Here is a 55,873-nt window from a genome sequence, read left to right on the forward strand (position 1 = left end):
CTGGCCCAGGCGATAGTGGGCGTAGAAGACGCTCATGATCCCCGCCCGGTCCGCGCCGGACTTGCAATGCATCAGGGCCGGATATTCGATCGTCTCGAACAGCTCCTTCGCGCCGCGCACCCGCTCGCGGATCGGGACCTCGCGCGAGGTGATCGTGAAGTCGACGAAGTTCAGGCCCAGGCGCTGGCAGGCGTCCTTCTCCAGCGCGTAGAAGCTGCCGTCGAAGCCGCCGCGCAGGTTCACGATCGTCTTGATCCCCTGCTTCTTCCACCACGCCAGCTGGAACGGCCAGGGCTGGTTGGCGCGGACCATCTCGGGGCTGATCCAGTGGGCGTTGGAAAAGCCCAGGCGCAGGTAGGCGTGGTCGTTCCACAGATAGTGGAGATAGGTCCTGAACCGGCCCCAGGGCGTGGTGAGGTCGAACTTGGCCAAGCGGGGACGATCCTTGCGAATTGCGCGGTCTAAGTAGGGTAGAGCGGCCCGAAAGGCAAAACCGGCCCCGATGGCGTCGCTTTTCGCGGGCAGTGCGTCCGCGAAGTCATTGACAGCTTCGCCTCGAAATCCGACCCCTCGCCCATGACCGCCCAGGACACGCCTGAACTTTCGAACCGCGTCATCGCCGCGCGGATCTGGCGCGAGTACCTGCAGCCCCGTCGCAACCGACTGGCCGCCGCCTTGCTCTGCGCGGTCGCGGTCGCGGGACTGAGCGCCGCCCTCGCCTATGTGCTGAAGCCGGCGGTCGATCACTTGATCTCCGATCCCCAGCCCGGCGCGCTGTGGCGCATCCCGTTGCTGATCGCGATCATCGCGGTCAGCCGTGGCGTCTTCCAGGTCTTGCAGACCACCTCGATCAACCGCATCGGCAACGGCGTCGTCGGCGACATGCAGCTGCGGCTGTTCGGCAGGCTGATGCGCTCGGACCTGGCGCGCCTGCGAGGGGCGCACTCGGGCTCGTACGTCTCGTCGATGCTGTATGACGCGACCCTGATCCGCGAGGCCGCGACCAGCGGCGTGGTCAACTACACCCGCGAATTCCTGACGGTCGTCGGCGCCCTGGTGGTCATGTTCCAGCTGGACTGGCCGCTGGCCTGTGGCGTCCTGATCATCGGCCCCGTCTCCAGCCTGTTCATCCGGCGCTTTTCGAAGAAGACGACCAAGGCCGCCAAGGGCGCCATGGGCGAGACCTCCAACCTCTCCACCGCGATCATGGAGAGCCTGGACGGCGTCAAGATCGTCAAGATGGAGAACCGCGAGGCCTATGAAGAGGGCCGCGTCGCCGCCGTGATCGAGCGCCGTCAGCGTCACCTGATCAAAGGCTCCAACGCCAAGGCCATGGCCGCCCCGGCTACCGAGACCTTCGGCGCCCTGATCACCGCCGGCGTGCTGGCCTATGCCGGCTGGCGCGCCACCATGGGCCAGATGAGCGCGGGGGACTTCTCGGCCTTCCTGGCGGCCCTGGCGATGGCCCTGCAGTCGCTGCGTCAGGTCGCCAACCTGCAGACGGTGTTCAGCGAGGGCTTCACCGGCGCGCGCCGGCTGTTCGCCGCGCTCGACGTCGAGCCGACGATCGTCGATCCGGTCGACGCCAGGCCGCTGCCGGCCGGCGACAGCGCCATCGCCCTGAGCCACGTCACCTTCTCGTACGGCGCCGACATCCCGGCCCTGTCGGACGTCTCGCTCGAGGCGCGCCAGGGCGAGACCGTGGCTTTGGTCGGCCCGTCGGGCGGAGGCAAGAGCTCGATCCTGAACCTGATCCCGCGCTTCTACGACGTGAACGGCGGGGCGGTGACCATCGACGGCCACGATGTTCGCACAGTCACTCTGGCCAGCTTGCGCGACCGCATCGCGCTGGTCACCCAGGAGCCGTTCCTGTTCGACGACACCGTCCGCGCCAACATCGCCTACGCCCGCCCCGGCGCCAGCCAGCTGGAGATCGAGGCCGCCGCCCGCCAGGCCGCGGCGCACGATTTCATCCTGGCCCTGCCGGAGGGCTACGACACCCCCGTGGGCGAGGCGGGAACCCGTCTTTCCGGCGGCCAGCGCCAGCGCATCGCCATCGCCCGCGCCTTCCTGAAGAACGCCCCCATCCTGCTGCTGGACGAAGCCACCAGCGCGCTGGACACCGAGAGCGAGGCCCAGGTGCAGGCGGCGCTGGAGCGACTGATGGCCGGCCGCACGACGATCCTGATCGCCCACCGCCTGTCGACCGTGAAGAACGCCGACCGCATCTATGTCATCGACAAGGGCCGCGTGGTCGAGATCGGCGCGCACGCCGAGCTCGTCCAGGCGGGCGGGCTTTATGCCCGTTTGGCCAAGGCCCAAGACCTCGATCACGTTCCGGACGCGCCGGTCCTGGAGGGCGACGCTTGAGGCCCCTGCGTTCGCCGTTCGTGATCTGGCTGCTCTCCTCGATCTTCGCCGGCTATTTGAAGCTCGTCTTCAAGACCCTGCGCATGACCGAGGAAGGTCGCGAGCAGGCGCAGGCCGTGTGGGCCAAAGGCCGCGAGACCGGCGTCGGGGCGATCCTCTGTTTCTGGCACTCGCGCATCCCGATGTCGCCGCTGAGCTGGCCGCAGAGCCCGGAGCGCCAGGACATGCGCGCCCTGATCTCGCGCTCCAACGACGGCGAGTTCATCGCTCGCACGGTCGAGAAGCTGGGCTTCCCGGCGATCCGCGGCTCGTCGGCCAAGAAGACCGATCTGGCCAAGAACAAGCACGGCGAGCAGGCCTTCCGCGACATGGTCAAGTGGGTGAAGGACGGCGGCGGGATCGCCATCACGCCCGACGGTCCGCGCGGCCCAGCCGAACACATGGAAAAGGGCACGCCGTCCCTGGCCCGCGTCACCGGCGCGCCGGTGATCTTCGTGGGCCTCGCCGCCAAGCCCTGCATCCGTCTGGGCTCGTGGGACCAGACCATGATCCCCCTGCCCTTCGCCAAGGCCGCCATGGTCTGGGACGGGCCGACCGGCGCGGGACGCGGCGACGACCCCGACCAGCTGGTCGAGTCCTGGGCCGCGCGCCTTTCGGCCGTCACCCGGCGGGCCGAAGCCCTGGTCGAAGATTGATCCGGCTCATGCTTGGTGGGATGTAGGGCCATGGCTCACGATCACCCCGGACACGCGCACCACCACGATCATGACCATGATCACCACGATCATGATCATGCGCACGGTCACGGTCATCATCACGGCCACGGCCATCACGGGCACAGCCACGCGCCCAAGGACTTCGGCCGCGCCTTCGCGATCGGCACCGCGCTGAACCTGGGCTTCGTGGTCGTCGAGGCGGCCGCGGGCCTGATCACCGGATCGCTGGCCCTGCTGGCCGACGCCGGCCACAATCTGTCCGACGTGCTGGGCCTGCTGATGGCCTGGGGGGCGGCGGTGCTGGCCAAGCGCGCCCCCAGCCTTCGCCGGACCTACGGCCTGCGCAAGGGCACGATCCTGGCCTCGCTGGCCAACGCCGCCCTGCTGCTGGTCGCCGTCGGCGCGATCGCCTGGGAGGCCGTCCGCCGCTTCGCCGATCCGCAACCGATCGAGACCGGACCGGTCATGATCGTCGCCGCCGTCGGCATCGCCATCAACACCGCCACGGCCTTGATGTTCATGAAGGGCTCGAAGGAGGACCTGAACGTCCGAGGCGCCTTCCTGCACATGGCCGCCGACGCCGCCGTGTCGGCCGGCGTCGTGGTCGCCGCCTTCGCCATGAGCCTGACCGGCTTTCTGTGGCTGGATCCGGTGGTCAGCCTGGCCATCGTCGCCGTCATCGTGCTGGGCACCTGGGGCCTGTTGCGCGACTCGCTGGACCTTGCCCTAGACGCCGCGCCGCGCGGCATCGATCCCGCCAAGGTGCGCGCGTGGCTCGCCGCCCGCCCGGGCGTGTCCGAGGTCCATGACCTGCACATCTGGGCGATGAGCACGACCGAGAACGCCCTGACCGCTCACGTCGTTCGGCCGCTGGACGAAGGCCACGACCAGTTCCTGCACGAGGCCTGCTCGGAGCTGGCCAGCAAGTTCAACATCGGCCACGTGACCATCCAGGTCGAGACCAGCCATGGGGCGCACGCCTGCCGCCTGGCGCCAGCCGATGTGGTCTAGGGGCGTAGTGTGACCCTGTCCCTGGGCCTCTACCGGGCCGCCACGGGCCTGCTCGAACCCATAGCGCCCGCGCTGCTGACCCGCCGCGCCCGCCAGGGCAAGGAAGACCCCGCGCGTTTGGCCGAACGTCTGGGACGGAGCGCGCACTCGCGCCCGAGCGGCCCGCTGGTCTGGCTGCACGGCGCCAGCGTCGGCGAGAGCCTGTCTATCCTGCCGCTGGTCGAGCGCCTGCGCGCCGAGCGCCCCGAGGTCATGGTCCTGGTCACCTCCGGCACCACCACCTCAGCGGTCCTGCTGGCCAAGCGTCTGCCCGCCGGTGCGATCCACCAGTACGTCCCCGTTGACGCCCCGGGCGCGGCGCGGCGCTTCATCGCCCGCTGGAAGCCCAACCTGGCCGTCTTCGTCGAGAGCGAGCTGTGGCCGAACCTGCTGCTGGAGGCCAAGGCCGCCGGAACCCGCCTGGCCCTGGTCTCGGCCAAGCTGTCGGACCGAAGCTTCGCCCGCTGGAGCAAGCGCCCCGAAGCCGCCCGCCAGCTGCTGTCGAGCTTCGACCTGATCCTGGCCCAGGACGCCCGCGCTCATGACCGCTTCGAGGCCCTGGGGGCCCAGGTCGCCGGCGAGGCCGACCTGAAGTTCGGCGCCGCGCCGCTGCCGGTCGACGAGCCGGCCCTCGCCGTCGAGCGCGCGCGCTTCCCACGCCCGCCCCTGCTGATCGCCAGCACCCATCCGGGCGAGGACGAGATCGCCCTGGACGCCGTCGCCGGCCTGACCGATCGGCCGCCGGTGGTGCTGGCGCCGCGTCACGTCGAGCGCGGTCCCACGATCGTCGCCCTGGCTCGGGCGCGCGGGCTCTCCGTCGCCTTGCGCAGTCAGGCCCCGGGCGAGCGCGCCGACGTCGTGGTCGCCGACACCCTTGGCGAGATGGGTCTGTGGTTTCGCCTGGCCGGGACCGCCGTCATCGCCGGCAGCCTCGTTCCCGACATCGGCGGCCACAACCCGCTGGAGGCCGCTCGGCTGGATTGCCCGGCGATCAGCGGCCTGTTCGTCGAGAACTGGGTCTCGGCCTTTGCGGGGCTCGAAGACGCGCGCGGCGTCGTGATGACCTCGCCGGAAGGGCTCGGAGCAGCCCTGGCCGCCGACCTCGCCGCCCCCGAAGCCGCCCGCGAACGCGCCACCCGCGCTCGGAACTATGTCGACGCCCGCGACGCCGAGGCGCGCGCGGGCCTCTCTCGCATTATCGAGCTCGTCCCATGAAACTCGGCACGCCCCGCTGGTGGTACGTGAAGAGCGGCGGCCCCGCCCCGCTGACGCGCGCCCTGCTGACTCCGATCTCGTGGCTGTGGGCGGCCTCGACCGCGCGCAGGATCGCGAACACCATCCCGACCGAGGTCGCCGCGCCGGTGATCTGCGTCGGCAACGTCACCATGGGCGGCGCGGGCAAGACACCGATCGTCCGCGAGCTGCTGCTGACCCTGACCCGCCGGGGCGTCGAGGCCCACGGCCTGTCGCGCGGCTATGGCGGCAAGCTGAAGGGGCCCGTGCGAGTCGACCCCACGCGCCACACGGCCGCCGAGGTCGGCGACGAGCCGCTGATGCTGGCCCAGGACTTTCCGATGTGGGTGGCCCGCGACCGCGCCGCCGGCGCCATCGCCGCCTCGGCCGCAGGCGCCGACGCGATCGTCATGGACGACGGCCACCAGAACCCCAGCGTCCGCAAGGCGCTGTCGCTGGTGGTGGTCGACGGCGAGACGCGGGGCGGCGAGTGGCCGTTCGGCGACGGTCGCGTCTTCCCCGCCGGCCCCATGCGCGAGCCGCTGAAGGTGGGCCTGGCCCGCGCCGACGCCGTGATCGTGCTGCTGCCCGTCGACATGCCGCAGCCTGACTTCGACCTGCTGGTCGCGTTCGGCGACATGCCGGTGCTGGTCGCGCGGCTGGAGGCCGCCGCGCCTGTACCCGAAGGCCCGCAGGTCGGCTTCGCCGGCGTCGGCAAGCCCTGGAAGGTCGAGAAGGCCCTGACCGCCGCCGGCTGCCAGCTCGTGGACTTCGCCCCCTTCCCCGACCACGGCGCCTATGACGAGGCGACGCTGAAGATGCTGGCCGACCGCGCCAAGGCCTATGACGCGGGCCTGGTCACCACCGAAAAGGACTGGATCCGCCTGCCGCCCGCCTGGCGCGCGCGCGTCACCCCCTGGCCCGTCCGCGCCCGCTTCGACGACGAGGCGGCGCTGGAGGAGTTGCTGGCCAAGGCGGGGCTATAGATCCTCCCCCGCGCTGCGGGGGAGGTGGCCCAGAGGGCCGGAGGGGGCTAATGCGGCGTCCGCCCCGTTCGCCCCCTCAGTCGCTCCGCGACAGCTCCCCCGCATCGCGGGGGAGCATCTATCAGACCCCTACTTATAAACCACCCCGCCCTTGATCACCGACGTCACCCGCTGCAGCTCGGTGACGTCCTTCAGCGGGTCGCCCTTTACGGCGACCAGGTCCGCCGCCTTGCCGGGCGCCAGGCTGCCGATTTCGCTGGACAGCGAGAAGTGGTCGGCGGCGTTGACCGTGGCGGTCTGGATCGCCTCCAGCGGCGTCAGGCCGGCCTTGACCAGCAGGGCGAACTCGCCGGCGTTGTCGCCGTGAGCCGAGACGCCGGTGTCGGTGCCGAAGGCGATCTTGACCCCGCCCTCGTGGGCGCGGCGGGCCATGGCCAGCATCTTGGGCCCTGCGTCCAAGGCCTTGGCGGTCTGGGCGGGGGTCAGGAAGTTGTTCGGCCCCGAAGCGATCCGGTAGACGAAGTCGCCGGCCATCAGGGTCGGGACCAGATAGCCGCCGTTTTTCTTGAAAAGGGCGATGCTCTCGGCGTCGAGATAGGTGCCGTGCTCGATCGAGTCGCCGCCGGCCCGCAGGAAGCTGTTAATGCCGTCGACGCCGTGGGCGTGGGCGGTGACCTTGCGGCCCATCTTGTGGGCGGCGTCGACAATGGCCTTCAGCTCGTCGTCCGAGAACTGCTGGGCCAGGCCCGCGGCGGTGTTGGAGAGCACGCCGCCGGTGGCGGTGATCTTGATGATGTCGGCGCCGTGCCAGACCTGCTCGCGCGTAGCGCGGCGGCAGTCGTCGGCGCCCGAGCAGACCGAAGTCGGCCGAAGCACGTGCATGACCTCATCGGAATAGCCGTTGATATCGCCATGGCCGCCGTGGATCGACACCGCCGAGCCGGCGGCGATGATGCGGGGCCCCGCCACGTCGCCACGCTTGATCCCGCTGCGCAACGCGAAGATCGCCTGGTTCTCGGCGCCGAGGTCCGCGACCGTGGTGAAGCCCGCCATCAGCGTCTTGCGCGCATAGCCGGCCCCGATCATCGCCTGGTCGGCGGATGACTGGGTCACCTCGTCGAGGCGCGAGGTCGGCCCTTGCTGACCCGTCAGGTGAACGTGGCTGTCGATCAGACCCGGCAGGACGAAGCTGTCCTTCAGGTCGACGACCTTGCCGCCCGGCTCGGCGACATAGCCGTCGACGATGCGGACGACCTTGCCGTTTTCCAGCACCAGGGTCTTGGCCGTCTCGACCTTGCCCGTGGCGGGATCGGCCAGCAGGCGGCCGGCCTGGACAAAGACGGTCTCCTTTGGCGCGTTCTGGGCGCACGCGACGCCGCTCAGCGCCCCGGTCAGAACCAGGGCGCACGCGCCCGACAGCAGTCGTTTCATAGAACCCCTCAAGCCCCCGCTTTGCGCGCGAAGTCCCAGGCCCCCTTGGCCAGGACCGGCACGCGCGCGCCTCCATCAGCTGCGCATGGGCGCTGGCGGCGGTGCCGTCACGGACCCGGCCGACGATGCCCTGGCAGATGCCGGCCAGTCTGAAGAGGTTGTAGCTGAAATACCAGTCCAGCTCGGGCAGGCCGTCGCGGCCGGTGGCGTTGCAGTAGCGCTCGACGGCCTGGGGGATGGTCGGGATGCCGTAGGTCTCCAGATCCTCGATTCCCGACAGACCGCCGCGCTGGTCGGACGGCATCACCCAGTTCATCAGGAAGTAGCTGAAGTCGGCCAGCGGATTGCCCAGGGTCGACAGTTCCCAATCCAGCACCGCGATCACGCGCGGCTCGGTCGGGTGCAGGATCATGTTGTCGAGACGATAGTCGCCATGGACGATCGAGGTCTGGTCGTCGGCCGGCACTGTCTTGGCCAGCCAGTCGATCAGCCGGTCCATCTCCGGGATCGGCGTGGTTTCGCTGGCCTTGTATTGCTTGGTCCAGCGGTCGATCTGGCGGGTGAAGTAGTTGCCGGGCTTGCCGTAGTCGGCCAGGCCCACGGCCGCGTAGTCGACGTTGTGCAGGGCGGCCAGGGTGTCGACTCTGCGCCTCGTAGATCGCGCGGCGCTCGGCCGAGGCGTAGTCGGGCAGGGTCCCGTCCCACAGGATGCGGCCCTCGACGTTCTCCATCACGTAGAAGATCGTGCCGATGACGTCCTCGTCCATGCACAGCGCGTAGGCCTTGGCGACCGGGAAGTCGGCCTTGTTCAGGCTGGAGATCACCTTGTACTCGCGGTCGACCGCGTGGGCGCTGGGCAGCAGCTTGCCCGGCGGCTTGCGGCGGAGGACGTATTTCCGCGTCGGGGTGACCAGCTGGTAGGTCGGGTTCGACTGGCCGCCCTTGAACTGGCGCACTTCCAGCGGGCCGGCGTAGCCCTCGACATTGGCTTCAAGCCAGGCGGCCAGCTTGACCTCGTCGATCGCGTGGCGCGGGTCGACCGGCTTGGTGCCCGAGTTCAGATCCTGGGCGGACTGTTCGGTGGCTTCGGCCATGGCGCGCTTCTCCCCAACGCTTGTTTGAAAGGGAGTTTAGAGGGTGGCGAGCGCCGCGCAACCCAAAGATCCTCCCCCTAGGGGGAGGTGTCGGCTCGAAGGGACGACGGAGGGCGAAGAGACAGGCTCCACAGAACGTCCCCCTCCGGCCCTACAGGCCACCTCCCCCGCTGGTGGGAGGATTTAGGAGCCCTTCAGCGCCCGCCAGCCGATGTCGCGGCGATAGAAGCCGCCTTCCAGGCTGATGCTGCCCAGCGCCGCGTAAGCGAGGTCGCGAGCTTCGCTCAGCGTGACGCCGAGGGCGCAGACGTTCAGCACCCGGCCGCCCGAGGCGACGAGGCGCCCCTCGAACTCACGGGTCGTGCCGGCGTGGAAGACCACGACCTCGCCGCCGAAGTCGGCGTCGGCGCCCTGGATGCGACCGCCGGTCTTGGGGGAGTCGGGATAACCCTCGGCCGCCAACACCACGCAGATCGCCGCCTCGTCCCGCCACTTCGGCGGTTCGGCCGAGGCCAACTCGCCCTTCGCCGCCGCCAGCAGGATCGGGACGATGTCGCTCTGGAGGCGCAGCATCAGGGTCTGGCACTCGGGATCGCCGAAGCGGGCGTTGTATTCGACGAGCTTGGGGCCCGTGGACGTCAGCATCAGGCCGGCGTAGAGCACGCCGACATACGGATTGCCTTCGGCGGCCATGCCCTCGACGGTGGGGACGATCAGCTCGCGCCAGGCTTGGTCGATCAGGGCCTGGGTCAGGACCGGCGGCGGCGAATAGGTGCCCATGCCGCCGGTGTTGGGGCCCTCGTCGCCGTCATAGGCGCGCTTGTGGTCCTGGGCCGCGCCGAACAGCACCGCGGTCTTGCCGTCGCAGACCGCGAACAGCGAGGCCTCCTCGCCGTGCATGAACTCCTCGATCACCACGCGCGCGCCGGCCGAGCCGAAGCGGCCGCCCAGCATGTCGAGCACCGCGGCGTCGGCCTCGGCGCGGGTCGCGGCGATCACCACGCCCTTGCCCGCCGCCAGGCCGTCGGCCTTGATCACGAACGGCGCCTCCAGGGTGTCGAGGAAGGCGCCGGCCGAAGCCGCGTTCTCGAACACGCCGTAGGCCGCCGTGGGCAGGCCGTGGCGCTGACAGAAGTCCTTGGTGAAGGCCTTGGACGTCTCCAGCTGGGCCGCGCGCTGGCTGCCGCCGAAACAGGGAATGCCGACCTGGGCCAGCTTGTCGGCGAGACCGACCTCGAGCGCCGACTCCGGGCCGACCACCACCAGGTCCGCGCCGATCTCCTGGGCCAGGGCCACAAGGCCGTCGGCGTCGGTGGCCTTGACGGCCTTGAGCTCGGCGACCTTGCCAATGCCCGGATTGCCGGGGGCGGCGACGAGGCGGCCGCACAGCGGCGATTGGGCGATCTTCCAGGCCAGGGCGTGCTCGCGGCCGCCGGACCCGACGAGGAGGATGGTCAGCTTTTCCATGAGCGCGGGGTGTGACGCGCGCCCGCCGCCGGGTCAAGCCATGGCTCGCCCCCGTCCGCCGCCATTCGCCCCATTCCGCTCGCGCCCAGGCCACACGCCGCTAGGCGGACGGTATGGACAAGTTGGTCTTCTTCCCCGCGCTCGCCGTGCACATCGCCACGGGCTTCCTGCTGGTCGCCGTCGGCCTGGTCCCGATCCTCAGTCGCAAGGGCTCGCGGCTCCATCGATGGTCGGGCCGCCTGTTCGTGACGCTGATGAGCGTGTTGCTGGCCGCCGCCTGGGTCATGACCCTGCTGCGCTTCAACGCCTATTTCGCCGCCCTGTCGGCGACGGCGACCATCACTCTGTTCTCGGGCGTGCGGGTCCTGAGCCGCAAGCGCCCGGACCTTGATCCACGCCAGCGCGCCAAGCTTCTGGACTGGATCGCCACCTTGGCGGTGCTGGCCATCGGGGCCTGGGTCCTGCTTTTGATCACGCAGGGACGCACGGGCGGCAAGGCGGCGGTCAGCGCCGCGCTGGTCTACGCCGCCCTCACCTACGGCGGCTGGGATCTCTGGCGTTTCTTGCGGCCGATGGCGTGGCCTTTCAGCCCGTCTCTCTGGCGCTACGAGCACGTCTTAAAAATGCTCTCGGCTTATGGCGCCGTGATCAGCGCGTTTTCGGGTAACGTCCTGACCTTCTTGCCAACCCCTTGGAGCCAGCTCTGGCCGACCTTGTTGTTTCAACCGATGGCCGTGATCTGGATCGCGGTCCTGATCCTGGACAGGAAACGCCAGCGGCGACTGGCGGCCGCCTGAAGCGGATCCAGACACAGACCTGGATGCTGGCCTTCACAGCCTATAGCTGGGCGGCCACGACGCTCTGCGCGGCCTGGTTCGCCCGGCGTTTCGCGGCGAACCAGGATCGGGACCTGAGCGTCCTGGATTCCCTGGTCTGGCAAGGCGCGATCTACGCCGTCTGGCTACCCGCGGCGGCGATCGTCTGGTTGCTGCTGCGCCGATACGGCAGCGGCGCCATAGGCCACCTGGCGCTTTACCTGACCGGCGCGCTGATCGTGCCGCTGGAGTCGCTGACCTCGGCGCTGATCGACAACGCGTTCGCATCCGGCTCAGCGACGATCGCCGCCCGCACCCTGGCGCGCCTGCCTATCAGCCTGCTACTCTACACGGCGATCGTCGCGATCGGCCTCGCCGCGGCGCATCATCGCCGCGCCCACAACGAGCGGGCGCGGGCCCACGCGCTGGAGATCGCGCTCGACCAGGCCCGCCAGGCCCTGGCGCGCGCCGTCCCCTCGCCGCTGGAGGAGCGGCTGATCGTGATGAGCGGAGCGCGGCGGGTGCCGGTGGAGATCGCCGACGTCGAATGGTTCGGCGCCGCCGACAACTACGTGGTCGTCCACTGGTCGGATCGGGAGGGTCTGCTGCGCAGCACCCTGCAGGCGCTCGAGGAGCGCCTGGACCCCAAGCTGTTCGCCCGCTGCCACCGTTCGGCCTTGGTCAATCTGGCTCGCGTGCGCGCCTTCGCGCCGCTGTCCGACGGCTCCTGGCGGCTGACGATGGAAAGCGGCGCGGAGGTCGTGACCAGCCGCACCTACCGCCGAGAACTGCTGGAGCGCCTGGGGCTTTAGACCGCAAAGCCATGCGTCCAATCGTCTCGCCCAGGTGAAACGGTATTGAGATAACGCGTTATTTAAGCTTCCGCGGTTCAATAAAGGTGGACTTCGCGTTCTGTGCCGGAACGCCGCGCGCGCGGAAGGAGCGTACGCTACGCATGGCCTCAGACGAACACACCGCCCAAGATCAGGCTTCGGTGATCGCCGCGGACACCTCCCACCCGACCAAGGCCCTGCACTCCCGCGCGTTCCTCGACGCCGTGGTCGAGAGCGTGCCGGCCATGCTCGTGGTCAAGGACGGCAAGGATGGCCGGTTCGTCCTGATCAACCGAACGGGCGAGGAACTGCTAGGCGTTCCACGCGAGATGCTCATCGGCCGAAGCGACGCCGATTTCTTCCCCGCCGACCAAGCGGCCGCTTTCGCCGAGATGGACCGCAGGGTTTTGGACAGCGATCGCGTCTGGGTGATCGACGAGGAGCCGCTCAGCACGCCGCACAACGGCGACCGCTGGCTGCAGACCAAGAAGATCGCCATCCCCGGCGAAGGCGACGAAAAGCTGCTGCTGATCGTCAGCGAGGACATCACCGAGCGAAAGAAGTCCGCCGCGGCGCTGGAGGCCGCGCTGCAAAGCGCCCAAGCCGCCAGCATCGCCAAAACCGAATTCCTGGCCAATATGAGCCACGAAATCCGCACGCCGCTGAACGGCGTGTTGGGCATGGCGCAGGTGCTGGCGCAGACCGAGCTTACCGCCCGCCAGCGCGAGATGATGGACGTGATCCTGAACTCGGGCCGCGTGCTCAACGCGCTGCTCAGCGACATTCTCGACCTGGCCAAGGTTGAGGCCGGCGAAGTCGAGGTGGAAACCGCCCCGTTCAGCCTTCGCACCAGTATCGGAGCGTCGGCGGCCACTTTCGAAGGCCTGGCGCACCAGAAGGGCCTGACCTTCTCGCTCGACTTCGGGCCGGGCTTCCAGGACCGCGTCGTCGGCGACGCCCTGAAGCTGAGCCAGATCGTCAACAACCTGATCAGCAATGCGGTGAAGTTCACCAACGAGGGCGGCGTGGCCGTCCGCGCCGAGACCCGTCGGGCTCAGGACGGCGCCGTCGAGCTGACGGTCGAGGTCGAGGATAGCGGCGAAGGCTTCTCGCCCGAGGTGCAGGCCAGTCTGTTCGAGCGCTTCGTCCAGGGCGACGGCTCGATCACGAGACGGTTTGGCGGGTCGGGACTTGGCCTGTCGATCGCCCTGCGCTTCGCGAAACTCATGGACGGCGACATCACTTGCCAATCGACGCCGGGCGAGGGCGCGACCTTCCGCTTCACCGCCCGGCTCGCGCCGGCGCAGGCCGAGGCGCCAGCGCCGGTCCGCCGCGCCGCGCCCACGCCGCCAATCGAGCGGCTTCGCGTGCTGTTCGCCGAGGATCATCCCACCAACCAGCGCGTGGTCGAGTTGATGCTGGGCGAGACCGCCGACTTGGTCGTGGTCGAGAACGGCGAGGTCGCCCTTCAGGCCTTCGAGAGCCAGACGTTCGATATCGTTCTGATGGACACCCAGATGCCGGTGATGGATGGGCTGACGGCCATCCGCGCCATCCGTGCACGCGAACAAGCGCAGGACGGCGGCCGCATCCCAATCATATCCCTGACCGCGAACGCCATGCCGCACCAGGTGGAGGCCTGCCTGCAGGCCGGCGCCGACCTGCACCTGGCCAAGCCGATCACGGTGGCCGCCCTGTTCGAGAGCATCGCCGCGGCGGCGGAGCTGGCGGCCCAAACGGGCGAGATGGGCCGCGCCGCCGGAGCCTTGAGCGCATCCGAGCGCTGAGACGCTCGAACCCACATCAAGGCCAAGGTCGACTTGGACGGCCCTCCAAGCCTTGAGGTCTTCTAGGCCGCGTCCAGGTCCAGCGAATAGCCGGCCGAGCGCACGGTGCGGATCGGGTCGCCGTCGGACGAGCCGTTGAGCGCCTTGCGCAGGCGGCCGATGTGGACGTCGACCGTGCGGGCCTCGACATAGACGTCCGAACCCCAGACCGCGTCCAGCAGCTGTTCGCGGCTGAACACCCGGCCCGGGTGCTGCATCAGATAGTCGAGCAGGCGGAACTCGGTCGGGCCCAGGTGGATCTCCTTGCCGTTCCGCTTCACGCGGTGGGCGACGCGGTCGATCACGATGTCGCCGACCGTGATGCGGTCGTCGGCCAGGCCCGGACGGATGCGGCGCATGACGGCCCGGACGCGGGCGGTCAGCTCGACCATCGAGAACGGCTTGACCACGTAGTCATCGGCGCCGGTGTCGAGGCCGCGGATGCGATCGCTCTCCTCGCCGCGCGCCGTCAGCATGATGATCGGCACATTGCGGGTCTCGGCCCGGCCGCGCAGGCGGCGGCAGACCTCGATGCCCGACACCTTGGGCAGCATCCAGTCGAGGATCACGAGGTCCGGCGCGCGTTCGCTGGCCAGGGTCAGGGCTTCCTCGCCATCGCCGGCGACGGCGACGCGGTAGCCTTCCTTGTCGAGATTGTAGTGGAGCAGGGTGGCCAGGGCGTCTTCGTCTTCGACCACCAGGACGTAGGGAGTCACTTCAGGTCGCCTCCAGCCTTACTGCGCAACGACGTCGAGCTTGGGACGCTGGGACACCAGTTCCTCGCCCGTCAGCTCGAAGTGGATGATCTCGGCGATGTTGGTGGCGTGGTCGCCGATGCGTTCCAGGTTCTTGGCCACGAACAGCAGATGAGCGCAGGCGTTGATCGTGCGCGGGTCGCCCATCATGTAGGTCAGCAGCTCGCGGAAGATCGAGTTGTAGTGCTCGTCCACTTCCTCGTCGCGGCTCCACACGCCGATGGCGCGCTGCAGGTCCGAGGTGGTGTAGGCGTCGAGCACGTCCTTGAGGCGGCCCTGGACCAGCTTGCCCATCCGCTCGATCGAGCGGGTCAGGGCGGTCATCGGGTCGGCCTCGGTCAGGATCAGCGCGCGCTTGCCGATGTTCTTGGCCATGTCGCCGCAGCGTTCCAGGCTCATCGAGATCTTCAGGGCGGCGACGGCGTGGCGCAGGTCCACGGCCATCGGCTGGCGCAGGGCGATCAGGCGGAAGGCCTTGCGCTCGATCTCGGCCTGCAGGGCGTCCAGGCGCTCGTCGCCCTGGACCACGGCCTGGGCCAGCGGGCCGTCGCGGCGAGCGATGGCGGCGATGCAGTCGGCGACTTGGCTTTCGGCGATGCCGCCCATCCGCGTCACTTCCGCGGTCAGGTGGGCCAGCTCTTCGCCGTAGGATTTGACGGTATGTTCGGTCATGTTGGTGTCCCTCCCCGCCGGATCAGCCGAAGCGGCCGGTGATGTAGTCTTGCGTGCGGCTGTCGCGAGGATTGGTGAACATCTCCTCGGTCGGGCCGCTCTCGACCAGCTTGCCGAGGTGGAAGAAGGCCGTGCGCTGCGAGACGCGGGCGGCCTGGGCCATCGAGTGGGTGACGATGACGATGCAGAACTGGCTGCGCAGCTCGTCGATCAGCTCCTCGATCTTGGCGGTGGCGATCGGGTCGAGGGCCGAGCAGGGCTCGTCCATCAGGATCACTTCGGGCGACACGGCGATCGCGCGGGCGATCACGAGGCGCTGCTGCTGACCGCCCGAGAGGCCCGTGCCGGGCTGGTGCAGGCGATCGGCGACTTCGTTCCAGAGACCGGCCTTCTTCAGGCTGCTCTCGACGATGGCTTCCAGCTCGACCTTGCCGGTGGCCAGGCCGTGGATGCGCGGGCCGTAGGCGACGTTCTCGAAGATCGTCTTGGGGAACGGGTTCGGCTTCTGGAACACCATGCCGACGCGCGAGCGCAGGACGACCGGGTCGACGCTGCGAGCGTTGACGTCGGCGCCGTCGATCTCGATCGAGCCCTCGACGCGGGCCGAGGGGATCGTGTCGTTCATGCGGTTGATGCAGCGCAGGAAGGTCGACTTGCCGCAGCCCGACGGGCCGATGAAGGCGGTCACGGACTTGGCCGGGATGTCGATGTTGACGTCGAACAGCGCCTGCTTGTCGCCGTAGAACACCTTGACGTCGCGGGCCTTGATCTTGGGCTCGCCAACCGGGGCGGCGGCGCTGGCCGGAGGCACGGCGGTCTGGATCACCGGGGTGCCGGCGGTGTCGTCGGGGCTTTGGACGGTCATGGCGTGTCCGCGCAGAAGAGGATGAGCGAGAGGGTTCAGGATCTGGGTCATGTGAAACCTACCAGCGGCGCTCGAAGCGGCGGCGCAGGATGACGGCCGCGGCGTTCATGATGATCATGAAGACGAGAAGGACGATGATGGCCGCGGCGGTGCGCTCGTGGAAGGCGCGTTCGGACGCATTCTCCCAGATGAACACCTGCACCGGCAGGACGGTGGCGGCGCCGGTGAAGCCTTCGGGCACGCCGGGCACGAACGAGACCATGCCGATCATCAGCAGCGGAGCGGTCTCGCCCAGGGCGTGGGCCAACGACAGGATCGCGCCGGTCATCACGCCGGGCATGGCCAGCGGCAGCACGTGGTGGAAGACCGTCTGGGTCTTCGACGCGCCGACGCCCAGGGCGGCCTCGCGGATCGAGGGCGGCACGGCCTTCAGGGCCGAGCGGGTGGCGATGATCACCGTCGGCAGGGCCATCAGGGCCAGCACGAGACCGCCAACCAGCGGCGAGCTGCGCGGCACGTTCAGCCAGTTGATGAACAGCGCCAGGCCCAGGAGGCCGTAGACGATCGAGGGCACGGCCGCGAGGTTGTTGATGTTCACCTCGATGACGTCGGTCCAGCGGTTCTTCGGGGCGAACTCTTCCAGATAGACGGCGGCCATCACGCCCACCGGCACCGCGATCAGGGCGGTGATGATCAGCATCATGGCCGAGCCGACTACCGCGCCCAGCACGCCGGCCTGTTCGGGCTCGGTCGAGTCGGAGTTGGTGAAGAAGGCGAAGTTGAAGCCCGACTTGATCGCGCCGGCCTTTTGCAGCTGGTCCAGCCAATCGAGCTGCTGGTTGTCCAGCTTGCGGTCGCCCTCGGCGGTCGAGCGCTTCAACTCGCCCTTGAAATAGAGGTCGGCGTCGGCCTTCAGCGGGCCGGAGACGTCGATCGTCTTGCCGATCAGGCTCTGGTCGGCCTTCAGCTTGTTCAGCAGTTGGAAGCCGAAGTCGCGCGAGACCAGGTCCTGGACCTTGGTCGAGACCGTGCCCAGGTCGTCGTCCTGCACGCCCAGCTTCTTCATCACCGCCTCGGCGACGATGTAGTCGTAGTTGACGCCCGACAGGTCGGACGTGTCGATGCGGTCCGGGTTCAGATAGACCGGCACGCTCAGGGTGTGGGTCTCGAACGTCGTGTAGCCCTGGGCCACGATGCGGCCCACCAGCACCACCAGGAACACCATGGCGATGATGATCGCGGCGACGCCTTGGGCCTTGAACAGGCGCTCGGCGCGGTGACGCTTCTTCAGACGGTCGTCGGCGGCCGAGAAGGCCGAGCGCGGGGCGGCCGCGCCGAGGGTCGCGTCAGTCATATTGTTCCCGGTACTTCTGGACGATGCGCAGGGCGATGATGTTCAGGCACAGCGTCACCACGAAGAGGGTGAGGCCGAGACCGAAGGCCGACAGGGTCTTGGGGCTGTCGAATTCCTGGTCGCCGGTGAGCAGGGTGACGATCTGGACGGTGACGGTGGTCACGGTGTCGAGCGGATTGACGGTCAGCTTGGCCTGCAGGCCGGCGGCCATGGTCACGATCATGGTCTCGCCGACGGCGCGGGAGATCGCCAGCAGCATGGCGGCCATGATGCCCGGCAGGGCGGCCGGCAGGACGACCTTCTTGACCGTCTCCGACTTGGTGGCGCCCATGGCGTAGCTGCCGTCGCGCAGGCTTTGCGGCACGGCGTTGATGATGTCGTCCGACAGCGAGGAGACGAACGGGATCAGCATGATCCCCATCACCACCCCGGCCACCAGGGCCATCTGGTTCTGGACTTCCATCAGGTAGGTGGCGATCGGACCGGGCGGCAGGGCCGCGCCGATGGCGTTGAAGCCGGCGCGGAACAGCGGACCGACGGTCAGGGCGGCGAAGAAGCCATAGACCACGGTCGGGACGCCGGCCAGGATCTCGAGCAGCGGCTTGACCACGCCGCGCACGCCGCGGTTGGCGTATTCCGACAGGTAGATCGCCGAATAGAGGCCGATCGGCGCGGCGACCAGCATGGCGATCAGCATGATCAGGAAGGTGCCGGCGAACAGCGGCACCGCGCCGAAGGCGCCCGCCGAGGCGACCTGGTCGGCGCGCATGGCGATCTGCGGGCTCCACTCGGTCCCGAACAGGAACGAGATCGGATTGACGCTCTGGAAGAAGCGCCAGCTTTCCCAGACCAGCGACAGCACGATGCCCAGGGTGGTCAGCACGGCGGCGACCGAGCAGCCGATCAGCACCACGCCGATCCAGCCTTCGACCCGGTTGCGGGCGCGGAATTCTGCGGAGATGCGCGGGAACGCCAGCAGGAAGCCGGCCAGGGCCAGCACCGCCGAGGCGCCCAGGACGCCGACCTTCAGGACGGTCTCGATGCGCTTGGCCTCGGCGACCTTGGCGTCCAGCGCGGTCTTCAGCTCGCCTTCGTAGGTCACCTCGCTGGGCGACTTGCCGGCGGCGATCGCGCGGGCGTCGCTATAGAAGACGTCCTGGCGGTCGACCTCCAGCGCCTGCACGGCGGCGGGACGGCTGGACTGCAGGATCGCGTCCTCGACGCGACCGCCGAACATCACGCCCAGCAGCAGCAGGAGGGCGGCGGGTACGCCGGCCCACAGGGCCGCATAGGTCCCGTAGTAGTCCGGCAAGGAATGGAGGACGCGCGCGCGTCCTCCCGCGGTGGCCACGGCGCGACGGCGGCCGGCCACGAAGGCCGCGCCCGAGAACAGCGCCAGGATAAGGAGCGAAAGCCAGGTCAGCATGCGTGAAGCTAATCTTGCGCCAAAGTGTCGAAGGTTCCGCAGGATCGCGGCCTTCCCCCGGCCCCGATCTATGACGGGCCGGCGCTGTGCTTATGCGACAGTTAGATGACAGTTTGACGACAGTGGCCGGTTAACGCGCCGAAACCTCGGAATCAGGCCTCCGAAGGGGCGGGCGCGCCGGCCGGCGGAACCGCTTCGACGCCGGCCCGGGCCATCGGGAGATAGACGCTGAAGGTCGCGCCTTCGCCCTTCACGCTCTCCACGCTCAGGCCGCCCCGGTGGCGGTTCATGATGTGCTTGACGATCGCCAGGCCAAGGCCGGTGCCGGATCGCTCGCCGCTCTTCTGGCCCTCGACCCGATAGAAGCGCTCGGTCAGTCGCGGCAGGTGCTCGCGCGCGATGCCCGGGCCGCGGTCGGTGACGCGCAGGACGGCGTAGCGTTCGGCCGGATCGTGGTCGGGCGTTAGCAACGACATGCGGGGGGCGGCGGAGTCGCGCGGCGTGGCGGCCGCCTCGGCGGACAGGCCAGGGAAGATCTCGACCCGCACCGTCCCGCCCTTGGGCGTATACTTGATGGCGTTGTCGATCAGGTTCTGGATCACCTGGATGATCTGGTCGCGGTCGCCATCGACCACCGCTCCGCCGCGTGGCGGCAGCACGGGATCAAAGGTCACGGCCTTGTCCTTGGCCTGCGGCGCCAGGGCGTCGATCACGTCGACGGCGGCCATGGCTAGGTCAACGCGACCGAGCGGCGCGATGTGCTCGTTCAGCTCGATCCGCGACAGGCTCATCAGGTCGTCGATCAGGCGCGACATCCGCTCGGCCTGGGCCAGCATGATGGCCAGGAACTTGTCGCGCGCGCCCGGGTCGTCCTTGGCGTGGCCGCGCAGGGTCTCGATGAAGCCTGACAGCGAGGCCAGCGGGGTGCGCAGCTCGTGGCTGGCGTTGGCCAGGAAGTCGGCGCGCGTGCGCTCGCTGCGCCGCGCGTCGGTCTCGTCGCGCAAGGCCAGCAGAGCCAGGCGAGAACGGCCGGGGGCGTCCTTCAACGGCCGCACATAGGCCAGCCAGGCGCGCCCCTGGGTTCCGCCGGTCTCGAACTCGGCCACGCCCTCCAGCCCCCCGAACAGGGCCTCGTCGACGGCTTCCAGCACACGCGGGTTGCGAACCGCCGTGACCAGCAGCTGGCCGGGATGCTGAATCTTGAAGAGTTCGCGCGCGGCGGCGTTGGCGAACAGGAAGCGTCGGCCGGTCAGATCGTCGGCCTCTTCGGCCGCGATCACCATCAGCGGATCGGGCAACCGGTCGAGAATGGCCGCGAAGGGCGGGATCGCCTCCGTCGCCGCGACGGGCGCGAGCGGCGCGCCTGTAGCCGCCGGCGCTTGGCGCGCCTGGTCGCGCTTCGCCAGCCAATAGCCGGCGCCGGCGGCGGCCGTGGCGGCGACGGCCGCCGGAAACGGCTGGGCCATGCCGACGGCCATCAGGCCGAGGATGGCGCCCGGGCCCACGAGCACGGGCCAGAAGGCGCTAGGGCGGCGACTCTCCGAACCTTCGGGGGACGTGTTCGCCAGCGGCATGGGGTTGCTCATGGTCTCGAGCGTGAAGCGATTCGACGAAGCAGATATGGCGCCCCGCCAAGCCATGCGATAGACGGTTGGCGCCTTAGTACGTGTCGCGAGCGAGACTCACCGCATTTTCGCCGCAACGTGACCCGAATTAGGTGCGCCAGTTTCTATCGAGGTGTCGTTCGTAATGCAGCGCAAGGTCCTGGTCGCGACGGTCGCGGCCGCTCCTCTTCTGGCCATGGCTTTCGCCGCGTCGGCGGAAACCTCGGTCTCCAACGCGCGTACGACGCCGATCGCGACAAGCACGGCGACGGGCACGGCGGCGGACGATATCCGGATCACCGCGGATGGCTCGATCAAGCCGACCGCCGCCGGCGCGATCGTCACGATCGACAGCAACAACAAGGTCGTGAACCTCGGCACGCTCTCCACCACGGGCGTCAACGACAGCGTCGGCGTGCTGATCATCGGCGGCCGGACGGGCGGCCTGACCAACTCGGCCACGATCTCGCTGCTCGAGGACTACACCCCCACCGACAGCGACAGCGACGGCGATCTGGACGGTCCGTTCGCCCAGGGCTCGAACCGATTCGGCATCCGCCTGACCAACGCCGGGACCTTCACCGGCGACATCCTCAACGATGCGGCCGGGATCATCAGCATCGAAGGCAACAATTCGGCGGGCATCCTGCTGGAAGGCCCGGTCGTCGGGAACGTCACCAGCCTCGGCAACATCAATGTCGTCGGCGACAACGCGCGCGGCGTCCGCATCGCCGCGCCGGTCACCGGCAAGGTCACGCTGGGCGGCGCGATCAGCGTCCAGGGCGTCGGCGCGACGGCCCAGGATATCGGCGCCAACATCAATGGAGCGCTGGTGCTGCAAGGCTCCGCCAGCGCCACCGGCTACCGTTCGACCTCGCGGCCGAGCACGCTGGACGCCCTGAACAAGCTTGACGCCGACGACCTGCTGCAGGGCGGGCCCGCCGTGCGGGTCGCCGGCGACGTCACGGGCGGCGTCCTGCTGCAGGGCTCCAACTATTCGAGCAAGGTCGGTACGGACGGCAACACCGTGATCACCTCGGTGACGTCCAGCAACACCGGGTCGTCGAGCATCAGCGTCTTCGGCTCGGCGCCCGCGTTACAGATCGGCTCGACCAGCCAGAACGTGACCCTGGGCGCGGTTGGGACCGGCGACAACGCCTTCGGCCTGATCGCCAAGGGTACGATCAGCGCCGCTGGGGTCTATAACGGCGTCACGGCCACGGCGCTCTCGGTCGGCGCGGGCGGCGGCCGCACGACCACGCTCGCCGGCGGCCTGCGCAATGATGGGCAGATCACGGCCGGCAGCTACGAGGCCGACTCGACGGGCGTGATCCTCAACAGTGGCGCGATCGTCGACCAGGTGCTGAACCGCGGCTCGATCGGCGTCACCGCCTCGTCCTTCGCCGCCTCGGGCGTGACCGCCTCGGCCCGCGCCGTGGTGTTCGGGGCCGGCTCCACCGCCTCCACCCTGAACAACAGCGGCACGATCGGCGCCTCGCGCACCGGCGAAACCGGCGACGCCATCGCCGTGCTCGATCAGGCCGGAACCCTCAAGACGATCACCAATACCGGCGCGATCCGCGCCGCCGTCGGCGCGCCGCAGTTCAAGTCGGACGGTACGACGGCCACGGTGACGGCCGCCGGCAAGGCGATCGCGCTCGACCTGCGAGCCAACAATTCGGGCGTGACCTACACCCAGACGGGGCCGACCAGCTTCACCTCGACCAGCACGTTCCCGAGCACCGACACCGTCACCAGCACCGACAGCACCACGGTCACCGGGACGCCGACCACCGTCGGCGACGTGCTGTTCGGCGGCGGAAACGACACCCTGAACCTGGCGAGCGGCACCCTGGTGGGCGCCATGTCGTTCGGCGCGGGCCAAGACCGCCTGTCGATCACCAACGGCGCCGTGGCCCTGGGCAACCTGACCGACAGCGACGGCCGGCTCGACATCTCGGTGGCCAACGGCAGCCTGGGAATCCTGAACAGCGAGACGATCAACGTCAGCAGCCTGAACATCGGCTCCAGCGGCAAGGTGCTGTTCTCGGCCGATCCGGCGGCCGGAACCGCCACCAAGCTGGTCGTCTCCGGCTCCACCACGATCGCGTCCGGGGCCGAACTGGGCATCCGCCTGGCCAATCTGGTCAAGCAGCCCACCACTTTCACGGTGATCCAAGGCTCGAACATCACCTCCGGCACGTTCGGCAACGGCCTGCTGGCGCAGTCGCCCTACCTTTACGTGGCCACCAGCCGCGCCGACGCCAACAACGTCTATATCGACGTCCGCCGCCGCAGCGCGTCGGAGATCGGCTTCAACAAGGCCGAGACCTCGGCCTATGACGCCGTGTTCTCGGCGCTCGGCACGGACTCGGCCCTGGCCAGCGCGTTCCTGAACCAGGGCACGCGCGACGGCTTCCGCGACCTCTACGACCAGATGCTGCCCGATCAGGGCGAGGGCCTGTTCTCGGCCCTGCAGTCCGTGAACCAGCAGATCTCGGCCGCGACCATGTTCCGCCCCGATCCGGGCGACCGCTATGGCCCCGACAGCCTGTGGGTCCAGGAGATCACCTCGCTGACCCGTCGCGACACCGGCGAGACCCTGGGCTCGGACACCCAGGCCTTCGGCTTCGTCGCCGGCTACGAGGCCATGGGCGACGCGGGCGGGGCGCTGGGCGTGACGCTGGCCTACGCCAGCCTTGAAGAGCACGACACGGTCGCCAAGGTGGGCGAGCACACCACCGCCTCGTTCGTCCAGACAGGAGCTTACTGGCGCCGTTCGGTCGGCGGCTGGCGCTTCAACGCCGGCGGCGGCGTGGGCTACGGCTTCTTCAACGGCGACCGTCGCTTCATCGCGCCGGACACCAACGCCGACGGCGTGGCTGACCTCGTCCTGAAGAACACCGCCGACTGGAAGGGCCTGACCTCCAACGCCTATGCGGGCGTCGCCTACGAGGCCAAGGCGGGCCGCTTCTTCGCCCGTCCCGAAGGCCGCCTCGACTATGTCTGGCTGCGCGAGGGCAAGCGCGCCGAAAGCGGCGGCGGCAAGGGTTTCGACCTGAACGTCGACAAGCGCACCTCCAGCAACCTCAGCGGCGAGCTGGGCCTGGTCCTGGGCGCCGACTTCGGCAAGGCCGTGTGGTGGCGACCGGAAGTCCGCGTCGGCTACCGTCAAACCCTGGCCGGTTCGGTCGGCGACACCGTCGCCAGCTTCCAGGGCGGCAATCCGTTCACTCTGGCGGCTTTGAACGACAAGGACGGGGCGGTGACCGCCGCGGTTTCGCGCTGCGCGCCGGCACGCCGATGTCCTATCTGGCCCTCGAAGGCGGCGTCGAAGCGACCAAGAAGCAGAAGCGCTACAACCTGCGCCTGGCCGGACGTGCGATGTTCTAAAGCGCGTTTGGGGTCGCAGGCTCTCGTCGCGGCGGGAGCCCCATTCCCCTTTTGAGCGCCGCTCTCCACGACAAAACTGCGCCTGCGGTGCGACGCCGCAGGGGTCTTTGCGGCCGCGCCTTTTGCGCGCCTGATAAACCGCCGCGCGAATGTCGCGCTCGCCGCCACCGCTCCGCGGCTCTCGGCGGTATTGATCCGTAAACGGATAATTAGTCGGTAAGCGTATGAATTCCCGTGAGGATTCACTGGATTCTCCGCATCGCTCAGCCGCGCCTTCAGAAAAACTCACGGCTGGCGGTCCCAAATCTCTATTTCAGAGCTAGGAATAATCGTTTTCCCTAGCTCGGCAGGCCGACCCGCTCAGCGGCGTCGAGAGGGGACTAAACATGATCAAGCCAACCAAGATCGTCTTCCGCGCCGCGCTGATCGCCGGCGTCTCCCTGCTGGCCACCGCCGGCGCGGCTTCCGCCCAGACGGCGGCGCCGACGCCCGAGGAGGCCGCCGCGCGCATCGCCGCGCTCGAGGCTCAACTGGCCGCGCTGCAGCAGCAGGTCGCCGACCTGAAGGCCTCGACCACCGCCAGCTTCAAGGATGTCCGCGCCACCCAGAGCGCCACGACCGTCAGCATCGCCGGCGGCAAGCCGACCATCGCCTCGGGCGACGGCGCCTACAGCGCCACCCTGCACGGCGTGATGCAGCTCGACACCGCCCACTACTTCCAGGACAAGGGCCTGCCGGCGGTGATCGGCAACGGCCGCGACCTGAACAACGGGACCAACTTCCGCCGCGCCCGCCTCGGCGTCGACGGCAAGTTCGCCAAGGTGTTCGACTATTCGATCCTGCTGGACTTCGGCGGCGCCGGCACCGACGGCTCGGGCGTGCTGCAGGAGCTGTACCTCCAGTACAATTACGCCCCGTTCAAGGTTCGCGTCGGCGCTTTCGCCCCGAACCTTGGCCTCGAGGACGCCGCCTCGACGAACGGCTCGCTATTCCCCGAGCGCCCCTCCCCCGCGGAAGCCGCCCGGGGCCTGGCCGGCGCCGATCGCCGGATCGCCCTGCAGGCCCAGACCGTGGGCGAGCGCTGGATCCTGTCCGGCGCCGTGACCGGGGCCAAGGCCGGCGACGGCCAGACCTTCGACGAGCAGCTCGGCTATCTTGCGCGCCTGGCGGGCACGCCGTTCAAAGGCCAGGACTGGCTGATCCATGTCGGCGCGAACGCAAGCGTCGTGGCCACGCCCGCCCAGACCGCGGCCCTCAGCGGCGCCTATCCGATCACCATCCAGGATCGCCCGGAGCTTCGCGTCGACGGCCAGCAGCTGATCGGCACGGGCGCGATCGACGCCAAGGGCGCGCGCCACTACGGCCTGGAACTGGCGGCCCAGAAGGCCAATTTCCTGATCCAGGGCGAGTACTTCGACTACAAGATCGATCGCCGCAATCCGGCCGCTGGGGTCAGCGATCCCAAGTTCACGGGCTGGTACGTGGAAGGAGGCTGGGTGCTGACCGGCGAGGCCCGCAAGTACAACGCCGCCAACTTCGCGTTCGACGCCCCGGCGATCACCAACCCCTTCGATCCGAAGAAGGGCAAGTGGGGCGCCTGGGAGCTGGCCGCGCGCTACTCGGTCCTCGACCTCAACCACCACGAAAACGCCACCCTGGCCGCCGATCGCGTGCGGGGCGGCGAGCAGACCATCTGGACAGCCGGCCTGAACTGGTTCCCCAATTCGGTGACCAAGTTCTCGCTCGACTATCTGGATGTCGACATCGACCGCAAGGATCCGGCCGGCGGCCTCCTGCCGCTCAGCCAAAGCTATCAGGCGATCAACTTCCGCAGCCAGTTCGCGTTCTAGTCCAAAGGACCGCCCGCGTCGCAAAGCGAAGATCGCGGGGCGGGCGGTCCCCTCAACCTCTTCTCCCTTAAATCCAGAAAGGATCGCGCCCATGAGCGACACCCTCAAAGCTCCCTCTCGACGCGGCTTGATGGCCGGCGCCGGCGCCGGGGCCGCGACCTTGATGGCGGGCGGCCTAGCCCACGCCCAGGCCAAGCCGGTCACCCTGCTGAACGTCAGCTACGACCCGACCCGCGAGCTCTACAAGGACGTCAACGCCGCCTACGCCAAGTACTGGAAGGAAAAGGTCGGCCAGACCCTGACGATCAACCAGAGCCACGGCGGCTCGGGCAAGCAGGCCCGCTCCGTGATCGATGGCCTGCAGGCCGACGTGGTCACGCTTGCGCTCGCGTATGACATCGACGAGATCGCCGCGAGGGCCAAGCTGCTGCCCGCCAACTGGCAGTCGCGCCTGCCGCAGAACTCGACGCCCTACACCTCGACGATCGTGTTCCTGGTCCGCAAGGGCAATCCCTGGAAGATCAAGGACTGGCCGGACCTGATCAAGCCGGGCGTCGACGTCATCACGCCGAACCCGAAGACCTCGGGCGGGGCCCGCTGGAACTATCTGGCGGCCTGGGCCTGGGCGCTGAAACAGCCGGGCGGCAACGCCGCCAAGGCCGAGACCTATCTGCGCAACCTGTTCGACCACGTGCCGGTGCTGGACACCGGCGCGCGGGGCGCGACGACCACCTTCACCCAACGCGGGATCGGCGACGTCCTGCTGGCCTGGGAGAACGAGGCGTTCCTGGCCCAGGAGGAGCTGCCGGGCAAGTTCGACATCGTCTATCCGTCGATCTCGATCCTGGCCGAGCCGCCGGTGGCCCTGGTCGACAAGAACGTCGACCGCCACAAGACCCGCACGGTGGCCGAGGGGTATCTCAACTTCCTCTACAGCCCGCTGGCCCAGGATCTGATCGGCAAGAACCACTATCGCCCGCGCAACGCGGCCGTAGCGGCCAAATACGCCAACAAGTTCAAGCAGATCCCGCTGGTCACGATCGACGACACCTTTGGCGGCTGGAAGAAGGCCCAGGCCACCCACTTCGCCGACGGCGGCGTCTTCGACAAGATCTACCAGCCCAAGTAGGGGCGGCTTCGAGGTCCGCCCGCACCGGGAAGCGCGGGCGGGCTTCCAGCGAGCGCGACGGAGGACAGCCTTCCTCCCCCTTCGCGCGCACGGCGGGAGTCATCGCGACTCCCGCCGTTTCTTTTTGGGATTGACCTATGTTTGGAACCCGACACGATCGAGTACGTTGAGCGTCCACGGGGCGGTGGAGCTAATTGCAGGCATGGACGACTACTCGGAATCGCGACGCGCCGGCGACCGCCTGGCCGCCGGGCATGGCATCGACGATCCTTTCGCGGCGGCGATCCGCGCGACACGGATGGCGATGATCGTCACCGACGCCGCCCAGGCCGACAATCCGATCATCTTCGCCAACGACGCTTTTCTGAAACTGACCGGCTACACGCGCGACGAGGTCATCGGCCGCAATTGCCGCATGCTGCAAGGCCCCGAGACCAGTCGCGAGGCCGTACAGAAGTTGAGCGCGGCGATCGCCGCCGGCGAAGACGTCAATGTCGAGCTCCTCAACTATCGCAAGGACGGCTCCACCTTCTGGAACGCCCTCTACGTCTCGCCGGTGCGCAATACGGTCGGCGAGATTGTCTATTTCTTCGGGTCGCAACTCGACGTCACCGACAAGAAGACCGCGGAGGCCCGCGTCCGCGAACGTCGTGACGACCTCGAGCAGGTCGTCGAGGCCCGGACGCGCGAGCTGACCGACGCCCTGGAGCAGAAGACCGCCCTGCTCCACGAGGTCGACCACCGGGTGAAGAACAACCTGCAGCTCATCTCCAGTCTGTTGCTGCTGCAGACACGTCGCGTGCCCGACCCGGACCTGAAGGCCTCTCTGAAAGGGATGCTGGGGCGCGTGAACGCCATCGCCACCGTGCATCGGCGGCTGTTCCAGAGCGAGGACGTCGAGCGTTTCGACGTGTCGGCCTTCATCCGCGACATGGTCGCCGACCTGATGGGCTCGGCCGCCCGGGACGACATCGAGATTCAGCTGGACCTCGAGCGGGTCGACATCCCCGCCGCCAAGGCCGCGCCTTTCGCGCTGGTGGTCAACGAGCTGCTGACCAACGCGCTGCGGCACGGCTTCCCCGAGGGTCGTGGCGGCCGGATCTTTGTCGGCGTCAGCCGCCTCAACGGCGACTTCCGGATCGAAATCGCCGACAACGGCGTTGGTAGCGACAAGCAGGCCACGGGATTTGGCCTGACGATTGTTCAGTTGCTGTGCCAGCAGTTGAAGGCGAAGTGCGAAACGACCGATGCTCAACCGGGAACCCAGGTGGTCATTCTGGTTCCGGTGAACGGTGCGCACTGATGGAAGACAGGACTTTGAAAATGAGCGGCCGTGCGCTCGAGGTGTTGATCGTCGAGGATGAAATGCTCTTGGCCATCGAGCTGGAGCACCTGATCGAAGAGGTCGGGTGTCATCCGCTGGGCTGCGCCATGAGCTCGGAAGAGGCCGTCACCCTGGCCCAACAGCTGCATCCTGATCTGGCGCTGGTGGACGTCCATCTCAGCGATGGTCCCACCGGCGTCGACGTCGCTCGGAAGATCTCCCAGGACTGCGGCGGCGTCGCCCTGTTCATGACCGCCAACGTCAAGCGGCTGCCCGAGGACTTCGCCGGGGCTTGCGGCGTGATCGGCAAACCCTATTCCGAACACGGCGTGAAGACGGCTCTGTCCTATCTGAACCATTGTCTGCGAGAAGGTCATGCCCCGGGCCCAGCTCCGGTGGGCCTGACCCTGGCGCCCGCCTACGTGACGCTCTGGGGTCTGGACCAGACTCTGGCCCAGTCGGCCTAGATGGCCGTCTCGCCGGTCGCCGCGACCGTCGGCACGATCGCGGCCCTGCTGTCGATCACCAGCTTCGCGCCGCAAATCCTGAAGATCTGGCGGGAAAAGGACGCTTCGGCCGTCTCGCTTCGGACCTATGTCGTCACGGTCGCCGGCTTCTCCTGCTGGATCGCCTACGGGATCATGATCAACGCCTGGCCGGTGATCGCGTCCAACATCGCCTGCCTGCTGATGTCCGGCGCGGTGCTGGCCATGAAGTGGCGCTTCGAGCGGCGCGGTTAAACTCAGCGTTTTTGGTGACAGGGGGGGCGGGGTCCGCTATCGAGGCGCGCCTAATTTCCCTTCGAGGATCGCCGCCTTGACCGACGTCGCCGAGGAAGCCGGCTGGGCCACCGCCAAGACCCTGGCCGAGGCCCTGCCCTACATCCAGATCTACGACCGCGAGACGGTCGTGATCAAATACGGCGGCCACGCCATGGGCCAGGAAGAGGTCGCCAAGGTCTTCGCCGCCGACGCCGTGCTGCTGAAGCTTCTGGGCGTGCATCCGGTGGTCGTCCACGGCGGCGGCCCGCAGATTAGCCGCATGCTCGACAAGGCCGGCGTGAAGTCGACCTTCGTCGACGGCCTGCGCGTGACCGACGCGGCGACGATGGAAGTGGCCGAAATGGTCCTGTCCGGCGCGATCAACAAGGAAATCGCCAACTGGATCACCCAGGCCGGCGCCGAGGCCGACGTGCGCGGCGTGGGCCTGTCGGGCAAGGATGCGCGCCTGATCACCGCCGAGAAGGTGACCCGGACCAAGAAGGACCCGGACAGCAATATCGAGCAGGTCGTGGACCTCGGCTTCGTGGGCGAGCCGACCAAGATCGACCCGCACATCATCCAGGCCCTGCTGACCTCCGAAACCGACTACATCCCGGTGATCGCGCCTATCGGCGTCTCCGAAGCCGGCGAGACCTTCAACATCAACGCCGACACCGTGGCCGGCGCGCTCGCGGGGGCTCTCAAGGCCAAGCGGATGCTGATGCTGACCGACATCAAGGGCGTGCTCGACGCCAATGGCGAGCTGATCCGCCAGATGACGCTGGACGAGGCGCGCGACCTGATCACGTCGGGCGTCGCCACCGGCGGCATGATCCCGAAACTGGAGAACGCCATCCACGCCGTGGAATCGGGCGTCGAGGCCGTGGTCATCCTCGATGGCCGCCGCCCCCACGCCATGCTGGTCGAGCTCTTCAGCGAACACGGCGCGGGCACGCTCATCTCGAAATGAGCGCCGACCTAACCCACGTCGACACCTGGCTCTTCGACCTCGACAACACCCTGTATCCGCTGGAAAGCGAATTCATGGGGCTGATCGAGGCCAAGATGACCGACTTCGTCCAGCGCGAGACCGGTCTGCCCCGCGACGAGGCGCGGGCGCTGCAGCACAGCTACTTCACCGAGCACGGCACCACCCTGGCCGGGCTGATGATCAACCATGGCCTCGAGCCCAAGCGCTTCCTGGACGAGGTGCACGACGTCGAGATGGATCGGCTGACGCCCGATCCGGCCCTACGCGCGGCGATCGCCCGCCTGCCGGGTCGCCGCCTGATCTTCACCAACGGCTCGCTGGGCCACGCCGAGCGGGTGCTGGCGCATCTTGAGCTGCGCGACCTCTTCTCGGAGGTCTTCGCGATCGAGACGGCGGACTATGTGCCCAAGCCGGCCCTGGCGACCTTCGACAAGATCACCAAGCTGCACGCCATCGATCCGCCGATGACCGCCTTTTTCGAGGACAGCGAGAAGAACCTCGTGCCGGCCGCGCGCCTGGGCATGACCACCGTGCTGGTCGGCCCGCACGCCGCGGCCTCGACCTCGGAACACGTCCATTTCCGCACTCCCGACCTCGCCGAGTTCCTGAGCTCGGCCCGCCTGCAAGGAAATCCCGCATGACCGCCGTCAGCCTGTCTGATCTGCAAACCGAGATCGAAGCCGCCTGGGAAGCCCGCGCCGACGTCTCGGCCGCCACCACCGGTCCGGTCCGCACAGCCGTCGAGGAAGCCCTGCTGCTGCTCGACAGCGGCAAGGCGCGCGTGTCGGAGAAGATCGACGGCGAATGGGTGACGCACCAGTGGCTGAAGAAGGCCGTGCTGCTGTCGTTCCGCCTGAACCCCAACACCGTCATGCGCGCCGGCACGCTGGGCGGCGCCGTGGGCCCCTGGTGGGACAAGGTGCCGAACAAGTTCGACGGCTGGGACGCCCCGCAGTTCGAGGCCGGCGGCTTCCGCGCCGTTCCGGGCGCCATCGTCCGTCGCGGCGCCCACATCGGCAAGAACGTAATCCTGATGCCCTCGTTCGTGAACATCGGCGGCTACGTCGATGAAGGCACGATGGTCGACACCTGGGTCACGGTCGGCTCGTGCGCCCAGATCGGCAAGAACGTCCACCTGTCGGGCGGCGTCGGCATCGGCGGCGTGCTGGAGCCGCTGCAGGCCAACCCGACCATCATCGAGGACAATTGCTTCATCGGCGCCCGCTCTGAAGTCGTCGAGGGCGTGGTCGTCGGCGAAGGCAGCGTACTGTCGATGGGCGTGTTCATCAGCGCCTCGACCAAGATCGTCGACCGCAAGACCGGCCAGGTCCACATCGGCAAGGTCCCGCCCTACAGCGTCGTGGTCCCCGGCAGCCTGCCAGACCCGAACGGCGGCCCCAGCCTCTACTGCGCGGTGATCGTGAAGACGGTCGACGCGCAGACGCGGTCGAAGACGTCGATCAACGACCTGCTGCGGGATTGATTACGGCGTGGTTCCTCCCCCGTGCAACGGGGGAGGTGGCCCAGAGGGCCGGAGGGGGCCAACTCGGCCGACCTCCAACTCGCCCCCTCCGTCGGCTTCGCCGACACCTCCCCCGCGTCGCGGGGGAGGAACTTGAGGCCCTACTTCGTCGCCTCGTTCAGCTGTTTCTTGCTCTCGGCCGCGCCTTCCTTGGCGTCCTGCTTCAGGTCCCTGCCGGCTTCCTTGAGCTCCTGGCCCGCCTCGCCGGCGGCTTCCTTCAGTTCCGCGCCGGTTTCCTTGGCGCTTTCCTTGATCGCCGTGCCGGCTTCCTTGACGTCCGGGTCGTTGGCGATGTTGTGAGCCGCGTCCTTGACGTCAGAGGCGGCGGCCTTGGCGCCCTCCTTCACCTCGGTGGCGTGCTCCTGCGAGCAGGCGGCGAGCGAGAGGGCGGCGGCCCCGGCGGCGATCAGCATCAGCTTGGAACGCATGGTCGTGCTCCTTCTTGGTCGGCTGGATAACGGAGCGCCAAGGTCCAGGTTCCGACTCCGGCTTTTCGCGACGGCCAGAGACGTCTAAACCCCCGCCATGCGCATCGCCTTTCTCGGCACACCCGATTTCGCCGTCACCTGCCTGGCCGAACTCGTCGCTTCCGGCCACGAGATCGTCGCCGTCTACTCCCAGCCCCCCGCGCCGCGCGGGCGCGGCCAGGAGCTGAAGCCATCGCCGGTCCACGCCTTCGCCGAAGGCCTGGGACTGCCGGTCCGCACGCCGGTCTCGATGAAGACCCCGGAAGAGATCGAGGCCTTCAAGGCCCTGGACCTCGACGCCGCCGTCGTCGTCGCCTTCGGCCAGATCCTGGTGAAGGACGTGCTGGAAGCCCCGCGCCACGGCTGCTTCAACCTGCACGCCAGCCTGCTGCCGCGCTGGCGGGGCGCCGCGCCGATCCAGCGGGCGATCATGGCCGGCGATCCGGTCACCGGCGTCCAGGTCATGCGGATGAGCGAGGGCCTCGATGAAGGCCCGATCCTGATGTCCGAGCAGGTCGCCATCGCCGCCGACGACACCGCCGCGACGCTGCACGACAAGCTGGCCACGGTCGGCGCGCGCCTGCTGCCCGTGGCCCTGGCCGCCATCGAGCGCGAGGTGGTCCGCGAGACGCCGCAGAGCGAAGACGGCGTCACCTACGCCAAGAAGATCAAGTCGGCCGAAGCCCGCATCGACTGGACCCGCCCGGCCGCCGAGGTCGACCGTCACATCCGCGGCCTCTCGCCCTTCCCCGGCGCCTGGTTCGAGGCGCCGTCGGAGAAAGGCCCTGTCCGCGTGAAGGCGCTACTGTCGCGCGTCGAGGCGGCTTCCGGCGTGGCGGGAACGGCCTTGGACGACGCCCTGCTGATCGCCTGCGGGGAAGCTTCGATCCGCCTGCTGAAGGCCCAGCGCGAGGGCAAGGGCGTCCAGGACGCCGAGACCTTCACGCGCGGCTTTCCGATCCCGGCGGGAACGGTCCTGGCCTGATGCCCCGCTACCGCCTCCTCGTCGAGTATGACGGCCGCCCCTATGCCGGGTTCCAGGCCCAGGCGACCCTGCCCAGCGTGCAGGGCGCGATCGAGGCGGCGGTGAAGGCCTTCTGCGGGCAGGACGTGCGCATCGCCGCCGCCGGCCGCACCGACACCGGCGTCCACGCGACCGGCCAAGTGGTCCATGTCGACCTCGAAAAGGACTGGCCCGCCCAGACCGTGTTCAACGCCCTCAACGCCCACCTGACCCACGAGGCGGTCTCGATCCTCTCGGCCGAGGTGGCGGAGGGAGACTGGCACGCAAGGTTCTCGGCCAACGAGCGGCGCTATCTCTACCGGATCCTCAACCGCCGCGCCCCACCGGCCCTCGACAAGGGGCGGGTCTGGCACATGAAGAAGGACCTCGACGCCGAGGCCATGCACGCGGCGGCCCAGCACCTGGTCGGCCTGCACGACTTCACGACGTTCCGCGACATGCACTGCCAGTCCAAGAGCCCGGTGAAGACCCTGGACGTCGCCCGCGTGCGCCGGGTCGGCGAGGAGATCCACCTCGATTTCGAGGCGCGCTCGTTCCTGCACCGCCAGGTCCGCTCGATGACCGGCACCCTCGTCGAAGTCGGCGCGGGCCGCTGGACGCCCGACGATGTGAAGGCCGCGCTGGAGGCCAAGGACCGGCGGGAATGCGGCCCGGTAGCGCCGGCGGATGGGCTTTATCTGGTGGGCGTGGGGTACGGCGACTAGAGGGCTTTAGCGCCCAGCGTCCGCATCCGGGCCAGCCAGTCCGCCCGCCCCTTGGGTCCGATCATCTCGACGCCGCCGACGATGCTGGTGCGGATCGGGCGATAGCCGCTGAGCCACAGGACGCCCTTGGCCAGCGCCTTGACGCCATGGCCGCCGAACACCACGCGGAAGAACGGTCCCGGCATGCCCATGGTCACGACCAGCCGGGCGCTGCGGCCCTTCAGCTTGCCGTTCCAACCCTTCGGACCAATCTCGAAGCCGAAGCCGCCGCGATAAACCTGCTCCAGCAGCGCCTTCAGCCGCGCGGGAACTCCGCCCAGCCACAGCGGGAAGACGATCACAAGGTGCTCGGCCCGGATCATCGCGGCCTGGACCTCCTGAATCGCGTCGGGCGGCGGCTCGGCGAAGGCGGCGGCGGAGGTCAGGACCGACGCCTCGACTGCACCCAGATCCAGACGCCGCACCTCGTGACCGACGGCTGTCGCGGCGGCGGCATAGGTCTCGCACAAGGCCGCGCAGAAACGGTCCGCGCCGGAATCGGGATGACCGTTCAGGATGAAGATGCGCTTGGCCATGGCGCTAGCTTGATCCGCCGCCGACGCGCCGCCTTGAGCCGCGTCAAAAGACCTACAGCACCGAGCAGTTCGTGATCTGACTGAAGGCCTCCAGCGCCGCCGTGCCGACCACGCTGGTGCCGAAGCGATCGAGCTCGGGCGACCAGACGGCCACCGTCGCCTTGCCGGGGACCACGGCGACGACGCCGCCGCCGACGCCGCTTTTCGCCGGCAGGCCGACGCGATAGGCGAAGTTGCCGACGCTGTCATAGATGCCGCAGGTCAGCAGCAGGGCGTTCAAGCGTCGGGTCAGGCGGTCGGGGAAGATCGTCTCCTCGGCCACCGGCGAGAAACCGCCCGCCGCCAGCGGCAGGAACGCCCGCGCCAGCTGGCGGCAGCTCATGGTGATGGCGCACTGGCGGCTGTAGGCGGCGACCACCGCCTCGGGCTCGTGCTCGATCGTGCCCTGGCCGCGCATCAGGCTGGCGATGGCGCGGTTCTGCCAGGCGTGGGCCAGCTCGGAGGCCGCCACGGCGGGATCGATCTCCAGCCGCTCGCCACAGAGAAAGCCGCCGAAGTCGCGCACCAGGGCGGCCGGGTCGCGGGTGACGTTCATCAGCACGTCCGTCACCGCCAGGGCGCCGGCGTTGATGAACGGGTTGCGCGGCACGCCCCGCTCGGCTTCCAGCAGCGACAGATGATTGAACGGCGTGCCCGAGGGCTCCTTGCCGACGCGGGTCCAGATCTCGTCGCCGATCCGGTTCAAGGCCAGGCCCAGGGCCAGGACCTTGGTGATGCTCTGCAGTGAAAAGGCCTCGTCGGCGTCGCCGATCACGTGCTCGCCGCCGTCGACCGTGCGCACGGCCATGCCGAACTTGGTCCCCGGCACGCTGGCCAGCTGCGGGATGTAGTCGGCGGGCTTGCCCTTGCCGAAGTGCGGCTTCACCAGCACGGCCACTTCGGCCAGCACATCGGGGATCGAGAGCGCCTTCATCCTCGTCCCCGTCCGGCTCAGGCGAAGGCCGCGAAATAGCGGTTGATCAGGGCCTCGTAGGCGCCGGCCAGCTGGCGGACCTCCTCGACCGGGACCCGCTCGTCGACCTGGTGCATGGTCGAGCCGACCAGACCGAACTCGACGACGGGGCAGAGCGCGCGGATGAAGCGGGCGTCGCTGGTGCCGCCGGTCGTCGACAGTTCGGGCACGCGGCCGGTCGCGTCGCCGACCGCGGCCACGATCACGTCGGTGAAGGCGCCCGGTTCGGTCAGGAAGGCCTCGCCGCTGATCTTGCACAGCGCCTCGACCCGGCCCGAGAAGCCCTCCGCGGCCTCGCGGCACTCCCGCTCGATCCAGGCGGCCAGGTCCTTGCCCTTGTGGGCCGGGTTGAAGCGGATGTTCACCCGCGCCTTGGCCGAAGCGGGGATGACGTTGGTGGCGGTGTTGCCGACGTCCACCGTGGTCACCTCCAGATTCGACGGCTGGAAGCCGGTATAGCCCTCGTCCAGCACCCGGCTCTGCAGGCGCGAGAGGATGTCGACCATCACCGGGATCGGGTTGGCGGCGCGATGCGGGTAGGCCACGTGCCCCTGCTTACCGTCCACGGCGATCCAGGCGTTGATGCTGCCGCGCCGGCCGATCTTGACCATGTCGCCCAGCACGTTGGCGCTGGTCGGCTCGCCGACGATGCAGTGGTCGATGATCTCGCCCTCGGCGGCCAGGGCCTCGACGACCTTGACGGTCCCGTCCTCGGCCACGCCCTCCTCGTCGCCGGTGATCAGGAAGCTGATCGAGCCGGCATGGTCGGGAACGTTCGCGACGGCGGCGACAAAGGCGGCGATGGCGGACTTCATGTCGACCGCGCCTCGGCCAAAGAGGATCCCGTCCTTGATCTCGGCCTCGAAGGGACCGGCGGTCCAGGCCGCGTCGTCGCCGACCGGCACCACGTCGGTATGGCCGGCGAAGCAGAGGTTCGGCCGCGCGGTCCCGCGCCGGGCGTAGAGGTTCTCGATCTCGCCGAACGTCATGCGGCGGCAGGCGAAGCCCAGGGCCTCCAGCTGGCGCTGCAGCGTGTCCATCGCGCCCGCGTCGGCCGGGGTCACCGACGGACGCCGGATCAGGGCCTGGGCGAGTTCGACAGGATCGATGCTGACGGAAACGGGCGCGGGGCTGTTCATGATCCTGCCTTTAGGCTTCCCTCCGTCACGACGCAAATCCAGCAAGGCGCTTTCAAGACACGACCATGCCCAAGATCGATCTCGCCTCGGCTCCCACCCGTATCGGCACGGCCTATCCGCCGCCGTTCAACGAACCTTGCCTAGGCCGCCATCGCACCAAGCTGGGCGACGCGGTCGGGCTCTCGCAGTTCGGCGTCAACCTGCTGCGCCTGCCGCCGGGACAATGGTCCAGCCAGCGCCATTGGCACACCGCCGAGGACGAGTTCACCTGGGTCGTCGAGGGCGAGGTGGTGCTGGTCGAGAACGAGGGCGAGACCGTGCTGACGGCGGGCGACTGCGCGGGCTTCAGGGCCGGCGTCGCCAACGGCCACCACTTCCAGAACCGCTCGGACAAGGACGTCCTGCTGCTGGAAATCGGCTCGCGCAAGCCGGGCGAGGATGGCTGTGACTATCCCGATATCGACCTGGTCCTGCGTGAGGGCGAGGAGATCTACCGGCATCGCGACGGAACGCCCTACGACACCGAAAGCGGCCGCAAGCGCTAGCCGGCCGACGCGGCTTCGAACACCGCCAATTGATCGGCGTAGGCGCGCTGGAAGGCCGGGCGCGCCTCGGCCCGGGCGACATAGGCGGCGAGGTTGGGGTAGTCGGCCAGAAGGTTCGCGCCCGCGGGGCGGCGCAGCACCGTGACCGTCATCAGGTCGCCGACGCTGAACGGGCCGTCCAGCCACTCGGCATCGCCAAGCCGGTCGGAAAGATCCTCCAGGCGCCGGCGCACCTCCTGCTCCAGGGCGGGTTGGCGGGCGTCGAACCAGGGCTTGTCGCGCTCCAACAGGAAGGCGCGCTCGCGTTCAACGATCGGCGGCTGGACCGTGCTGACGGCGGCGAACATCCAGGCGATGGCGCGGGCCCGGGCGTCGGCGTCCGTGGGGAGCAAGCCCGGGTGACGCTCAGCGATGTGCAGGACGATCGCCCCGGACTCGAACAGCACCAGGCCGTCCGCTTCGTAGGTGGGGATCTGGCCGAAGGGCTGGAGCGCCTTGTGCGCCGGCTCCTTCATCTCGGCGAAGGTCACCAGCCGGACGTCGTAGGGCTGGCCGACCTCCTCCAGCGCCCAGCGCGCCGGCATGTCGCGCGCCAGTCCGCGCCCGCGATCGGGCGAGGTCTTGAAGGCGGTGAGGATCGGGTTCATCGGCGCGTCTCCCAGGCCCTTGTAAGCCAAGGACGGACGCGCGGCGACGATGCCGACAACCTAGGCCGCGCGGCGGGCCTTCTTGACCTTGGCGATGGCGCGGTCGCGGCGCAGGCGCGAGAGGTGGTCGATGAACAGGACGCCTTCCAGGTGGTCCATCTCGTGCTGGATGCAGACGGCGAACAGGCCCTCGGCCTCCTCGACGACCGTCTCGCCCTGGTAGTTCATGTAGCGCAGGGTGACCTTGGCCGGGCGCTCAACCTCGTCGAAGTACTCGGGCACCGACAGGCAGCCTTCTTCGTAGACGAACATCTCCTCGGAGCTGGCCAGGATCTCGGGATTGACGAAGTAGCGCGGGGCCGGCTCCTCCCCCTCCCGGGCCAGGTCCATGGTGATGACCCGCACCGGCTCGCCGACCTGAACGGCGGCCAGACCGATGCCGGGCGCGTCGTACATGGTCTCCAGCATGTCATCCATCAGGGCGCGCAGCTCGTCGGTGACGACCTCCACCGGGGTGGAAATCTTCTTCAGGACCGCCAGGTCGGCGGCGTTATCGACGGTGAGGATGCGACGGATAGCCATGATCTTCGTCAGGTAGGCGCGTCATTTCCGAGGGTCAAGGTGGGAGATTGCCCCACGGCGGGCTCGGCGCTCAACTTCGTGAGAGGACGCACGCCCTGATCGATCGCGGCGGGCTCGTCGATCTTCTTGCCCTCGTGGTCGACGGACAGGTCCTCGAAACGCCGGGCCTGGGTCAGGACCTGGCTCTCCAGCGAGCCGACGAACTGGTTGTACTTGCCCACCGCGCTTTCCAGCGCCTTGCCCATGGCGCCAGCGTGGGCGCCCATGACCGAGACACGCTTGTAGAGCTCGCGGCCGACCTCGACGATGCGGGCCGCGTTCTTGGCCTGATCCTCGGCGCGCCAGCCATAGGCCACGGCCTTGCAGAGCGCGAACAGGGTCGTGGGCGTAACCAGCACCACGCGGCGGTCCATGGCCTCGGCCATAAGCTCGGGCAGGCGGTCCAGGGCGGCGGCCAGGAAGCCGTCGCCGGGCACGAACATCGCCACGAAGTCGGGCGAGCCCTCGCCGGCGAACTGGTCCCAATAGGCCTTGGACGACAGGCTCTGCATGTGGGCGCGGACGCTGGCGGCGTGGCGGACCATGGCGGCCTCGCGCAGGACTTCGTCGGTCGCCTCCTGTGACTCGAGGAAGGCGTTCAGCGAGCACTTGGCGTCGATCACGAACACCCCGCCGCCGGGCAGGGTGACCTTAACGTCGGGACGGCGGCGGCCCTCGTCGCTGTCGACGCTGAACTGCTCCTGGAAGTCGAAACGGCTGTTGAGGCCGGCGGCCTCAAGCACGTTGCGCAGGGTCTGCTCACCCCAGCGCCCTTGCACGCCGGCCCCGCGGCGCAGGGCGGCCGACAGCTTGCGGGCCTCGGCCTGGGTGGCGGTGGAGGCCTCCAGCAGGGCCGCGATCTGGGCCTTGAGGCCGCCGGTCTCCTCGGCGCGGACCTTCTCGACGGCGTTCACCTGGGCCTCGAACTTGGCCAGGGTCTCGGCGACGGGCTTCAGCTGGGCTTCCAGGCGGGCTTCGGCGAGGCGCTCGCGGCTCTTGGCGTTCTCGTCGGCGCGCTTGATCAGCTGTTCGGCGATGGCGTTGGCGCTCTGGGCGGCCTGGGCCTTGATCAGCTCGATCTGGGTGGCGCTCTGGTCCTCGAGCAGGCGGTGGCGCTCTTCGGCCTGGGCCAGGCGCTCGTTCAGCAGCCAGGTCTCGGCCTCGGCCTTGGCGGCGCGGCGCTGCGCGCTCACGGCCCAAAGCCCCAGCGCCACGGCGGCCAGAGCGAAGACGAGAGCCAGGATCAGGAACGGATCGGAAAAGTTCATGGTCCGTTCCTAAAGGGAATCGGCGGCGGCATAAAGGCCGCCGCCGCGCCGGATCAGTCGTCGCCGTCGGCGAGGTCGGCGATCATGCCGCTGATCGGTTCGCCGGCGAAGCCGGTGACGTTGTGGCCGCGGTCGACCACGCCGACCTTCGCGGGGTGCGGCGCTTCGGTTTCGGCTTCGGGAGCCTTGTCTTCGGGCGTGCTCATGAAATCAGTCCCTCCACTCCACGTCGGCGGTCCCGACGCGATGGCGGAGCTTGGCGCGGGAAAGCGTGGCTGTCAGCCGGATTTCCGACCTACCGACGCAAATTCCTCAGGCGGGACGCCGGGCGCGCAGGGCCTGGGCGATGGTGCCGTCATCCAGCCAGTCGAGGTCCCCGCCGACGGGCACGCCGCGGGCCAGCATGGTCACCGGCACGTTGGTCTGGGCCAGGCGGTCGGCGATGTAGTGGGCGGTCGTCTGGCCGTCGACCGTGGCCGGCAAAGCCAGGATCACCTCGGCCACCTCGCCGCCCCCGACCCGCGCGACCAGCTCGCCGATCCGCAGAGCCTCGGGGCCGACGCCATCCAGGGCCGACAGCAGGCCGCCCAGCACGTGGTAGCGCCCCTTGAACGAGCCGCCGCGCTCCATGGCCCAAACCGAACCGACCTCTTCGACCACGCACAACAGCCGGCCGTCGCGCGAGCCGTCGGCGCAGACCGCGCAGGGGTCGGTGACGTCCAGCGAGCCGCAGGTCGAGCAGGTGCGGACCTTCGCCTGCGCCTCGGCCATGGCCAGGGCGAGCGGCGCGAGCAAGGTGTCGCGCTTCTTCAGCAGGGCCAGGGCCGCCCGCCGGCCTGAGCGCGGTCCGAGGCCCGGCAACTTGGACAGCAGGGCGATCAGCCGCTCGATCTCGGGTCCGGCGGAGGCCGCCATTCTTTCCCCTTCAATCCCTTTCCAGCGGAAAGGGTGGCTAGAACTTCATCCCGGGCAGGCCGCCCATCAGGCCCGCCATGGGGCCGGCGGCTTCCTGCATCAGCTGGGCCTGCTTGGCGTCCAGCTTCTTCTTGGCGTCGGCATGGGCGGCGATGATCAGGTCGGCGATCACCTCGCCCTCGCCGGGCTGCACCAGGCTCTCGTCCATCAGCACCCGCACCAGCTCGCCATTGCCCATTAGCGTGACGGTGACCATGCCGCCGCCCGAAGTGCCGTCGACGGTGGTCTCGGCCAGGCGCGCCTGGGCGTCCTGAAGCTTCTGCTGCATGGCCTGGGCCTGCTTCATCAGGCCGCCGAGGTCTTTCATGGTCTTGGTCTCCAAACTCACATCCTGTTCCCCTCCCCTCGATGGGGAGGGGTAGGGGTGGGGTGATACGGCGGCGGATCCGAGCTCCGTCCCGAAACGCTGTCACCCCCATCCCGGCCCTTCCCCCATCAAAGGGGGAAGGGGAGATTCTGCGACTATCCCTCTTCCTCGTCCGGCTCCAGCGGGGCCGCCTCGGGGGTGAGGACCTTGCGGATCTCGACGATCTCGGCGCCGGGGAAGGCCGACAGCACCGAAGCGACGAACGGATCCTTCTTGATCTGCTCCAGCGCCTCGCGCTCCTCGCGCTTCTGGCGCTCCATCAGGCTTTCGGCCCCGCCGCCGCCCTCGGCCGCCACCAGCCAGGGCTGGCCGGTGTGCTCCTTGAGGAAGCGCACCAGGCGCCCGGCCAGATTTCCAGGCGCGCCGGGGGCGGCCTCGAAGGTGATGGCGCCGGGCCGGAAATTGATCGGGCGGACGTACTGCTCGACGTCCAGGCGAAGGCCGATGTCGCGCTTGGCGGCGATCAGGGCCATCACGTCGTCGAACGAGGCCAGCACCGGCATGGCCTGGGCGCCGGGCGCGGCCAGGGTCATCGGGGCCTGGGCCGAGGCCGCGCCGCCGGACGCGCCGCCGCCGCCCACCGAGACGCCGCCCCCCGGACCGCCGCCGCCGATCGGCGCGCCGTCGCGCAGGGCCTTCAAGGCTTCCTCGGGACCGGGCAAGTCGGCGGCGTAGCACAGGCGGATCAGAGCCATCTCGGCCGCGGCCATGGCGTCGGGCGCGCGGCGCACCTCCTCATGGGCCTTCAGCAGCATCTGCCACAGGCGCGACAGCGTGCCGGCGGAGGTGTGGGCGCCGATGGCGGCCAGGCGCGCGGCCTGCTCCTTGGGCATCGACAGGGCGTCCGGCCCGAGCGCCTTGGACACCGCCGACGCGTGGCAGTGGTCGAGCACGTCGAGCATCACCACCGCCGGATCGGCGCCGAAGCCCCAGAGCGCGCGGAAGCCTTCCAGCGCGTCCTTGGTCTTGCCGGCCATCACATGCTCGTAGAGCGCGATGGTCTGGCCGCGGTCGGCCAGGCCCAGCATGTCGCGGACCACGGTCGCGGTGACCGTCGCGCCGCGCTCGGTCTGCACGATGGCTTGGTCCAACAGCGAGAGGCCGTCGCGCACCGAGCCCTCGGCCGCGCGGGCGATCAGGGCCAGGGCGTCCATCTCGATCCGGGCGCCTTCCTTGGCCGAGATGCGGTCGAAGTGCTTGACCAGCACGTCCGGCTCGACCCGGCGCAGGTCGAAGCGCTGGCAGCGCGACAGGATCGTCACCGGGACCTTGCGGATTTCGGTGGTGGCGAAGATGAACTTGGCGTGCGGCGGCGGCTCTTCCAGCGTCTTCAGCAGGGCGTTGAACGCCGCCGTCGACAGCATGTGCACTTCGTCGATGATGTAGACCTTGTAGCGCGCCTCGACCGGGGCGTAGCGCACCCCGTCCAGCAGCTCGCGCATCTCGTCGACCTTGGTGCGGCTGGCGGCGTCCAGCTCCAGCACGTCCATGTGCCGGCCCTCGATGATGGCGCGGCAGTGGTAGCCTTCGGTGGTCAGGTCGACCGACGGGCCCTTGACCGTGTCGGTCTCGTAGTTGAGCGCACGGGCCAGCAGGCGCGCGGTCGTGGTCTTGCCGACCCCGCGGACGCCGGTGAGCATGAAGGCGTGGGCGATGCGGCCGGTGGAGAAGGCGTTGGCCAGAGTGCGGACCATGGCCTCCTGGCCGATCAGGTCCTCGAAGGTGCGCGGCCGGTACTTCCGCGCCAGCACCGTATAGGCGTCGCCGGTCTCGGCGGGCGGATCCTGGACGACCGGCCGCGCTTCTTCCGCGGCCGCGGCGGGCGCGACCGGCGATCCGCCGAAGATATCGGCGGTGTTCTCGTCGCGTTCAGCCAAATCTTCGCCGGCGGGCGCTTCGTCCCACGGCGGCGCGGAATCGGTCGAGAGGTCGTCGTGGTCGGCCATGGGCGTCAGTGTAGTGGGGCGGAGGGCGCAGCAAAAGCCTCGCGCCCGCTCGGACGCGCATCTGCTGACAGATTTGTCTTGGATTTTAGGGGGGATTGTGAGGAAAGGTGGAGACCGGACAGCGACCCGAAGGGGATCTCGTTGTGGCTGCTGCCTTCCGGCCCTGACCAGGTTGGCGAGGACTTCGTCCGCGCCGGTCTCCGAGGCCTATATCGCGACTCATCGCGAAGGATGCAAGGCTGACGAGTCATTCCGCTCACGCTACACAGTCGGACATGCCTCTCTCGATCATCACCAACACCTTCGCCGGCAACCCCTTGAACCGCGATAGCGAGCGGCGCGGCGACGAGGCTTTCCTCGCCGAAAAGCTGGCCGATCCGGAGTCGCTGGCTGTCGCGCTGTGGAACGGCAAGCCGCTGGTCGAGGACATCCTGGACGCCGACGGCAATGCCAAGGGCGTGCAGATCGCCTATCTGCGCGCCGACATGGCCCAGGACATGGCCGGCGGCGGCGAGAAGCTGCTGTACATGGGCCTCTGGAAGGACATCGCCGTCTTCGCCGTCGACATCGAAGGCCCGGCTGATCCGTCGGAAGGCCCGCTGCAGGGGCTGGGCCGCTTCGAGGAGCTGCGCGGCGCCGCGGCGAGCATGCCGCCCGCCGACGCCGGCATCCTGGCGACGGCCAAGTCGATGTTCGAATGGCGCCGACGCCATCGCTGGTGCAGCGCCTGCGGCCAGAAGACCGAGGTCTCCGACGGCGGCTGGAAGCGCGTCTGCCCCGCCTGCGACGCCGAGCACTTCCCCCGCACCGACCCGGTGGCGATCATGTTGGCCGTCCATAACGGCAAGTGCCTGCTGGGCCGCCAGGCCGCCTGGCCTCCGGGGATGTTCTCGGCCCTGGCCGGCTTCATCGAGCCCGGCGAGACCATCGAGGAGGCCTGCGCCCGCGAACTGGAGGAAGAGGCGGGCCTGAAGGCGACCGCCGTCCGTTATCACTCCAGCCAGCCGTGGCCCTGGCCCAGCTCGCTGATGATCGGCATGATCGCCGACGTCGACAGCGACAAGGCCGCGCCCGACCAGACCGAGCTGGAAGCGGTCCGCTGGTTCAGCAAGGACGAAGCGCTGCGCCTGATCAGGGGCGAGTTCGAGGACGGCCTCTTCGCCCCGCCAGCCCTGGCGATCGCCCATCAGCTGATCAAGGCGTGGGCGGAGGGGTAGGGCTGCGAAGTTCCTCCCCCGTGATGCGGGGGAGGTGACCCAGAGGGCCGGAGGGGGCTAGCTGAGCCGTGGCCGCATTAGCCCCCTCAGTCGCTCCGCGACAGCTCCCCCGCGTCGCGGGGGAGCATCTATCGCTCACCTCACCTAAACGGCGGCTCGTCGAACGCGCGCAGCTTGCGTGAATGCAGGTTCGGGCCTTCTGCGTACAGGAGCTGACACGCCAGAATCCCGATCTGCAGGTGCTGGCTGATCGCCCGCTCGTAGAAGGCGTTGGCCTGGCCGGGCAGCTTGATCTCGCCGTGCAGCGGCTTGTCGGACACGCAGAGCAGCGTCCCGTACGGCACCCGGAAACGGTAGCCCTGGGCCGAGATCGTCGCCGACTCCATGTCGATCGCCACGGCCCGGCTCTGGTTGAAGCGCAGGGCCGACAGGCTGTGGCGAAGCTCCCAGTTGCGGTCGTCGGTGGTCACGACGGTGCCGGTGCGCAGGCGCTTCTTCAGCTGGTCGCCGCTATCGCCGCTGATCGCCTTGGCCGCGTCGTACAGGGCGCGCTGCACCTCGGCGATCGACGGGACGGGGATCTCCGGCGGCAGCACGGCGTCCAGCACGTGGTCGTCGCGCAGATAGGCGTGAGCCAGGACGTAGTCGCCGATGGTCTGGGTGTCGCGCAGGCCGCCGCAGTGGCCGATCATCAGCCAGGCCTGCGGACGCAGCACCGCCAGGTGATCGCAGATCGTCTTGGCGTTGGACGGGCCGACGCCGATGTTGACCAGGGTCACGCCCGAGCCGCCCGGCGCCATCAGGTGGTAGGCCGGCATCTGGTGCTTGCGCCAGGCCGACTCCGCCACCGCCATCTCGGGATTGACCGTGTTGGCGGTGATGGTCACCCCGCCCGAGCACGACAGGGCCGTGTAGGGGCTGTCCGGCTTCTTCAGCTGCTCGATGCCCCAGCGCACGAACTCGTCGACATAGCGGTGATAGTTCGTGAACAGGATGAACTGCTGGACGTCCTCGGCCGGCGCGCCGGTGTAGTGCTTCAGGCGGGCCAGCGAGAAGTCGGTGCGCAGGCCGTCGAACAGCGACAACGGCCGGGTCTCCTCCAGCGCCGGGCTCCAGACGCCGTCGGCGATCTCGTCGCCGATGAAGGCGAGATCCGTGGTCGGGAAGAAGCGGGCGATGTCCTCGCTGCGGACGTCGGCCTGGTTCAGGTCGATCGTGGCGTCCAGCACGTAGGGATAGGGAATTTCCTGGCGCGAGCGCTCGACCTCGATCTCGACCTCGAAGTCGTCCATCAGAAGGGTCAGCTGCTCGACCAGATAGTCCCTGAACTGGGCCGGCTTGGTCACGGTCGTGGAATAGACGCCGGGGCGACTGACGCGAGCGTAGGAGCGGGCCAGCTTCGGCGGCAGCGCCTCGGGATCATAGGTCAGCCGCAGCTCGGGATAGGCGAAGGTCCCATCGAACCGCGCCTGCGGATCGGGGCGGGCGCCGGTCTCGAGATAGGCGCGGAGAGCGTCGCGCAAGGCGCCGACGGCGCGTTCGTATTCGTCATTGAGCCGTTCGACGACGGCGATTGCTTTTTCTTGGTTTGACATGACGCCTTATAGCGACGTTCCGCGACATTGGCGAGACACCGGGGCCCGCTTCGGGGAATGATTTATTACTTAGCGCAAGCGTTAGGCGCCCCGAAGCCTGCCGGCTGGGCGGCGCGCAGCCTGTTTATCTCGCTGCGCGCGAGACAAGCCGCGACGCACAAGCGCAAGAGCATGGACGAAGCCGCTCGCGTCGGCCACAAGGACGGACTTGCTCAAGAAGGGAGCGAATGGCGGCGGGGCCGTTCTCGCGCGTCGATCTCTTCGCAACCAGACATACCGTCGACGCTCGCCAAGCTTGGTGGGGGCGCCAGGGGGACCGAATGAACAAACGCTTCGCCTTATTGATCGTCGGGGCCATGGTGCTCGGCGTCGCCGTGGGCTGGGCCATCAACCAGACGATGGATCCCGCCCAGGCCAAGGCCGCCGCCAACAATCTGTCGCTGATCACCGACATTTTCCTGCGCCTGATCAAGATGATCATCGCGCCGCTGGTGCTGACGACCCTGGTGGCCGGCATCGCCCACATGGAAGACGCCGCCGCCGTCGGCCGGATCGGCGCCAAGACCATGGCCTGGTTCATCACGGCCTCGTTCGTGTCGCTGCTGCTGGGCCTCCTGATGGTTCACCTGCTGGATCCGGGCGCGAATCTCAATCTCACGCACATGGACATCGAGGGGACAAAGACGGCGGCGACCACCGACGCCTTCACGCTCAAGGGCTTCATCACCCACCTGGTGCCGACCTCGATCTTCGACGCCATGGCCAAGAACGAGATCCTCCAGATCGTCGTCTTCGCTCTGTTCGTCGGCACGGCCGTCGCCTCGCTGGACAACAAGGCCCCGCAGATCCTGGAGCTGGCCGAGCAGGCCGCGCAGGTCATGTTGAAGGTCACCGGCTTCGTCATGAAGCTGGCTCCGCTGGCCATCTTCGCGGCCCTGGCCTCGACGATCGCCACCCAGGGCGTGTCGATGCTGGCCGTCTACGGCAAGTTCGTGCTGGGCTTCTACGCCACCATGGGCGTGCTGTGGGGCCTGCTGTTCCTGGCCGGCCTGCTGGTGCTGGGCAAGCGGGTGTTGCCGCTGTTCGGCGTGATCCGCGACCCGGCCCTGCTGGCCTTCTCGACCGCCAGCTCGGAAGCCGCCTATCCGCGCATCCTCGACAGCCTGCCCAAGGTTGGCGTGCGCCGCCGCATCGTCTCGTTCGTCCTGCCGCTGGGCTATTCGTTCAACCTCGACGGCTCGATGCTCTACTGCACCTTCGCCACCATGTTCATCATGCAGGCGCACGGCGTGCACCTGACGATCCAGCAGCAGATCTTCATGCTGCTGCTGCTGATGGTGACCTCAAAGGGCATCGCCGGCGTGCCGCGCGCCTCGCTGGTCGTGATCATGGCCACCCTCACCTATTTCGGCCTGCCGGAAGCCTGGATCGCGCTGGTCCTGGGCGTCGACCACCTGCTGGACATGGGCCGCAGCGCCACCAACGTCGTCGGCAACAGCGTCGCCGCCGCCGTGGTCGCCAAGTGGGAGGGCGAGCTGGACGAGATCGATCCGGAGGCCGAAGGCGCCACGGTTTAACGCCGCTTTCGACGCGCGTTTCAAACGGCCCGCATCCCATCGCGATGCGGGCCGTTTTCGTGTCCAGTTCATACTGTACAGTAAAAACTTGACTCCGGCCCGGCGAGGTCCAATCTCAAGCGGGAGGGACTAGAAGGACGACGTCAATGAGCAAGATCGCTCACATCGCGCGCGCGGCCCTGGTCGGGCTCGCCATCTCCGCCCCGCTGGCGTTGAGCGGCCCGGCGGCCGCCCAGGACGCGCCGGCGGCCCAGGCCGCCAAGCCGGCCAAGCCGACCCGGCAATGTTTCTACCTGTCCGATTGGCGCGGCTGGACCGCTCCAGACAAGGACACCCTGTACCTGAAGGTCCGGGGCAAGGACGTCTACAAGGTCGATCTGGCCTACGGCTCCAACCAGCTGACCTGGCCGGGCACGCACCTGGTGTCGATCGTCCGGGGCGTGGACAGCGTCTGCAACCCGCTGGATCTGGACCTTCGCGTGTCCGACGGCTTCGGCATGGCCATCCCGATCCGGGCCAAGACCATCACCAAGCTTACCCCGGAACAGGTCGCGGCGATCCCCAAGAAGTATCAGCCGTAGGCTAGGACGCCGCCGCGCTCAGCAGCGCCACGACCATGGCGTTGGCGGGCGTGGCGATCCCGTGGACCGCGCCCCTCCGGACGATGACCCCATTGCGAGCGTCCAGCTCCATCGGCCGGCCGGCGGCGCGATCGGCGTGCAAGGAATTGACCGAGCCCGGATCGGCGGCGCGATAGCCGGCGATCACCTGGTCGGGCAGGTCGTCCGAAAGGTCCGCGCCCTCGGCCCGTCCCACCGCCACACACTCGCGCACCAGGCTCCGCATCACCTCCGCCGCGCCCTCGTCATGAGCGATCCCGGCGGGTTTGAGGACCAGGGCGTTGACCGCCCCGGCGCAGTTGAGCGCCAGCTTCTTCCAGGCCTCGGTGGTGAAGTCGTCGACCAGCTGCAATTGGATCGGCGTTTCAACGAAAAGCATCGCCAGGGCGCCGCCCGCGTAGCCTGCGGGAACCTTGATCCAGCCGTTGCGTCGCTGAAGGATTTTGCCGGGCGCCGAGCGCTCGGCGGGGATATCGACGACAGCCGGGACGAGATGAGTTTGCGCGATCCTGCCTTCGAACGGCGCGGTGTGCTCCACTCCGTTTCGCAGAACGACCACGGTCGTATCGAAGCCGACGAGCGCGTCCAGCCAGGCCATCGTGCCTTGAGTGTCGTAGGTCTTGGTCGCCACGAACACCCAGTCGACGGGCGACAGGCCCTCGGGCGAGGTCGCCACGCGCGGGCTCGCCGTGATCGGCCCCTCTGGCGTCTCGACCTCAAGGCGCTCGAACGGCGTGCGCACGCAGACCGTCACGTCGTGCCCTGGATTCTGCGCCAGCCAAGCGGCGAGCGTCCCGCCCACGGCGCGCCGGGGCCGATCACGGCGATGCGGGTCATGGCGGAGGCTCCTGGCTGAAACTCGCGCTTCTCCTAAGGCGTCGGCGCGCCGAGGTCACGCCTCAACGCTTCCGAACGCTGGCCTCGGGCGTGAAGAAACTCCCCTGCACGGGCGCGACGCAAGGCGTCCGCCCCAGGCGCACTTCGCCCTGGCGGTCCTTGGGCCTCGCGCCCGCGCCGAACTTGATCGAGCAGTTCAGCAGGCGCCCGTACGCCGCGCCGGGACTGACGGCGCCGGGCGGCGTGTCGCCATAGGTCCCGCCTGAAGCGCCCGCCGCGACCACGGCGTCGTAATAGGCGCGCTTTTCCGGATCCATCGGCGCCGGATAGCTGGGCGCGTTCGCCTGGAGCCGGCCCAGGCGCTCCTCGCACTTTTCCCGCTCTTCGCGCGACTGGCCCGCGCCGCGCGCACATCCCGCCCCCGCCCGGAGCGCGGCGCGCAGGGCGTCCGCCGAGACTGCGGGTCCAGAGAGGCCGCCGGAGGACGGGGCGGGCGCGGCCGGAGCGCCGCTGTCGGGCGCGGCGGGGGCGGACACCGGAGCCGGGATCGACACCGACGCGGAGGGCGAAGCGGCCAACGCTCGGCGCGAGGCCTTGGCCGGCGCCGTCTTGGCCTCCGGCCGCGTCAGCTCGACCGACATCAGGGGAAGGTCAAGCCCCGCGGCGAGCAGCGTCGGCGCCGTCGGCCACGCCAGCCAGGCCAGCACGGCCGCGTGCAGGGCCAGCGACAAAACGGCCAGGACGCCCCATCGACGCGACCGCCCCCGAACACCCCGCATTGTTCCCCCGCGCAGACCCGTCCGCGCGCAGGACGCCTTTTCGCTGTGTCGGAAGAGAGGCCGCACCATGGCGCGAATGGCCGTGGTTGGCGGGAGACGGGAGAAAGAAAACCCTCTCCCGTTGGGAGAGGGATTCAGGCGTCATTCCGCCGGCGTCAGGTCCGTGCGCTTCTTCATCATCTCGTCGAAGCTGGTCCAGACACCCTCGGCGCCGTGCCAGGAGCCCTTGGTGGCGGCCTTGGAGTATTCGGTCGCGCGGGCTTCGAAGAAGTTGGCGTGCTCGACGCCCGACAGCAGCGACTGCAGCCAGGGCAGCGGGTTTTCCTTTACGCCGTACACTTCCGGCAGCTGCAGCTGGCGCAGGCGCCAGTCGGCGATGAAGCGGATGTACGACTTGATGTCATCGGGGGTCATGCCCTGGATCTCGCCGGCCTCGAAGGCCAGGTCGATGAACTTGTCCTCAAGGCCGACCACGTGCTTGCAGCAGTCGACGATGTCGTCGGCCACCGCCTTGGTCACCGCGCCCGTCTCCTTGTTGAAGGCGTGGTACAGCTTGATGATGCCGTCGCAGTGCAGGCTCTCGTCGCGGATCGACCACGAAACGATCTGGCCCATGCCCTTCATCTTGTTGAAGCGCGGGAAGTTCATCAGCATCGCGAACGAGGCGAAGAGCTGCAGACCCTCCGTGAAGCCGCCGAACATGGCCAGCGTCCGGCAGATGTCGGCGTTGGAATCGACGCCGAAGGTCTGCATGTAGTCATGCTTGTCCTTCATGGCCTCGTATTCCATGAACGCCGAGAACTCGGTCTCGGGCATGCCGATGGTCTCGAGGAGCAGGGCGTAGGCCGCGATATGGATCGTCTCCATGTTCGCGAACGAGGCCAGCATCATCTTCACTTCGGTCGGTTTGAACACCCGACCGTAGCGCTCCATGTAGTTGTCCTGCACCTCGACGTCGGACTGCGTGAAGAAGCGGAAGATCTGCGTCAGCAGGTTCCGTTCCTTGTCGTTCAGCTTGACGGCCCAGTCCTTGAGGTCCTCGCCCAGCGGCACCTCTTCCGGCATCCAGTGGACCTGCTGCTGCTTCTTCCAGAAGTCGTAGGCCCAGGGATAGCGGAACGGCTTGTAGCCGCCCGAAGGGGTCATCAGGCCAGGCAGGATCAGCGACGACGGAGCGGACATGACAGAGCCTCGGAGCGAGAATCGAGCGGACGGGTTAGAAGAGGTTACGGCAGGCGATCGCCCGACGCACGCCTAGAGTGCCCCACCACATCTAGTGTGACAATGGGCCTCAGCCACAAGATAGAGGAGGATCTGTGGACAAGAAGTATACGCTTTTCAGCGCTCTTGGGTCCGGCGGCGTGCCCGTCGAAGCCGCTATGTCCTTGATCGGTCTGCGCTATGAGGTGGTCGAGGCCCCGACCTGGGAGGGCGAGGCCGAGCAGGCCAAGGTCGCCGCGGTCAATCCCCTTAAGCAGATTCCGGCCCTCGTCACATCGACGGGCGAGACGATCACCGAAAGCGCCGCCATTCTCATGTGGCTGGCCGACCGCTATCCGAGGGCTCGCCTGGCCCCCGCCATCGACGGCCCGGTCCGCGCCCAGTTCCTGCGCTGGATGACCTTCATCCCGGCCTCGATCTATTCGCTCTACTGGATCAGCGACGCGCCCTCGCGGCTCGTGGGTGAGGACGAAGACCTGCAGGCGATGGCCAAGGCCGCGATCAAGGAACGGATCGTCGACTGCTGGCGGATGATGGACAGCCAGATCACGCCTGGGCGGTATCTGCTGGGCGACGAGATGACGGTGCTGGACCTCTACGTCACTGTCCTGAGCCGCTGGGGCCCGAGGCGCGTGCGGTTCTACGAGGCCGCGCCGAAGATGAGCGAGGTGGTGAAGCGGGTGGACGCCGACCCGCGGCTGGCGGCGTTCTGGGAGAAGCGGTTTCCGTTCTTTGACGGGTGGGAGCGGTTGGGGCAGCAGGGGTGAGGGCCGGGAACCGCAGTAGAAATCCACCCGCGTTTAGGCATAGTTGAGCCATGACTTCGCCCCCGACGCTCTGGAAATCTGGCTTTAGCTGTCCAAACTGTGGCGTGGAGGCACACCAGAGCTGGTTCAACTGCTACGCCGCGAACCGGGCTCCGTCGCGATCAGATATTCACAAGCAGCAGCCTTCCCCCACCAGCGACGCCGCCTTCGGAATGACGCCCCGCGTCACACTCGGCACCCCCAGCCCGAACATTCATAGCCAGGGAAATATACCTGTTCAGAACATAAGCATATCGAAGTGCTATAGCTGTAGTGAGGCTGCAATTTGGATTGGGACACGCTTAATTTGGCCGAAATTTACACCCGATATTAAGCCGCATATTTACATGCCTCCGGCGATAAAGGCCGACTTTGTTGAAGCATGCTCTATTTTGCAGCTTTCGCCACGCGGCGCGGCAGCGCTCGTCAGAGTGGCCTTAGAAAAGTTGATCAATCATTTGGTGGGCGAAGCGGTGAAGCCAAACGATGGCATTCAAACGCTCGTCGACCGAGGAATGCCGGAGCGCGTCCAAAAAATGTGCGACGCGGTACGCATAATTACCAACGACAGCGTTCATCTGGGCACTATTAACTCCAATGACGACTTGGCCAGTGCGACAAAGTTATTCCACCTGGTAAACGCGATTGTAGACCAAACAATCGGCCTCGATATTTTGGCCGATGAAATATACGGAGAACTACCGCACGATAAGATCCAATTTGTCGAAAATAGAAAGCGCGGAGCAGCCAGAAAGTCGGCCGCGTCCATAAATACTGGAAAATAGTTCAACGGCACGGCAACACGTAGAGTTTTAGATTTTAAGCACCGATCCCCGGTCGGGTGCGATCCTTAAATCTCTTGGAGGCTGGAGCGTGCAGGGCTGATCAGGTCAGTCAAGGACGACGCTCCGCGTCGCCGCGCGGCGGCCGCCCGGAGGGCGGTCCTTGAGTGACCTGCTCAGCCCTGCGATCGTCTCGCCGTGAGATTTAGGGAGGGCTCCTTCTCTGGGGGAGAAGGGCGCTCACGCGCACACAAGCACGCACAAACCCGTGTCATCCCGGAAGCCTCGCAGAGGCTATCCGGGATGACACGGGCATGAATTTGCGGCGCCCGCCTGAAGCGCTCTAGAAACCCTCACCCTCCCATGCCTTTGGCGTGGGCCCCGCCCTCTCCCGACGGGAGAGGGTTTCTACGCGCGGAGCCCCATGGACCTCAGCCAGCTGGACGTGATCACGCGAGTCGCGGGGGCCACCCTGCTGCTGGCGCTGGGCGCGCTGCTGGCGCGGGATCCGCGCACGCGGCGGCTGGCGGCCTATTTCGCCCCGATGGCCCTGTGCCTGGCGGGGTTCCTGGCGGGCAACACGCCCGAGCCCGCCCTGCGTCTCGCCGGGCCGTTGAGCCATGCAAGCGCGCTGATCGCCGGCTACGCGGCCGTCTTCCTGTGGTGGTTCTGCCTGGCGAGCTTCGACCCGACGTTCCGGCCGCGCGGCGGGGCGCTGGCGGCGGGCCTGGCCTGGCTGGTCCTGGCCAGCGCCGATCGCGGCCTGCTGGGGCCGGCGCTGGAGAGCAAGGGCCTCTCCTGGGCGCTGATCGCCCTGGGCCTGGGCATGATCGGTTCTCTCTGCTGGCGCCTGGTCCGCGACCGCGCCGGCGACCTGGTCGACGAGCGACGGCGGGCGCGGATCCTGGTCGTCGTGCTGCTGGCCGGACAGCTGGGCGCCGACTTCCTGGTCGATCTGGTCATGGGGCTGGACTGGGGACCGCAGGGCTTCACCATCGTCCAGAACGCGGCCCTGCTGGCCTTCGCCGCCTGGCTGGGGCTGCGCCTGCTGCCCGTCCCCGCGCCAGCGCCCGCCGCCCTGCCCGGCGCCCAACCCGTACACGGCGAAGAGGCCCGCCTGACCGAGCGCCTGCGGGTGCTGGTCGAGGTCGAGAAGGTCCACCTCGAACCCGACCTGACCTTCGCCGACTTCGTCCGGCGGATGGGCGCGCCCGAGCGGACGGTGCGTCGGCTGATCAATCACCGCCTGGGCCACGACCACTTCCGCGCCTTCCTGAACGCCTGCCGGGTGGTCGAGGCGCGCCGCCTGCTGGCCGATCCGGCGCGGGCCGGCGACAAGCTGATCGCCATCGCCCTGGACAGCGGCTTCGCCTCTCTGGCCTCGTTCAACCGCGCCTTTCAGGCCGTGGAGGGCCGCCCGCCCAGCGCCTTCCGCATCGCGCCGGGAGTTGAGGAACGCCCCGCCGTCTTCTGAGAAGCGCGCGCAACCGCCCAGGCCCTAAGGCCAAGCCTCGATCTTCCAACTTCGAGGCGAGTTCATGGACGGCATCTTGAGCATCAGCGCGATCGTCGCGCTGCTTCTGGCGGCGGGCGGGGTGATCGCCCTGCTGGGCGGACGCGGAGCCGTCTCGTTCCGCTGGCTGCTCGTCGCGGCGGGCCTGGTGCTGCTGAACGACGCCCTGCTGACGCGGGTCTATCGCCTGGTCCCCGACCTGATCCCCGGCGACTGGAACTGGCAGGGCAAGATCCTGGCCCTGCTCGCCACCCTGGCGATCGCCGCCCTGCCCGCCTTCGGCTGGCGCGCCAGCGGCCTGCCCCTGCGCCAGGCCGACCCGAAGGCGCCGCTGGTCGTCGCCGGGCTCTACGCCCTGCTGTTCGTCGGCCTGGCCCTGGCCTTTCCCAACGAGCACGCCACCACCGAGACGATAGCCTTCCAGCTGACCATGCCGGGCCTGGAGGAGGAGGCCTTCTATCGCGGCCTGTTGCTGCTGGCGCTGGACCGCGCCTTCACCGGCCGCGCGCGGCTCCTGGGCGTCGACTGGAGCTGGGGCGCGGCGCTGTCCTGCGCCCTGTTCGGCCTGGCCCACGCGTTCGGGATCTCGAAGGGGGAGGTCTCGTTCGAGCCGCTGGCCTTCGTCCTGACCGCCGGCCCGTCGCTGATCGGCGTCTGGGTCCGCCTGCGCACGGGAAGCATTTTATTGCCGATCCTGATGCACAACTTCGGCAATGCGGCATCATTGTTCCTCTAATCGCCCTTTACGCGGCCACGCTTCCTCGCTATTGACCCCGCCGATGCAAGTCCGCGCGACCAAAATTACCACCCCGAAAACGACCCGCCTCGGCGGGGCGTGGTCGGGCGTGCGCGCGTACTAGCGAGCATCCCGCAACCAGCCCCGCCGATGCGCGGGGCGGTTCTCATCACCAGAGACCTCTAGCTCCCCGCGCTCCGCACCTTCAGGAGACGCAAGACCGTGAGCTTCAAGTTTTCCCGTTCCCATCCGCCCCACGTCGGCGTCGTCGGCGCCACGGGCCTCGTCGGCGGCATGATGCGCGAGCTGCTGGCGCAGCGGGATTTCCCGCTAGCCTCCCTGCGCCTGTTCGCCTCGGCCCGCTCGGCCGGGACCAAGATCGAGTTCCAGGGCCAGGAGATTGTGGTCGAGGACGCCGCGACCGCCGACTTCGCCGGGCTCGACATCGTGTTCTTCTCGGCCGGCGGCTCGACCTCGCGCGAGCTGGCCCCCAAGGCCGCCGCGGCCGGCGCCGTGGTGATCGACAACAGTTCGGCCTGGCGCTCGGACCCGGACGTCCCGCTGGTGGTGGCCGAGGTCAATCCGCACGCGCTGGCGAGCATCCCCAAGGGCGTCGTCGCCAACCCCAACTGCACCACCATGGCCGCCATGCCGGTGCTGAAGCCCCTGCATGACAAGGCGGGGCTGAAGCGCCTGACCGTCAGCACCTACCAGGCCGCCTCGGGCGGCGGCATGGAGGGCATCGAGGTCTTGTCCGAGCAGCTGCGCGCCGGCGCGACCGGGGACCTGGACGGCCTGGCCCGCTCGCCGGGCGCCGCGCCCCTGCCCGCGCCGCGCAAGTGGGCCGTGCCCCTGGCCTACAACGTCGTGCCGCTGAACTACGTGCTGGGCGAGGACGGCTACACCGAGGAAGAGCTGAAGCTGCGCGACGAGAGCCGCAAGATCCTCGAGCTGCCCGGCCTGCCGGTCTCGGGCACCTGCGTGCGCGTCCCGGTCTTCACCGGTCACTCGTTGTCGATCAACGCCGAGTTCGAACGCCCGTTGTCCGTGGCCGAGGCCCTCGCCCTGCTGGGCCAGGCGCCGGGCGTGGTCGTCGACGCCGTGCCGAATCCCCTGGCGGCCACCGGCCAGGACCCGGTCTTCGTCGGCCGCGTGCGTCCCGACCCGACGGTCGAGCATGGCCTGGCTCTGTTCGTCGTCGGCGACAACCTGCGCAAGGGCGCGGCCCTGAACGCGGTGCAGATCGCCGAGGTGATGCTGGGCTGAGAATCGCCAAGCCAAAAAACCTCATCATCCCGGAAGCCTCGAAGAGGCTATCCGGGATGACGATGAAATGTATGGCTCGGCAGGTCAGATAGCCCCTCCGCCCCAACATCTTGTGGCCACCTTGTGGGCGAACGCTGGTCGTCCGGGGGCGGATGTCCAAGGACGCC

Annotated in this window: 50 protein-coding genes, 1 other RNA gene and 4 pseudogenes (1 of these 55 cut by a window edge); 28 read left to right on the forward strand and 27 right to left on the reverse strand. The window is 68.5% G+C overall.

The annotated features are described in order from the left end of the window. Positions 1-432 carry the 5' portion of a tyrosine-protein phosphatase gene (locus CSEG_RS19295; protein WP_013080912.1) on the reverse strand. 234 nt of this gene lie to the left of the window's left edge, so only the first 432 of its 666 coding nucleotides appear in the window; the start codon lies at positions 430-432; the stop codon falls past the left edge of the window. 144 nt (positions 433-576) lie between these two features. Here CSEG_RS19295 and CSEG_RS19300 point away from each other — a divergent pair, with 144 nt between their 5' ends. Genes CSEG_RS19300 through lpxK form a run of 5 tightly spaced genes read left to right on the forward strand, consistent with a single transcriptional unit; the run spans position 577 to position 6,355 of the window. After that, the gene (locus CSEG_RS19300) at positions 577-2,370 is read left to right on the forward strand and encodes an ABC transporter ATP-binding protein (protein ID WP_013080913.1); all 1,794 of its coding nucleotides are present in this window, start codon (positions 577-579) and stop codon (positions 2,368-2,370) included. Continuing rightward, positions 2,367-3,065 (forward strand): lysophospholipid acyltransferase family protein, encoded by a 699-nt coding sequence (locus tag CSEG_RS19305; protein WP_013080914.1) that lies wholly within the window; start codon positions 2,367-2,369, stop codon positions 3,063-3,065. The genes CSEG_RS19300 and CSEG_RS19305 overlap by 4 nt, the downstream gene beginning before the upstream one ends. 30 nt (positions 3,066-3,095) lie before the next feature. After that, entirely contained in the window at positions 3,096-4,097 is a 1,002-nt protein-coding gene (locus tag CSEG_RS19310; RefSeq protein ID WP_013080915.1) for a cation diffusion facilitator family transporter, read from the forward strand. Positions 4,098-4,106: 9 nt separating this feature from the next. Then, the gene (locus CSEG_RS19315) at positions 4,107-5,351 is read left to right on the forward strand and encodes a 3-deoxy-D-manno-octulosonic acid transferase (RefSeq protein WP_013080916.1); all 1,245 of its coding nucleotides are present in this window, start codon (positions 4,107-4,109) and stop codon (positions 5,349-5,351) included. Next, positions 5,348-6,355, forward strand: a complete 1,008-nt coding sequence (gene lpxK, locus CSEG_RS19320) for a tetraacyldisaccharide 4'-kinase (RefSeq protein ID WP_013080917.1) — start codon at positions 5,348-5,350, stop codon at positions 6,353-6,355. Before CSEG_RS19315 ends, lpxK begins: the two co-directional genes overlap by 4 nt. Before the next feature lie 129 nt (positions 6,356-6,484). On the opposite strand, the gene CSEG_RS19325 is transcribed toward lpxK, so the two are convergent. From CSEG_RS19325 to purD, 4 genes and pseudogenes are all read right to left on the reverse strand, one after another. Next, positions 6,485-7,786, reverse strand: coding sequence for a metal-dependent hydrolase family protein (locus CSEG_RS19325; protein ID WP_013080918.1), 1,302 nt, complete (start codon positions 7,784-7,786; stop codon positions 6,485-6,487). A 274-nt stretch (positions 7,787-8,060) separates the two neighbouring features. Beyond that, positions 8,061-8,285 (reverse strand): annotated as a pseudogene (locus tag CSEG_RS23825) (phosphotransferase); the annotation flags it as partial. Positions 8,286-8,358: 73 nt separating this feature from the next. Further along, positions 8,359-8,880 (reverse strand): annotated as a pseudogene (locus CSEG_RS23470) (phosphotransferase); the annotation flags it as partial. Between the two features lie 183 nt (positions 8,881-9,063). Further along, on the reverse strand, positions 9,064-10,347 hold the full coding sequence (gene purD, locus CSEG_RS19335; protein WP_013080920.1) for a phosphoribosylamine--glycine ligase: 1,284 nt from the start codon (positions 10,345-10,347) through the stop codon (positions 9,064-9,066). A 113-nt stretch (positions 10,348-10,460) separates the two neighbouring features. Between purD and CSEG_RS19340 the strand changes: the two genes are divergently transcribed. The 3 genes from CSEG_RS19340 to CSEG_RS19350 all read left to right on the forward strand — a co-directional run bounded on the left by CSEG_RS19340 (position 10,461) and on the right by CSEG_RS19350 (position 13,782). Further along, complete coding sequence (locus CSEG_RS19340; RefSeq protein ID WP_013080921.1) at positions 10,461-11,144, forward strand: DUF2306 domain-containing protein; 684 nt, start codon at positions 10,461-10,463, stop codon at positions 11,142-11,144. Positions 11,145-11,167: 23 nt separating this feature from the next. Further along, positions 11,168-11,974, forward strand: coding sequence for a LytTR family DNA-binding domain-containing protein (locus tag CSEG_RS19345; protein ID WP_013080922.1), 807 nt, complete (start codon positions 11,168-11,170; stop codon positions 11,972-11,974). Positions 11,975-12,117: 143 nt separating this feature from the next. Continuing rightward, positions 12,118-13,782 carry an ATP-binding protein gene (locus tag CSEG_RS19350; protein WP_013080923.1) on the forward strand — a complete coding sequence of 555 codons (1,665 nt, stop codon included), beginning with the start codon at positions 12,118-12,120 and terminating at the stop codon, positions 13,780-13,782. Positions 13,783-13,844: 62 nt separating this feature from the next. On the opposite strand, the gene phoB is transcribed toward CSEG_RS19350, so the two are convergent. The 6 genes from phoB to CSEG_RS19380 form a co-directional block, all read right to left on the reverse strand. After that, positions 13,845-14,537, reverse strand: coding sequence for a phosphate regulon transcriptional regulator PhoB (gene phoB / locus CSEG_RS19355; protein WP_013080924.1), 693 nt, complete (start codon positions 14,535-14,537; stop codon positions 13,845-13,847). An 18-nt stretch (positions 14,538-14,555) separates the two neighbouring features. After that, positions 14,556-15,248 (reverse strand): phosphate signaling complex protein PhoU, encoded by a 693-nt coding sequence (gene phoU / locus CSEG_RS19360; protein ID WP_013080925.1) that lies wholly within the window; start codon positions 15,246-15,248, stop codon positions 14,556-14,558. A 22-nt stretch (positions 15,249-15,270) separates the two neighbouring features. Next, entirely contained in the window at positions 15,271-16,113 is an 843-nt protein-coding gene (pstB, locus tag CSEG_RS19365; RefSeq protein ID WP_083778506.1) for a phosphate ABC transporter ATP-binding protein PstB, read from the reverse strand. Positions 16,114-16,171: 58 nt separating this feature from the next. Next, positions 16,172-17,467, reverse strand: a complete 1,296-nt coding sequence (pstA, locus tag CSEG_RS19370) for a phosphate ABC transporter permease PstA (protein WP_013080927.1) — start codon at positions 17,465-17,467, stop codon at positions 16,172-16,174. Next, positions 17,460-18,893 (reverse strand): phosphate ABC transporter permease subunit PstC, encoded by a 1,434-nt coding sequence (gene pstC, locus CSEG_RS19375; RefSeq protein WP_013080928.1) that lies wholly within the window; start codon positions 18,891-18,893, stop codon positions 17,460-17,462. The genes pstA and pstC overlap by 8 nt, the downstream gene beginning before the upstream one ends. A 152-nt stretch (positions 18,894-19,045) precedes the next feature. Further along, entirely contained in the window at positions 19,046-20,467 is a 1,422-nt protein-coding gene (locus CSEG_RS19380) for a sensor histidine kinase (RefSeq protein ID WP_013080929.1), read from the reverse strand. A 163-nt stretch (positions 20,468-20,630) separates the two neighbouring features. Between CSEG_RS19380 and CSEG_RS19385 the strand changes: the two are divergent. From CSEG_RS19385 to dapD, 9 genes and pseudogenes are all read left to right on the forward strand, one after another. Then, positions 20,631-23,890: pseudogene (locus CSEG_RS19385) on the forward strand (autotransporter outer membrane beta-barrel domain-containing protein). 386 nt (positions 23,891-24,276) lie between these two features. Beyond that, entirely contained in the window at positions 24,277-25,740 is a 1,464-nt protein-coding gene (locus tag CSEG_RS19390; protein WP_013080931.1) for an OprO/OprP family phosphate-selective porin, read from the forward strand. A gap of 91 nt (positions 25,741-25,831) precedes the next feature. Next, a complete protein-coding gene (locus CSEG_RS19395) occupies positions 25,832-26,869 on the forward strand; it encodes a sulfate ABC transporter substrate-binding protein (RefSeq protein ID WP_013080932.1) in 1,038 nt (345 codons plus the stop codon). 202 nt (positions 26,870-27,071) lie between these two features. Beyond that, a complete protein-coding gene (lovK, locus tag CSEG_RS19400; protein WP_013080933.1) occupies positions 27,072-28,172 on the forward strand; it encodes a photosensory histidine protein kinase LovK in 1,101 nt (366 codons plus the stop codon). Positions 28,173-28,192: 20 nt separating this feature from the next. Next, positions 28,193-28,660, forward strand: coding sequence for a response regulator (locus tag CSEG_RS19405; RefSeq protein ID WP_013080934.1), 468 nt, complete (start codon positions 28,193-28,195; stop codon positions 28,658-28,660). After that, positions 28,661-28,933: a SemiSWEET family sugar transporter gene (locus tag CSEG_RS19410; protein WP_013080935.1), complete on the forward strand. Its 273-nt coding sequence runs from the start codon at positions 28,661-28,663 to the stop codon at positions 28,931-28,933. It abuts the gene before it with no gap. A gap of 76 nt (positions 28,934-29,009) precedes the next feature. Further along, complete coding sequence (gene argB / locus CSEG_RS19415; protein ID WP_013080936.1) at positions 29,010-29,924, forward strand: acetylglutamate kinase; 915 nt, start codon at positions 29,010-29,012, stop codon at positions 29,922-29,924. Then, positions 29,921-30,586, forward strand: coding sequence for a pyrimidine 5'-nucleotidase (locus CSEG_RS19420; protein ID WP_013080937.1), 666 nt, complete (start codon positions 29,921-29,923; stop codon positions 30,584-30,586). The genes argB and CSEG_RS19420 overlap by 4 nt, the downstream gene beginning before the upstream one ends. Beyond that, positions 30,583-31,428 (forward strand): 2,3,4,5-tetrahydropyridine-2,6-dicarboxylate N-succinyltransferase, encoded by an 846-nt coding sequence (gene dapD / locus CSEG_RS19425; RefSeq protein ID WP_013080938.1) that lies wholly within the window; start codon positions 30,583-30,585, stop codon positions 31,426-31,428. Before CSEG_RS19420 ends, dapD begins: the two co-directional genes overlap by 4 nt. A gap of 140 nt (positions 31,429-31,568) precedes the next feature. Here the strand turns inward: dapD and CSEG_RS19430 are convergent, their stop codons facing one another. Beyond that, positions 31,569-31,895, reverse strand: coding sequence for a hypothetical protein (locus tag CSEG_RS19430; protein ID WP_013080939.1), 327 nt, complete (start codon positions 31,893-31,895; stop codon positions 31,569-31,571). A gap of 97 nt (positions 31,896-31,992) precedes the next feature. Here CSEG_RS19430 and fmt point away from each other — a divergent pair, with 97 nt between their 5' ends. Both fmt and truA read left to right on the forward strand, forming a co-directional pair. After that, entirely contained in the window at positions 31,993-32,919 is a 927-nt protein-coding gene (gene fmt, locus CSEG_RS19435; protein ID WP_013080940.1) for a methionyl-tRNA formyltransferase, read from the forward strand. Further along, on the forward strand, positions 32,919-33,662 hold the full coding sequence (gene truA / locus CSEG_RS19440; RefSeq protein WP_013080941.1) for a tRNA pseudouridine(38-40) synthase TruA: 744 nt from the start codon (positions 32,919-32,921) through the stop codon (positions 33,660-33,662). Before fmt ends, truA begins: the two co-directional genes overlap by 1 nt. On the opposite strand, the gene CSEG_RS19445 is transcribed toward truA, so the two are convergent. From CSEG_RS19445 to dapE, 3 genes are read right to left on the reverse strand one after another with little or no spacing between them, the layout of a single operon-like run. Next, positions 33,659-34,237: an NAD(P)H-dependent oxidoreductase gene (locus CSEG_RS19445; protein ID WP_013080942.1), complete on the reverse strand. Its 579-nt coding sequence runs from the start codon at positions 34,235-34,237 to the stop codon at positions 33,659-33,661. The two genes, truA and CSEG_RS19445, sit on opposite strands and share 4 nt — an antisense overlap. 52 nt (positions 34,238-34,289) lie before the next feature. Continuing rightward, positions 34,290-35,210, reverse strand: coding sequence for a glutaminase (locus tag CSEG_RS19450; protein WP_013080943.1), 921 nt, complete (start codon positions 35,208-35,210; stop codon positions 34,290-34,292). A 17-nt stretch (positions 35,211-35,227) separates the two neighbouring features. After that, complete coding sequence (gene dapE / locus CSEG_RS19455; RefSeq protein ID WP_013080944.1) at positions 35,228-36,388, reverse strand: succinyl-diaminopimelate desuccinylase; 1,161 nt, start codon at positions 36,386-36,388, stop codon at positions 35,228-35,230. A 65-nt stretch (positions 36,389-36,453) separates the two neighbouring features. On the opposite strand from dapE, the gene CSEG_RS19460 reads away from it, so the two are divergent. Next, positions 36,454-36,933 carry a cupin domain-containing protein gene (locus CSEG_RS19460; protein ID WP_013080945.1) on the forward strand — a complete coding sequence of 160 codons (480 nt, stop codon included), beginning with the start codon at positions 36,454-36,456 and terminating at the stop codon, positions 36,931-36,933. On the opposite strand, the gene CSEG_RS19465 is transcribed toward CSEG_RS19460, so the two are convergent. From CSEG_RS19465 to ffs, 8 genes are all read right to left on the reverse strand, one after another. Continuing rightward, complete coding sequence (locus tag CSEG_RS19465; protein WP_013080946.1) at positions 36,930-37,580, reverse strand: glutathione S-transferase family protein; 651 nt, start codon at positions 37,578-37,580, stop codon at positions 36,930-36,932. The two genes, CSEG_RS19460 and CSEG_RS19465, sit on opposite strands and share 4 nt — an antisense overlap. A gap of 60 nt (positions 37,581-37,640) precedes the next feature. Next, on the reverse strand, positions 37,641-38,162 hold the full coding sequence (gene def / locus CSEG_RS19470) for a peptide deformylase (protein WP_013080947.1): 522 nt from the start codon (positions 38,160-38,162) through the stop codon (positions 37,641-37,643). An 8-nt stretch (positions 38,163-38,170) separates the two neighbouring features. Continuing rightward, positions 38,171-39,469, reverse strand: a complete 1,299-nt coding sequence (gene rmuC / locus CSEG_RS19475) for a DNA recombination protein RmuC (protein ID WP_013080948.1) — start codon at positions 39,467-39,469, stop codon at positions 38,171-38,173. 53 nt (positions 39,470-39,522) lie between these two features. Further along, the gene (locus tag CSEG_RS22935; protein WP_013080949.1) at positions 39,523-39,675 is read right to left on the reverse strand and encodes a hypothetical protein; all 153 of its coding nucleotides are present in this window, start codon (positions 39,673-39,675) and stop codon (positions 39,523-39,525) included. A gap of 106 nt (positions 39,676-39,781) precedes the next feature. Further along, on the reverse strand, positions 39,782-40,384 hold the full coding sequence (gene recR / locus CSEG_RS19485) for a recombination mediator RecR (protein ID WP_013080950.1): 603 nt from the start codon (positions 40,382-40,384) through the stop codon (positions 39,782-39,784). A 37-nt stretch (positions 40,385-40,421) separates the two neighbouring features. After that, positions 40,422-40,751: a YbaB/EbfC family nucleoid-associated protein gene (locus CSEG_RS19490; RefSeq protein WP_041538759.1), complete on the reverse strand. Its 330-nt coding sequence runs from the start codon at positions 40,749-40,751 to the stop codon at positions 40,422-40,424. A 155-nt stretch (positions 40,752-40,906) separates the two neighbouring features. Beyond that, positions 40,907-42,757 (reverse strand): DNA polymerase III subunit gamma/tau, encoded by a 1,851-nt coding sequence (locus CSEG_RS19495; protein WP_013080952.1) that lies wholly within the window; start codon positions 42,755-42,757, stop codon positions 40,907-40,909. Positions 42,758-42,862: 105 nt separating this feature from the next. Next, an RNA gene (gene ffs, locus CSEG_RS21735) (signal recognition particle sRNA small type) lies at positions 42,863-42,960 on the reverse strand. Positions 42,961-43,032: 72 nt separating this feature from the next. Here ffs and nudC point away from each other — a divergent pair. After that, entirely contained in the window at positions 43,033-43,974 is a 942-nt protein-coding gene (gene nudC, locus CSEG_RS19500) for an NAD(+) diphosphatase (RefSeq protein WP_013080953.1), read from the forward strand. Positions 43,975-44,114: 140 nt separating this feature from the next. Here the strand turns inward: nudC and CSEG_RS19505 are convergent, their stop codons facing one another. Beyond that, positions 44,115-45,569 (reverse strand): AMP nucleosidase, encoded by a 1,455-nt coding sequence (locus CSEG_RS19505; protein ID WP_013080954.1) that lies wholly within the window; start codon positions 45,567-45,569, stop codon positions 44,115-44,117. 320 nt (positions 45,570-45,889) lie between these two features. On the opposite strand from CSEG_RS19505, the gene CSEG_RS19510 reads away from it, so the two are divergent. Beyond that, a complete protein-coding gene (locus CSEG_RS19510) occupies positions 45,890-47,146 on the forward strand; it encodes a dicarboxylate/amino acid:cation symporter (RefSeq protein WP_013080955.1) in 1,257 nt (418 codons plus the stop codon). Between the two features lie 146 nt (positions 47,147-47,292). Further along, on the forward strand, positions 47,293-47,727 hold the full coding sequence (locus tag CSEG_RS19515) for a DUF6491 family protein (RefSeq protein ID WP_013080956.1): 435 nt from the start codon (positions 47,293-47,295) through the stop codon (positions 47,725-47,727). A gap of 1 nt (position 47,728) precedes the next feature. Here the strand turns inward: CSEG_RS19515 and CSEG_RS19520 are convergent. From CSEG_RS19520 to CSEG_RS19530, 3 genes and pseudogenes are all read right to left on the reverse strand, one after another. Continuing rightward, positions 47,729-48,603: pseudogene (locus tag CSEG_RS19520) on the reverse strand (2-dehydropantoate 2-reductase). 62 nt (positions 48,604-48,665) lie between these two features. Then, entirely contained in the window at positions 48,666-49,382 is a 717-nt protein-coding gene (locus CSEG_RS23605) for a hypothetical protein (RefSeq protein WP_013080957.1), read from the reverse strand. A 141-nt stretch (positions 49,383-49,523) separates the two neighbouring features. After that, positions 49,524-50,564: a ribonucleotide-diphosphate reductase subunit beta gene (locus tag CSEG_RS19530; protein ID WP_013080958.1), complete on the reverse strand. Its 1,041-nt coding sequence runs from the start codon at positions 50,562-50,564 to the stop codon at positions 49,524-49,526. Between the two features lie 134 nt (positions 50,565-50,698). Here CSEG_RS19530 and CSEG_RS19535 point away from each other — a divergent pair, with 134 nt between their 5' ends. The 5 genes from CSEG_RS19535 (at position 50,699) to CSEG_RS19550 (ending at position 55,706) form a co-directional block, all read left to right on the forward strand. Continuing rightward, entirely contained in the window at positions 50,699-51,370 is a 672-nt protein-coding gene (locus tag CSEG_RS19535) for a glutathione S-transferase family protein (protein ID WP_013080959.1), read from the forward strand. A gap of 50 nt (positions 51,371-51,420) precedes the next feature. After that, a complete protein-coding gene (locus tag CSEG_RS22145) occupies positions 51,421-52,194 on the forward strand; it encodes a DUF4145 domain-containing protein (protein ID WP_013080960.1) in 774 nt (257 codons plus the stop codon). Positions 52,195-52,615: 421 nt separating this feature from the next. Further along, positions 52,616-53,665 (forward strand): helix-turn-helix domain-containing protein, encoded by a 1,050-nt coding sequence (locus tag CSEG_RS19540; protein WP_013080961.1) that lies wholly within the window; start codon positions 52,616-52,618, stop codon positions 53,663-53,665. A 64-nt stretch (positions 53,666-53,729) separates the two neighbouring features. Next, entirely contained in the window at positions 53,730-54,440 is a 711-nt protein-coding gene (locus tag CSEG_RS19545) for a CPBP family intramembrane glutamic endopeptidase, BDIM_20840 family (protein ID WP_013080962.1), read from the forward strand. A gap of 222 nt (positions 54,441-54,662) precedes the next feature. Next, positions 54,663-55,706 carry an aspartate-semialdehyde dehydrogenase gene (locus CSEG_RS19550; protein WP_013080963.1) on the forward strand — a complete coding sequence of 348 codons (1,044 nt, stop codon included), beginning with the start codon at positions 54,663-54,665 and terminating at the stop codon, positions 55,704-55,706. Positions 55,707-55,873: the final 167 nt, after the last annotated feature.

Source organism: Caulobacter segnis ATCC 21756, from assembly GCF_000092285.1.
Classification (GTDB): domain Bacteria; phylum Pseudomonadota; class Alphaproteobacteria; order Caulobacterales; family Caulobacteraceae; genus Caulobacter; species Caulobacter segnis.

What these genes read in the sequence shown, in the direction of transcription:
- CSEG_RS19300 (WP_013080913.1), top strand. Translation starts at nt 577, where the DNA reads ATGACCGCCCAGGACACGCCTGAACTTTCGAACCGCGTCATCGCCGCG.
- CSEG_RS19310 (WP_013080915.1), top strand. Translation starts at nt 3,096, where the DNA reads ATGGCTCACGATCACCCCGGACACGCGCACCACCACGATCATGACCAT.
- lpxK (WP_013080917.1), top strand. Translation starts at nt 5,348, where the DNA reads ATGAAACTCGGCACGCCCCGCTGGTGGTACGTGAAGAGCGGCGGCCCC.
- CSEG_RS19325 (WP_013080918.1), bottom strand. Translation starts at nt 7,786, where the DNA reads ATGAAACGACTGCTGTCGGGCGCGTGCGCCCTGGTTCTGACCGGGGCG.
- purD (WP_013080920.1), bottom strand. Translation starts at nt 10,347, where the DNA reads ATGGAAAAGCTGACCATCCTCCTCGTCGGGTCCGGCGGCCGCGAGCAC.
- CSEG_RS19340 (WP_013080921.1), top strand. Translation starts at nt 10,461, where the DNA reads ATGGACAAGTTGGTCTTCTTCCCCGCGCTCGCCGTGCACATCGCCACG.
- CSEG_RS19345 (WP_013080922.1), top strand. Translation starts at nt 11,168, where the DNA reads ATGCTGGCCTTCACAGCCTATAGCTGGGCGGCCACGACGCTCTGCGCG.
- CSEG_RS19350 (WP_013080923.1), top strand. Translation starts at nt 12,118, where the DNA reads ATGGCCTCAGACGAACACACCGCCCAAGATCAGGCTTCGGTGATCGCC.
- phoU (WP_013080925.1), bottom strand. Translation starts at nt 15,248, where the DNA reads ATGACCGAACATACCGTCAAATCCTACGGCGAAGAGCTGGCCCACCTG.
- pstB (WP_083778506.1), bottom strand. Translation starts at nt 16,113, where the DNA reads ATGACCGTCCAAAGCCCCGACGACACCGCCGGCACCCCGGTGATCCAG.
- pstA (WP_013080927.1), bottom strand. Translation starts at nt 17,467, where the DNA reads ATGACTGACGCGACCCTCGGCGCGGCCGCCCCGCGCTCGGCCTTCTCG.
- pstC (WP_013080928.1), bottom strand. Translation starts at nt 18,893, where the DNA reads ATGCTGACCTGGCTTTCGCTCCTTATCCTGGCGCTGTTCTCGGGCGCG.
- CSEG_RS19380 (WP_013080929.1), bottom strand. Translation starts at nt 20,467, where the DNA reads ATGCCGCTGGCGAACACGTCCCCCGAAGGTTCGGAGAGTCGCCGCCCT.
- CSEG_RS19390 (WP_013080931.1), top strand. Translation starts at nt 24,277, where the DNA reads ATGATCAAGCCAACCAAGATCGTCTTCCGCGCCGCGCTGATCGCCGGC.
- CSEG_RS19395 (WP_013080932.1), top strand. Translation starts at nt 25,832, where the DNA reads ATGAGCGACACCCTCAAAGCTCCCTCTCGACGCGGCTTGATGGCCGGC.
- lovK (WP_013080933.1), top strand. Translation starts at nt 27,072, where the DNA reads ATGGACGACTACTCGGAATCGCGACGCGCCGGCGACCGCCTGGCCGCC.
- CSEG_RS19405 (WP_013080934.1), top strand. Translation starts at nt 28,193, where the DNA reads ATGAGCGGCCGTGCGCTCGAGGTGTTGATCGTCGAGGATGAAATGCTC.
- CSEG_RS19410 (WP_013080935.1), top strand. Translation starts at nt 28,661, where the DNA reads ATGGCCGTCTCGCCGGTCGCCGCGACCGTCGGCACGATCGCGGCCCTG.
- CSEG_RS19420 (WP_013080937.1), top strand. Translation starts at nt 29,921, where the DNA reads ATGAGCGCCGACCTAACCCACGTCGACACCTGGCTCTTCGACCTCGAC.
- dapD (WP_013080938.1), top strand. Translation starts at nt 30,583, where the DNA reads ATGACCGCCGTCAGCCTGTCTGATCTGCAAACCGAGATCGAAGCCGCC.
- CSEG_RS19430 (WP_013080939.1), bottom strand. Translation starts at nt 31,895, where the DNA reads ATGCGTTCCAAGCTGATGCTGATCGCCGCCGGGGCCGCCGCCCTCTCG.
- fmt (WP_013080940.1), top strand. Translation starts at nt 31,993, where the DNA reads ATGCGCATCGCCTTTCTCGGCACACCCGATTTCGCCGTCACCTGCCTG.
- truA (WP_013080941.1), top strand. Translation starts at nt 32,919, where the DNA reads ATGCCCCGCTACCGCCTCCTCGTCGAGTATGACGGCCGCCCCTATGCC.
- CSEG_RS19445 (WP_013080942.1), bottom strand. Translation starts at nt 34,237, where the DNA reads ATGGCCAAGCGCATCTTCATCCTGAACGGTCATCCCGATTCCGGCGCG.
- CSEG_RS19450 (WP_013080943.1), bottom strand. Translation starts at nt 35,210, where the DNA reads ATGAAGGCGCTCTCGATCCCCGATGTGCTGGCCGAAGTGGCCGTGCTG.
- dapE (WP_013080944.1), bottom strand. Translation starts at nt 36,388, where the DNA reads ATGAACAGCCCCGCGCCCGTTTCCGTCAGCATCGATCCTGTCGAACTC.
- CSEG_RS19460 (WP_013080945.1), top strand. Translation starts at nt 36,454, where the DNA reads ATGCCCAAGATCGATCTCGCCTCGGCTCCCACCCGTATCGGCACGGCC.
- CSEG_RS19465 (WP_013080946.1), bottom strand. Translation starts at nt 37,580, where the DNA reads ATGAACCCGATCCTCACCGCCTTCAAGACCTCGCCCGATCGCGGGCGC.
- def (WP_013080947.1), bottom strand. Translation starts at nt 38,162, where the DNA reads ATGGCTATCCGTCGCATCCTCACCGTCGATAACGCCGCCGACCTGGCG.
- rmuC (WP_013080948.1), bottom strand. Translation starts at nt 39,469, where the DNA reads ATGAACTTTTCCGATCCGTTCCTGATCCTGGCTCTCGTCTTCGCTCTG.
- CSEG_RS22935 (WP_013080949.1), bottom strand. Translation starts at nt 39,675, where the DNA reads ATGAGCACGCCCGAAGACAAGGCTCCCGAAGCCGAAACCGAAGCGCCG.
- recR (WP_013080950.1), bottom strand. Translation starts at nt 40,384, where the DNA reads ATGGCGGCCTCCGCCGGACCCGAGATCGAGCGGCTGATCGCCCTGCTG.
- CSEG_RS19490 (WP_041538759.1), bottom strand. Translation starts at nt 40,751, where the DNA reads ATGAAAGACCTCGGCGGCCTGATGAAGCAGGCCCAGGCCATGCAGCAG.
- CSEG_RS19495 (WP_013080952.1), bottom strand. Translation starts at nt 42,757, where the DNA reads ATGGCCGACCACGACGACCTCTCGACCGATTCCGCGCCGCCGTGGGAC.
- nudC (WP_013080953.1), top strand. Translation starts at nt 43,033, where the DNA reads ATGCCTCTCTCGATCATCACCAACACCTTCGCCGGCAACCCCTTGAAC.
- CSEG_RS19505 (WP_013080954.1), bottom strand. Translation starts at nt 45,569, where the DNA reads ATGTCAAACCAAGAAAAAGCAATCGCCGTCGTCGAACGGCTCAATGAC.
- CSEG_RS19510 (WP_013080955.1), top strand. Translation starts at nt 45,890, where the DNA reads ATGAACAAACGCTTCGCCTTATTGATCGTCGGGGCCATGGTGCTCGGC.
- CSEG_RS19515 (WP_013080956.1), top strand. Translation starts at nt 47,293, where the DNA reads ATGAGCAAGATCGCTCACATCGCGCGCGCGGCCCTGGTCGGGCTCGCC.
- CSEG_RS23605 (WP_013080957.1), bottom strand. Translation starts at nt 49,382, where the DNA reads ATGCGGGGTGTTCGGGGGCGGTCGCGTCGATGGGGCGTCCTGGCCGTT.
- CSEG_RS19530 (WP_013080958.1), bottom strand. Translation starts at nt 50,564, where the DNA reads ATGTCCGCTCCGTCGTCGCTGATCCTGCCTGGCCTGATGACCCCTTCG.
- CSEG_RS22145 (WP_013080960.1), top strand. Translation starts at nt 51,421, where the DNA reads ATGACTTCGCCCCCGACGCTCTGGAAATCTGGCTTTAGCTGTCCAAAC.
- CSEG_RS19540 (WP_013080961.1), top strand. Translation starts at nt 52,616, where the DNA reads ATGGACCTCAGCCAGCTGGACGTGATCACGCGAGTCGCGGGGGCCACC.
- CSEG_RS19545 (WP_013080962.1), top strand. Translation starts at nt 53,730, where the DNA reads ATGGACGGCATCTTGAGCATCAGCGCGATCGTCGCGCTGCTTCTGGCG.